At 41.8% G+C, this 57,671-nt stretch carries 52 protein-coding genes (2 of these 52 cut by a window edge); 17 read left to right on the forward strand and 35 right to left on the reverse strand.

What is annotated here, in order from left to right; translation table 11 throughout:
• Both tsaB and ffh read right to left on the reverse strand, forming a co-directional pair.
• A protein-coding gene (tsaB, locus tag FQ083_RS06595; protein WP_149409418.1) for a tRNA (adenosine(37)-N6)-threonylcarbamoyltransferase complex dimerization subunit type 1 TsaB crosses the window boundary here: on the reverse strand, positions 1 to 9 show its 5' portion. The gene continues 675 nt to the left of window position 1, outside the view; only the first 9 of its 684 coding nucleotides appear in the window; it begins with the start codon at positions 7 to 9; its stop codon lies off the left edge, out of view.
• A gap of 198 nt (positions 10 to 207) precedes the next feature.
• The gene (gene ffh, locus FQ083_RS06600) at positions 208 to 1,755 is read right to left on the reverse strand and encodes a signal recognition particle protein (protein ID WP_149409293.1); all 1,548 of its coding nucleotides are present in this window, start codon (positions 1,753 to 1,755) and stop codon (positions 208 to 210) included.
• Between the two features lie 233 nt (positions 1,756 to 1,988).
• Between ffh and FQ083_RS06605 the strand changes: the two genes are divergently transcribed.
• Complete coding sequence (locus FQ083_RS06605; RefSeq protein ID WP_149409294.1) at positions 1,989 to 2,795, forward strand: inner membrane protein YpjD; 807 nt, start codon at positions 1,989 to 1,991, stop codon at positions 2,793 to 2,795.
• Between the two features lie 121 nt (positions 2,796 to 2,916).
• On the opposite strand, the gene purU is transcribed toward FQ083_RS06605, so the two are convergent.
• Together purU and FQ083_RS06615 are read right to left on the reverse strand one after the other, a co-directional pair.
• Positions 2,917 to 3,795: a formyltetrahydrofolate deformylase gene (gene purU, locus FQ083_RS06610; protein ID WP_223145226.1), complete on the reverse strand. Its 879-nt coding sequence runs from the start codon at positions 3,793 to 3,795 to the stop codon at positions 2,917 to 2,919.
• A gap of 228 nt (positions 3,796 to 4,023) precedes the next feature.
• Positions 4,024 to 6,027 (reverse strand): hypothetical protein, encoded by a 2,004-nt coding sequence (locus FQ083_RS06615; RefSeq protein WP_149409296.1) that lies wholly within the window; start codon positions 6,025 to 6,027, stop codon positions 4,024 to 4,026.
• 484 nt (positions 6,028 to 6,511) lie between these two features.
• Here FQ083_RS06615 and rpmB point away from each other — a divergent pair, with 484 nt between their 5' ends.
• Together rpmB and rpmG are read left to right on the forward strand one after the other, a co-directional pair.
• On the forward strand, positions 6,512 to 6,748 hold the full coding sequence (gene rpmB / locus FQ083_RS06620) for a 50S ribosomal protein L28 (RefSeq protein WP_149409297.1): 237 nt from the start codon (positions 6,512 to 6,514) through the stop codon (positions 6,746 to 6,748).
• A gap of 165 nt (positions 6,749 to 6,913) precedes the next feature.
• A complete protein-coding gene (gene rpmG / locus FQ083_RS06625; protein ID WP_010201403.1) occupies positions 6,914 to 7,069 on the forward strand; it encodes a 50S ribosomal protein L33 in 156 nt (51 codons plus the stop codon).
• 122 nt (positions 7,070 to 7,191) lie between these two features.
• Here rpmG and FQ083_RS06630 read toward each other — a convergent pair whose 3' ends face one another.
• The 12 genes from FQ083_RS06630 to ispH form a co-directional block, all read right to left on the reverse strand.
• Positions 7,192 to 7,503 (reverse strand): hypothetical protein, encoded by a 312-nt coding sequence (locus FQ083_RS06630; RefSeq protein WP_011514309.1) that lies wholly within the window; start codon positions 7,501 to 7,503, stop codon positions 7,192 to 7,194.
• 201 nt (positions 7,504 to 7,704) lie between these two features.
• The gene (locus FQ083_RS06635; RefSeq protein WP_011514310.1) at positions 7,705 to 8,016 is read right to left on the reverse strand and encodes a hypothetical protein; all 312 of its coding nucleotides are present in this window, start codon (positions 8,014 to 8,016) and stop codon (positions 7,705 to 7,707) included.
• 121 nt (positions 8,017 to 8,137) lie between these two features.
• Positions 8,138 to 8,482, reverse strand: a complete 345-nt coding sequence (locus tag FQ083_RS06640; RefSeq protein ID WP_149409298.1) for a hypothetical protein — start codon at positions 8,480 to 8,482, stop codon at positions 8,138 to 8,140.
• Between the two features lie 105 nt (positions 8,483 to 8,587).
• Entirely contained in the window at positions 8,588 to 9,277 is a 690-nt protein-coding gene (gene rpe / locus FQ083_RS06645; protein ID WP_011514312.1) for a ribulose-phosphate 3-epimerase, read from the reverse strand.
• Between the two features lie 162 nt (positions 9,278 to 9,439).
• On the reverse strand, positions 9,440 to 9,700 hold the full coding sequence (locus FQ083_RS12890) for a TIGR03643 family protein (protein WP_201765233.1): 261 nt from the start codon (positions 9,698 to 9,700) through the stop codon (positions 9,440 to 9,442).
• A gap of 266 nt (positions 9,701 to 9,966) precedes the next feature.
• Entirely contained in the window at positions 9,967 to 10,866 is a 900-nt protein-coding gene (fghA, locus tag FQ083_RS06655; protein ID WP_149409300.1) for an S-formylglutathione hydrolase, read from the reverse strand.
• Positions 10,867 to 10,950: 84 nt separating this feature from the next.
• Entirely contained in the window at positions 10,951 to 12,432 is a 1,482-nt protein-coding gene (locus FQ083_RS06660) for a C13 family peptidase (protein WP_149409301.1), read from the reverse strand.
• Between the two features lie 335 nt (positions 12,433 to 12,767).
• Complete coding sequence (gene htpG, locus FQ083_RS06665; protein WP_188004081.1) at positions 12,768 to 14,768, reverse strand: molecular chaperone HtpG; 2,001 nt, start codon at positions 14,766 to 14,768, stop codon at positions 12,768 to 12,770.
• A gap of 258 nt (positions 14,769 to 15,026) precedes the next feature.
• Positions 15,027 to 16,571: a catalase gene (locus FQ083_RS06670; protein WP_149409302.1), complete on the reverse strand. Its 1,545-nt coding sequence runs from the start codon at positions 16,569 to 16,571 to the stop codon at positions 15,027 to 15,029.
• A gap of 311 nt (positions 16,572 to 16,882) precedes the next feature.
• Entirely contained in the window at positions 16,883 to 17,698 is an 816-nt protein-coding gene (locus tag FQ083_RS06675; RefSeq protein ID WP_149409303.1) for a thioesterase family protein, read from the reverse strand.
• Positions 17,699 to 17,763: 65 nt separating this feature from the next.
• Complete coding sequence (locus FQ083_RS06680; protein ID WP_011514319.1) at positions 17,764 to 18,009, reverse strand: hypothetical protein; 246 nt, start codon at positions 18,007 to 18,009, stop codon at positions 17,764 to 17,766.
• Positions 18,010 to 18,051: 42 nt separating this feature from the next.
• Positions 18,052 to 19,008, reverse strand: a complete 957-nt coding sequence (ispH, locus tag FQ083_RS06685) for a 4-hydroxy-3-methylbut-2-enyl diphosphate reductase (protein ID WP_133104700.1) — start codon at positions 19,006 to 19,008, stop codon at positions 18,052 to 18,054.
• 254 nt (positions 19,009 to 19,262) lie between these two features.
• Between ispH and gmk the strand changes: the two genes are divergently transcribed.
• The 6 genes from gmk (at position 19,263) to FQ083_RS06715 (ending at position 27,248) form a co-directional block, all read left to right on the forward strand.
• Positions 19,263 to 19,889 (forward strand): guanylate kinase, encoded by a 627-nt coding sequence (gene gmk, locus FQ083_RS06690; protein ID WP_149409304.1) that lies wholly within the window; start codon positions 19,263 to 19,265, stop codon positions 19,887 to 19,889.
• A gap of 186 nt (positions 19,890 to 20,075) precedes the next feature.
• Positions 20,076 to 20,336, forward strand: a complete 261-nt coding sequence (gene rpoZ / locus FQ083_RS06695) for a DNA-directed RNA polymerase subunit omega (RefSeq protein ID WP_011280985.1) — start codon at positions 20,076 to 20,078, stop codon at positions 20,334 to 20,336.
• A 345-nt stretch (positions 20,337 to 20,681) separates the two neighbouring features.
• Positions 20,682 to 22,868: a RelA/SpoT family protein gene (locus FQ083_RS06700; RefSeq protein WP_020444169.1), complete on the forward strand. Its 2,187-nt coding sequence runs from the start codon at positions 20,682 to 20,684 to the stop codon at positions 22,866 to 22,868.
• A 167-nt stretch (positions 22,869 to 23,035) separates the two neighbouring features.
• On the forward strand, positions 23,036 to 23,416 hold the full coding sequence (locus FQ083_RS06705) for a RidA family protein (RefSeq protein WP_011514323.1): 381 nt from the start codon (positions 23,036 to 23,038) through the stop codon (positions 23,414 to 23,416).
• A gap of 135 nt (positions 23,417 to 23,551) precedes the next feature.
• Positions 23,552 to 25,861 (forward strand): primosomal protein N', encoded by a 2,310-nt coding sequence (locus FQ083_RS06710; RefSeq protein ID WP_410477356.1) that lies wholly within the window; start codon positions 23,552 to 23,554, stop codon positions 25,859 to 25,861.
• Positions 25,862 to 26,057: 196 nt separating this feature from the next.
• Entirely contained in the window at positions 26,058 to 27,248 is a 1,191-nt protein-coding gene (locus FQ083_RS06715; protein WP_149409306.1) for a cation diffusion facilitator family transporter, read from the forward strand.
• Positions 27,249 to 27,331: 83 nt separating this feature from the next.
• Here FQ083_RS06715 and FQ083_RS06720 read toward each other — a convergent pair whose 3' ends face one another.
• Complete coding sequence (locus FQ083_RS06720) at positions 27,332 to 27,628, reverse strand: hypothetical protein (RefSeq protein WP_020444172.1); 297 nt, start codon at positions 27,626 to 27,628, stop codon at positions 27,332 to 27,334.
• Positions 27,629 to 27,873: 245 nt separating this feature from the next.
• On the opposite strand from FQ083_RS06720, the gene FQ083_RS06725 reads away from it, so the two are divergent.
• Both FQ083_RS06725 and FQ083_RS06730 read left to right on the forward strand, forming a co-directional pair.
• The gene (locus tag FQ083_RS06725; protein WP_011514327.1) at positions 27,874 to 28,578 is read left to right on the forward strand and encodes a hypothetical protein; all 705 of its coding nucleotides are present in this window, start codon (positions 27,874 to 27,876) and stop codon (positions 28,576 to 28,578) included.
• 74 nt (positions 28,579 to 28,652) lie between these two features.
• Positions 28,653 to 30,536: a monovalent cation:proton antiporter-2 (CPA2) family protein gene (locus tag FQ083_RS06730; protein WP_149409307.1), complete on the forward strand. Its 1,884-nt coding sequence runs from the start codon at positions 28,653 to 28,655 to the stop codon at positions 30,534 to 30,536.
• A gap of 54 nt (positions 30,537 to 30,590) precedes the next feature.
• On the opposite strand, the gene FQ083_RS06735 is transcribed toward FQ083_RS06730, so the two are convergent.
• Positions 30,591 to 31,520, reverse strand: a complete 930-nt coding sequence (locus tag FQ083_RS06735) for a DUF2628 domain-containing protein (protein ID WP_149409308.1) — start codon at positions 31,518 to 31,520, stop codon at positions 30,591 to 30,593.
• A 219-nt stretch (positions 31,521 to 31,739) separates the two neighbouring features.
• On the opposite strand from FQ083_RS06735, the gene trmB reads away from it, so the two are divergent.
• The 3 genes from trmB (at position 31,740) to FQ083_RS06750 (ending at position 35,802) form a co-directional block, all read left to right on the forward strand.
• Complete coding sequence (trmB, locus tag FQ083_RS06740; RefSeq protein WP_149409309.1) at positions 31,740 to 32,561, forward strand: tRNA (guanosine(46)-N7)-methyltransferase TrmB; 822 nt, start codon at positions 31,740 to 31,742, stop codon at positions 32,559 to 32,561.
• A gap of 1,020 nt (positions 32,562 to 33,581) precedes the next feature.
• On the forward strand, positions 33,582 to 34,640 hold the full coding sequence (gene recA, locus FQ083_RS06745) for a recombinase RecA (RefSeq protein ID WP_020444176.1): 1,059 nt from the start codon (positions 33,582 to 33,584) through the stop codon (positions 34,638 to 34,640).
• Positions 34,641 to 34,680: 40 nt separating this feature from the next.
• Complete coding sequence (locus tag FQ083_RS06750) at positions 34,681 to 35,802, forward strand: regulatory protein RecX (RefSeq protein ID WP_149409310.1); 1,122 nt, start codon at positions 34,681 to 34,683, stop codon at positions 35,800 to 35,802.
• Positions 35,803 to 35,920: 118 nt separating this feature from the next.
• On the opposite strand, the gene FQ083_RS06755 is transcribed toward FQ083_RS06750, so the two are convergent.
• The 6 genes from FQ083_RS06755 to FQ083_RS06780 form a co-directional block, all read right to left on the reverse strand.
• Entirely contained in the window at positions 35,921 to 36,637 is a 717-nt protein-coding gene (locus tag FQ083_RS06755; RefSeq protein ID WP_149409311.1) for a YidB family protein, read from the reverse strand.
• A 223-nt stretch (positions 36,638 to 36,860) separates the two neighbouring features.
• Positions 36,861 to 37,319 (reverse strand): hypothetical protein, encoded by a 459-nt coding sequence (locus FQ083_RS06760; protein ID WP_149409312.1) that lies wholly within the window; start codon positions 37,317 to 37,319, stop codon positions 36,861 to 36,863.
• 87 nt (positions 37,320 to 37,406) lie between these two features.
• Complete coding sequence (locus FQ083_RS06765) at positions 37,407 to 37,688, reverse strand: succinate dehydrogenase assembly factor 2 (RefSeq protein WP_011514335.1); 282 nt, start codon at positions 37,686 to 37,688, stop codon at positions 37,407 to 37,409.
• A 106-nt stretch (positions 37,689 to 37,794) separates the two neighbouring features.
• A complete protein-coding gene (gene folP, locus FQ083_RS06770; RefSeq protein WP_149409313.1) occupies positions 37,795 to 38,718 on the reverse strand; it encodes a dihydropteroate synthase in 924 nt (307 codons plus the stop codon).
• Positions 38,719 to 38,872: 154 nt separating this feature from the next.
• Entirely contained in the window at positions 38,873 to 40,768 is a 1,896-nt protein-coding gene (gene ftsH, locus FQ083_RS06775) for an ATP-dependent zinc metalloprotease FtsH (RefSeq protein ID WP_020444182.1), read from the reverse strand.
• Between the two features lie 402 nt (positions 40,769 to 41,170).
• Complete coding sequence (locus tag FQ083_RS06780; protein ID WP_011514338.1) at positions 41,171 to 41,803, reverse strand: RlmE family RNA methyltransferase; 633 nt, start codon at positions 41,801 to 41,803, stop codon at positions 41,171 to 41,173.
• 370 nt (positions 41,804 to 42,173) lie between these two features.
• Between FQ083_RS06780 and FQ083_RS06785 the strand changes: the two genes are divergently transcribed.
• Together FQ083_RS06785 and FQ083_RS06790 are read left to right on the forward strand one after the other, a co-directional pair.
• On the forward strand, positions 42,174 to 42,482 hold the full coding sequence (locus FQ083_RS06785) for a YhbY family RNA-binding protein (protein ID WP_011514339.1): 309 nt from the start codon (positions 42,174 to 42,176) through the stop codon (positions 42,480 to 42,482).
• Positions 42,483 to 42,704: 222 nt separating this feature from the next.
• Positions 42,705 to 43,460 carry a DOMON-like domain-containing protein gene (locus FQ083_RS06790; RefSeq protein WP_149409314.1) on the forward strand — a complete coding sequence of 252 codons (756 nt, stop codon included), beginning with the start codon at positions 42,705 to 42,707 and terminating at the stop codon, positions 43,458 to 43,460.
• 98 nt (positions 43,461 to 43,558) lie between these two features.
• Here the strand turns inward: FQ083_RS06790 and FQ083_RS06795 are convergent, their stop codons facing one another.
• Positions 43,559 to 44,287, reverse strand: coding sequence for a CHAP domain-containing protein (locus tag FQ083_RS06795; RefSeq protein ID WP_011514341.1), 729 nt, complete (start codon positions 44,285 to 44,287; stop codon positions 43,559 to 43,561).
• 267 nt (positions 44,288 to 44,554) lie between these two features.
• On the opposite strand from FQ083_RS06795, the gene FQ083_RS06800 reads away from it, so the two are divergent.
• Entirely contained in the window at positions 44,555 to 45,070 is a 516-nt protein-coding gene (locus FQ083_RS06800) for a DciA family protein (RefSeq protein ID WP_149409315.1), read from the forward strand.
• A gap of 298 nt (positions 45,071 to 45,368) precedes the next feature.
• Here the strand turns inward: FQ083_RS06800 and lpxC are convergent, their stop codons facing one another.
• From lpxC to FQ083_RS06850, 10 genes are all read right to left on the reverse strand, one after another.
• Entirely contained in the window at positions 45,369 to 46,286 is a 918-nt protein-coding gene (lpxC, locus tag FQ083_RS06805; protein ID WP_181209702.1) for a UDP-3-O-acyl-N-acetylglucosamine deacetylase, read from the reverse strand.
• 358 nt (positions 46,287 to 46,644) lie between these two features.
• The gene (ftsZ, locus tag FQ083_RS06810; protein ID WP_011514344.1) at positions 46,645 to 47,841 is read right to left on the reverse strand and encodes a cell division protein FtsZ; all 1,197 of its coding nucleotides are present in this window, start codon (positions 47,839 to 47,841) and stop codon (positions 46,645 to 46,647) included.
• Between the two features lie 244 nt (positions 47,842 to 48,085).
• On the reverse strand, positions 48,086 to 49,378 hold the full coding sequence (gene ftsA, locus FQ083_RS06815) for a cell division protein FtsA (protein ID WP_223145224.1): 1,293 nt from the start codon (positions 49,376 to 49,378) through the stop codon (positions 48,086 to 48,088).
• A 152-nt stretch (positions 49,379 to 49,530) separates the two neighbouring features.
• Entirely contained in the window at positions 49,531 to 50,358 is an 828-nt protein-coding gene (locus FQ083_RS06820; RefSeq protein ID WP_149409317.1) for a cell division protein FtsQ/DivIB, read from the reverse strand.
• 508 nt (positions 50,359 to 50,866) lie between these two features.
• Complete coding sequence (locus tag FQ083_RS06825; RefSeq protein ID WP_262880916.1) at positions 50,867 to 52,012, reverse strand: D-alanine--D-alanine ligase; 1,146 nt, start codon at positions 52,010 to 52,012, stop codon at positions 50,867 to 50,869.
• A 50-nt stretch (positions 52,013 to 52,062) separates the two neighbouring features.
• Positions 52,063 to 53,502: a UDP-N-acetylmuramate--L-alanine ligase gene (murC, locus tag FQ083_RS06830; RefSeq protein WP_133104714.1), complete on the reverse strand. Its 1,440-nt coding sequence runs from the start codon at positions 53,500 to 53,502 to the stop codon at positions 52,063 to 52,065.
• A gap of 69 nt (positions 53,503 to 53,571) precedes the next feature.
• A complete protein-coding gene (gene murG, locus FQ083_RS06835; RefSeq protein WP_149409318.1) occupies positions 53,572 to 54,657 on the reverse strand; it encodes an undecaprenyldiphospho-muramoylpentapeptide beta-N-acetylglucosaminyltransferase in 1,086 nt (361 codons plus the stop codon).
• A gap of 338 nt (positions 54,658 to 54,995) precedes the next feature.
• Positions 54,996 to 55,967, reverse strand: coding sequence for a glutathione synthase (gene gshB, locus FQ083_RS06840; RefSeq protein ID WP_149409319.1), 972 nt, complete (start codon positions 55,965 to 55,967; stop codon positions 54,996 to 54,998).
• Between the two features lie 102 nt (positions 55,968 to 56,069).
• The gene (pyrE, locus tag FQ083_RS06845; RefSeq protein WP_149409320.1) at positions 56,070 to 56,774 is read right to left on the reverse strand and encodes an orotate phosphoribosyltransferase; all 705 of its coding nucleotides are present in this window, start codon (positions 56,772 to 56,774) and stop codon (positions 56,070 to 56,072) included.
• Between the two features lie 71 nt (positions 56,775 to 56,845).
• Positions 56,846 to 57,671, reverse strand: partial view of a hypothetical protein gene (locus tag FQ083_RS06850; RefSeq protein WP_149409321.1) — the 3' portion only. 170 nt of this gene lie beyond the right edge of the window; 826 of the gene's 996 nt are visible here — the last part of the coding sequence; the start codon falls outside the window, past its right edge; its stop codon occupies positions 56,846 to 56,848.

Consider the following 57,671-nt stretch of genomic DNA (forward strand, 5'->3'; position numbering starts at 1 on the left):
TAAAAACATCATAACCTCGGCTAATTCTCTTGACATCGTAAAACAGCGCCTATCATAGCATTTAGGACAGATTAATTGACTCACTTTCTATATTTTTCATGCATTCTTTGTGAGAATTCACTCAAATATCCAAAATATGAAAAAACCTCAAAACTCATTTAGCTTTGAGGTTTTTATTATCAATATTTCCCAGTAGCACTAAATCATTTAAAAACGTGTTTTAAACTTCTTCGGCGCTTGGTTTTGTAGCTCTTGCATCTGTTTTTGCATCTCTTCAGTGCTTGGCATGTTATTTGGGTCAAGTCCCATCTGCTTTGCCATTTGCTGTGGGTTCACATCTTTAACACCACCTTGCTGACCGCCACCGCCGAATAATGGACCACCGCCGCCTGCTCCACCGCCACCGCCCATCAATCCTTGCATCGATTTCATCATTTTACTGATGCCTTCAGGCTTAGAAATCATTTTCATCATTTTTGCCATTTGCTTGTGCTGCTTGAGCAAACGATTGACGTCTTGAATCTCACGACCTGAGCCTGCAGCAATACGGCGCTTACGACTTGGATTGATTTTATCAGGATTTTTGCGCTCAAATGGCGTCATCGAATTGATCAACGCTTCCATCTCACGTACTTTTTCTTCAGGCTTGGCCTCTTCAACGGCTTTTTGCATATCAGAGCCGCCCATACCTGGCATCTTATCTAAGAAGCCTGCCATGCCGCCCATGCTTTTCATTTGCTGAAACTGGGTCAATAGATCTTCAAGGTCGAACTCGCCGCCCTTTTGCATCTTTTTCGCCATTTTTTCGGCTTTATCACGGTCAATCTTTTGCTCAACTTCTTCAACCAGACTCAGTACGTCACCCATACCAAGAATACGCTGGGCAATACGTTCAGGATGGAATAACTCTAGCGCATCTAGTTTCTCACCGCGACCCAAGAATTTAATTGGCTTACCTGTGATGGCGCGTACAGAAAGCGCCGCACCGCCACGAGCATCGCCGTCAGTCTTGGTCAAAATAACGCCCGTTAATGGCAGCGCATCGTTAAAGGCTTTGGCAGTATTTGCCGCATCCTGACCGGTCATCGCATCAACAACAAACAGTGTCTCAGAAGGATTGACCGCAGCGGTTAACGCCTTGATTTCATCCATCATGGTTTCATCAATAGCCAAACGACCCGCTGTATCAATAATCAAGATATCTTGATATTGGATTTTAGCTTCTTCGATAGCACGCAAGGCGATATCAATCGGGTTTTCGTCGCTACTTGAGTTGACGAACTTGGCATTTACTTGTCCAGCGACTTGCTCAAGCTGGGCAATCGCTGCGGGACGGTAAACGTCAGCAGATACCAGCATGACTTTTTTCTTATGGCGCTCTTGTAAGAACTTGGCCAATTTACCGGCAGTGGTAGTTTTACCAGCACCTTGCAGACCCGCTAGCAGATAAATAACCGGCGGCTTACCTGTCATCTCAAGCTGCTGATTGGCACTGCCCATCATTTCAGTCAGCTCGTCATGGACGATTTTGACAAATGCCTGTCCTGGTGCTAACTCTTTAAGCACTTCAGCGCCAAGCGCTTGCTCTTTGACACGCTTCACAAAATCACGAGTGACTGGCAATGCCACATCGGCTTCCAGCAGCGCCATACGTACTTCACGTAAAGTGTCTTTGATATTGTCTTCGGTCAATTGCCCCGTGCCTGCGATATTGCGCAGACTAGACGACAATCGTTCTGTTAAGGTATCAAACATAAATAACTCTCAGTTAAAATAATTCTGGATTAAGCTTAACTCTTCATAAATAAAAGAGTTGATAAATACTATTAGGGTATGCGATCGCAGGTATTCAAGCTCAATTGCTAAGCATTTATCAGGAATACATAAGACGGTGCTCAATTGAGTGCCATTTTATGATAAATTGGGTAATTATTCTAATAATACCACTTTAGCATGAAATTAAGCGCGTATTTTGCGCGCATTATGAGATGAGGTTTTATATCTTGCAACTTGCATTTTTACTTGCTGCGATGGCTTATTTCTTAGTCAGCATCTATATTGGTTGGGCGCTGATTCAAGATAGACCTATCCATAAAGGCCCAAGCTTAGGCTTATTATTTGTGGGCATGTTGGCACACGCAGGGCTACTTTATCCACACATAGTCACACTCTATGGGCTAAATTTCAATCTGTTTAATATCCTCAGCTTGATCAGCTTATTCTTTTTGTTTTTTTACGTCATGTTTTCTCTGTATCGACCTATTGTTAGTCTGGGTATCCTCGCGGCACCGACCGCTCTTGTAGGTATGCTAATCGGCTATATTGGACGCGCGCCGTATCGTCCGATTACGGATATTAGCATTGGTCTTGAGTCTCATATCTTGCTGTCGCTTGCCGCATATTGTGTGCTGCTGATGGCAGCGGTACAAGCGCTATTTTTGCGACTACAAATACGTGAGCTCAAGCATCAATCGATTCACCGCTTTTGGGTCAACAAGCTGCCGTCTCTTCAAAGCATGGAGAGCCTATTATTCGATATGCTATTGGTCGGCTTTGTCCTGCTGAGCGTTGCACTGGGTATTGGTTTTATCTACGTAGATGACTTGATGGCGCAGCATCTTGTGCACAAAACAGCCTTTAGCCTGATGTCTTGGCTACTGTTTGGCGCGTTACTTATCGGTAATTGGCGTGCTGGATGGCGCGGAAAACGTGCCGCTAATATGACTATCTATGCTTTTATTTTATTAGCGATTGGCTTTGTCGGTAGCAAGTTTGTACTAGAGATGCTGTTATAGAACCAGTTCCACAATAGTAATATAGTAAAAAGCTGTGAGTATTAAATAATAATACTCGCAGCTTTTTTATTAAATATCTTTTAATACTCTGTTCTCAATTTCAAACCACTCTAATGAAAACCTAATTAAATACTACCGTCTTATTCCCTGCGACAATCACGCGATTTTGTACATGCCAATTGACTGCGCGAGCCAATACATTACGCTCGATATCACGACCAATAGCGCGCAGTTCAGTGACACCTTGACGATGGGTGACGCGGTGCACGTCTTGCTCAATGATAGGTCCTTGATCGAGCTCAGCAGTCACATAATGGGCGGTTGCGCCAATCAACTTCACCCCTTTATCGTAAGCTTGACGATAAGGGTCAGCACCAACGAACGCAGGCAAGAATGAATGATGAATATTGATAATCTGCATCGGCCAGCGCTTAACAAAGTCTGACGACAATATCTGCATATAGCGCGCTAGCACCAATAAATCATTACCCGCCATCAATGTATGGATCTTCTCTTCTGCGTCTACTTTATTATCTTTGGTCACTGGAACGTGATAAAAAGCGATACCAAAGTTTTCTACGGATTGGCGTAAAGCAATATGATTACTTACCACGCAGGTAATCTCGCAATCGAGCAAGCCGCGCTGATGACGCCATAATAAGTCTAATAAGGCATGATCAAATTTAGATACCAAGATACCAACTTTGGTCTTAATCGCATTGTCATGTAAGCGCCATTCCATATTGTGGCGTTTGGCAACGGTATGCGCAAAACTGGCTTCAAAGTTATCGATAATCTCGCTCAATCCTGCTAAAGCGAACTCTAAACGCATAAAATATTGACCGCCTTCGTGGGCGGTTGAGTACTGATCTAACGTAATGATATTGCCGCCATAGCGATGAATAAACTCAGATACGGCTTGTACGATACCGGCTTGGTCACGGCATTTAATCAATAGGGTCGCTGTAGCAGTAATAGTAGGAATCTCTCTAGGTGTCATTTGAAGTGACGTTTTTGGTGAAGCAATCGTTGCGGTGTCTGACATAATACGCTCAATTAAAAATAAAACTTGCTGCTTACTTTGAATATAGCTAACAGCATAGGAAACCGACTATTCTAATCGTTTTTGCAAGAATTTGCTGATTGAGTTGGTTGTATTTAATTATTGAGATTATAAATACAAAAACCCCCAACGCGAGGGTTGGGGTTTTTGTATTTATAATTAATACTATCTAGAACTAGAACAGTTTAATTCAGTGCCAAAAGGGCTATTAGTATTTGGACGTAACGGTATACTAATATCAATATCATCTACTGAAGCTGGAAAATCAATCACTCTTGATTGTTGTGATTCGCTCCCATCTACTCGAGTATTCACGGTAACCTTAGCTCTGTACCAGTTTGCATATTGTTTAGGATAACGTATTGAAAAATCAACTCTACCAGTATTATCTGTTGTAAAGTTCTGATTAGGTTCAACCTCCTGACCGCCTTCTAAAAGTACTGCTGCTACGTTTATAGGGTCTAAACGTCCATTCCCGTTAGTATCCTCGCCTTCATCTAGAATACCATTATTATTTAAATCTTCATTTTCACAGGTAACATCATTTCTGCCCCAAGACTTATTTCCAGAAATATCATTAATGATTTCAAAAAAGCCTTTAAGGTAGGTGTCAGGATTTAAATTAATAGTAACTTGCTGGTTAATAGCAGGCTTACCTGTGCTGTTTAGGACACTGATTGATCCTTTTCGGAAATAATATATCTCACTAGAATCAGTAGAAACTTTATCCGCAAAAGCAAAGCTAATAAAGGTGGATTTAGTTTGAACAGTAATTGATGAATTAGCTATTGGCACACTTACTGGTTTTTCCTTACCGTCTGGTAATTTGACAGCTTGTACTTCTGCCTTAATTATTACTCCATTTATACTAGTCGGGCTCTGTCCTGCATTATAAGTTACCATAGCAATACCATTACTATTAGTATACGCAACCCCTTTACTTATACTACCAGCTGATGAATCATTGATCACAGTAAATTGCACAATGGCATTTTTTACTGGTGTATCATCTTTATCAAAAACTTTGGCAGTGACTTGCGTAGAGTCGCCAACATTAATAACCGCACGATCAGTTTGTAGAATCAGCTTAGTCGCTTCAGTTGACACAAAGTTTAATATAGTTTCTTTAGTTTCATTACCATATTGAGCACTAATAGTCGCATTACCAGGTACTTTTGAATCAATATAAAAGTCTACTTTTTTATTATTTACCGTAGATGTAATGCGAGAGTTGCCTTGATTACTAACATTAGTAGTAAAAAGTTCACCTTTGTTAGTTGATATAGTTACAGTATCCCCATCCACAGCACTTGGAACGTTTAATGTCATTTTCTTCCTATTTCCAACAATAATATCAGGTGTTTCCGAAAAGCTCAGACTTGAGCTGGTCGTAGATACTACTGTTAGAATATCAGGGATACGTTGACTAATCTTAATTCCTTTAACTTCTATACTGAACAGATAGTTATTGTTCACTGCCACTAAATCAGAAGCTTTTAAGTTAAAAGTAAAATTACCATTATTATCCAGTTTTCCAGTTCCGGCTTGTTTGTCATTACTGTATAAAATAACGTCTGTATTAGTAACAGGCGTTGCAGTCCCATCTAAAACCCTTCCCGACACGCTAAAGTTTTCTGAGGTAGTCACTATGTTCTTAGTTGATAAAACATTAATAGCGTTAGTACCAGAAACTATAATTGGCATTGTTTGTTTGACAGTACTATTATTCTTAATAAACACAGTCAATAGAGTTTCATGATCCAACTGAGAGTCAATATCTGCTTTACCTTGAATTAATTTAACAGTAACTAGTCCATTATCATCAGTAACCTGTTCGGATGGTTTGTCTAAAGATAATCCATACAATCTAGCGTCAGCAATACCTATGACAACAGGTACTCCAGCGACGATACCACCATTCTTATCGGTTACCCTAATATTTACAACAGTCTCATCTTTGCCTGTTAACAGCTGAGTTTTATCAGATGATATATATACTTCAGTCGCACTAGCTGAAGAGTCATCTGGGTTTTGATTGCCATTTCCATTTTCTAATACTGGCGGTAGTGAATCTACGCCATCTCCACCACCACAACCAGCCAGTGCCAATGCGCAGGTTAAAAAGGTGAGCTGAAATAATTTAGAGGTAGGTAATGAAGAATATGACATGTTTGGAACTCCGCAACGGCAATCATTTATATAAGTAAACAGGCAAAATCACTACACGGAATCCTAATAGATTGGTAATGATACATACATTTACAATAATGCCAATAGTATTAACAGATTGTATTAGATATATAACTGAGACTTTACTGACTTTTGTCATAACTTACAACTAAAAAGTGAATCCTCATTATTAAATAATCAATAACATAGGGCGCTCATTTCAGGGTATAATAGCTACCCTTTAAACCAACAACTATCACAAAAATATTTGAGTATTCATTACTTTTATGGTATAAATGTCGGCTTTAAAATTTTCTGATTTGGTTTGCCTGTTATTTGCCTTTAGATGACAGTAAATCAGCTCAACCTTCATATAGTTTTGTTTGGTGCAAAGCTGCCGCTTGCTGTGTCCATGCCGCAAATACGTGCAACTTGCCCAGACTGGTATGAGAAAAACTCATACCTCATAGATTAGGAGTTCGCCATGTCTAGAGTTTGCCAAGTGACTGGAAAGCGCCCTATGGTGGGTAATAATGTTTCGCACGCAAACAACAAAACCCGTCGTCGCTTTCTACCAAACCTTCACAACCATCGTTTTTGGGTAGAGTCTGAAAATCGTTTTGTACGTCTACGTGTGTCTACCAAAGGTATGCGCATCATTGACAAATTGGGTATCGATAAAGTGCTAGTAAATCTACGCGCACAAGGTCAAAAAGTTTAAGTAAATATTGGCAGCCTAATTTATTGATGAATGTCGCTATTTAGGCTGCTGCTATGCTGAATATTTACTAGCTCATATATTTATGACTGGATACTATCTACAGCAACTTAATACTTTAGACCCATACCTATCGATTGAAGACCGCTCATTTACAGGAAAGCCATCATGAGAGATAAAATTAAATTAGTATCAACTGCTGGTACTGGGTATTACTACACCACTACCAAAAACAAGCGCACTATGCCTGGCAAAATGGAAATCAAAAAGTTTGATCCAAAAGTACGCCAGCATGTGATCTTTAAAGAAGCAAAAATCAAATAATCTCCATTTTTATAAATGGTTTTATTTGAACAAAAAAAGGGTTTATCAATTGATAAACCCTTTTTTATTGTCGTTATTTAGACTGACTACTATTTATTTATTTGCTATTGATTTATACATCATTAACTATAGTGCGTCGGCTCTTTGTCATAGACATGCGCATGCCATTGACTCATCTGCTTTTGCATAATCACTTGGATTGCAGCATGAATCATATGCTGCCCAATCGCTTGGGTATCACTGCCCAGTATCTCTTTTAACTTATCAGAAAAATCAATGGTCATCAGCGGCGCATCATCTTGTTCAGCATCACGTAAGAGCAATTTGCCATCGTCTGCTTCTACCAGCTCAAGGGTCGTCTCTTTAGCAAACCCTGCAAACTGATCGGTACTGTCATTATCTACTTCAATCTCATTATCGATATCGTATGGCATTCATTGTATCCTTATTATCCCGATTTATACCTGTAAAAAACGCGCTGATTCAACTTACTAAAGCTACTGTCTTACAGTCATGCGGGCAAAACTATCTTATTCATACAATGGACGCTTTGGCGCTATAATTCAAGGGCTGTTCTATAAGTCTTTTGCACAACTCAGGTTCGATAGCCTTAGTTTTATAGAAATTACCAGCGTTTAACGCCAGTAACGCAGTTTTGCTAGGGTAAATAAGAAAGCAACAAACATACCGAGATAGTACATGAGCTTTAACTCTAATGTTGGATCGCGATATTTGAACGGTAACGCTACTGTCGCAGTCGCGGTTGGCAGTATCAATAACATGAGCAGCCAGTTTTCAAAGACGTGTAGCCAACCTTGCAAATCAGTTCCATGACGAAGTGAAGACAGTCCTAGCAGCAGGCAGGCAATAATTAAGCTGGTAAATAAACCATTTGGTAAATCTTTTGGATAAATGATATTGGCAATACTGGTCGGTATGATTCTCATGTAGAATTCCAGTCAAGCTTATAAAGCATGACTTAACGGTGAAAAAGTGTATCAAAAAACAACTTATAAAAATATTACAAGGTTATCTTCATTAAGAAGTTTTATCTTTACTAATAAAAATTTAACTATAAGTACCCATTAACCACAGCATTGAGATACAAGAGGTCAAATACCCCAAACTAATGGCATTCCAGCTCTCTATATGCATATCTTTAACCTTGTTAAGTAGGCGTGAACCTAGCCAAAATAAAAAGGGAATGCCTAGCATAAATGCGGGTACGATCACCGCCGCATGGCGTAATACTTCACCGGCATCTTCACCAACCATCAGGCGAAAGCCATAACCAGCTAGACTCAGAACAAGGGCGAACATGGCTAAGCCAATAGTAATACCTTTTGGCACTAAGCTACGTGATTGCGAGGCTTGCTGGGACTCGGCTCGATGTTTTGCATTTTGCATATTCATATTTTACCTTTAGCTGACATGTCGCTTAATATACTCAGTCATACAGCGGCTATTAATAATAGGTAACTTTACTACTTAATAGTATATAACTTACTATATGGGGCGTTACTCCCCATTTGCCAAGGCAAGCTCTGCACGCATGGCATCGATTGCTGCTTTATAATCTTCTTGATTAAATATCGCTGAACCGGCGACGAACATATCAGCACCTGCTTCGGCAATGGCGCGGATATTACTGGCTTTGATACCGCCATCTACTTCTAATCTAATATCCCGACCGCTAGTAATGATACGCTGACGTACTTGGCGAACCTTTTCTAGCGTCCCTTCAATAAATGACTGACCACCGTAGCCAGGATTGACACTCATCAGTAGGACCTGATCCACTTTATCCATGACATAGTCTAAATAATGCAATGGTGTTGCTGGATTCAATACCAAACCACACTCAGCGCCGCCATCTTTAATCAACTGCAAAGAACGATCGATATGCGAGCTTGCTTCCGGATGAAATGTGATAATGCTGGCACCCGCCTCTAAGAACTGCTCAATCATACTATCAACAGGGCTCACCATTAGATGCACGTCAATTGGTGCATCAATCCCATAATCACGCAGCGCCTTACAAATCATGCTACCAAACGTCAAATTGGGTACATAATGGTTATCCATCACATCAAAATGGATGACATCAGCACCAGACGCCAATACACGTTCTACCTCTTCACCTAATTTGGCAAAATCAGCAGATAATATAGAAGGGGCGATTAGATACGGCTTAGAGGGACTGATCATAATTGAGCTACCTAATGGATATTTGACTAAGGATTTAATATATAGATGTATGCATAGCACGAATAATACGTATGTCTATTATAACGGATAATCAGTGTCTATAATGGGTACTGAGTATCGATATTATAGGTAGACTCAGCAGATACAGACACATGCAGACAATTAGCGCGGTTTATATTGGGTTTTGCAATAAGCACGACCTACCGTAAAACCTCGTATCGCTTCATGCTTGGTAGCGCGATTGCTCACACGTTGACGCCATGAGCGAAACGAGGACGGTTTTAGCACCTGACGCATAAGTGTAATGACGCCGGACTCATTGAGACCATAGCTATGCTCTATCGCCTCAAACGGTGTCCTGTCCTCCCACGCCATCTCTATCACGCGCGACACTTGTGACTCATCGAGGGCATGAACAGTCATATCATTGCTAGAAGCGGCGATAACTGAGCTTGATTTGACTGCATGAATTTGAGGATTACTTAAATTGGTACTGGTATGGTCTCGCTGTTTATTCTTTAAAGCAGCATCCATATCCGCTTGCATGGTGGCAAGCGTGGCTTTAGTAGCAACAGAATTATCCTCTACTGATGGAGTATCGGCAGTAACGGTACTTAAGTCTTGATAACTTGCCATAGGTATGACCTTTTAAATCTGAAACACTATAACGAACAATATGAGAGCAAATTTTAGCTAAGCTGTGCCATACGCCAGTGATGTTCAATATGCTCATTGATCACTGTTTGAATAAAATAATAGCTATGGTCGTGACCGGCTTGATAGCGCAATGTTAATGGCTGCTTGGCCTTTGTACAGGCTTGTTGTAACTTTGACGTTTGTAATTGACCATCCGCTAAAAACTCGTCGGCAGCGCCTTGGTCAACCAAGATGCTTGAGTATTGCTGACCGAATTGTTCAATTATCTGAGAAGCGTCTACTTGCGCCCACAAGCTCTTGTCATCACCAAAATACTCTGTATAAGCTGCTTGACCCCATGCCGACTCACTAGCGGCGCACACAGGTGATAAAGCTGACACACTCACAAACTTGCCTGGGAATTTAAAGCCTAATAATAAGGCACCGTGACCACCCATCGAGTGACCCGTGATACCAATACTATCAATCGGAAACTCTGAGCGTAATAAATCATACAGCTCATCAACGATGTAACTTTGCATATTAAAATGCTCAGCCCAAGGTGCTTGCGTCGCATCGACATAGTAGCTTGCGCCTTGACCAACAAAATAACGCTCATCGTTTGGCACTTCACTTCTTTCGCTACCTTCACTACTTCTAGGAGAGGTATCCGGTGCGATAAATATCATACCAAGCTCGCTACATTTTTGTTGAAAATGCGCTTTGTGGGTCACATTATCGGCATTACAAGTGAGACCTGATAAATATAAAATCGCCGGACAACGCTGCCCTGCTAGTGCCTCATCAGGCAGATAAATACTAAAGGTCATCGGCGTCTTGGTAGCCGCTGATTGATGACTGTAATAACGCTGCTCACCATCAAAACAACGATTGACACTTTTTTGCGTAAGCTGGGTGCTGGCTGAGAGACTGTGGTTATAAGAATTATTCATAAGCATTATCCTTTTTAGCTAAGATAAAATAGTTGAAAACAGATGCTTATTTAAAAAAGCATCAGATTAAAAATGGGATAAAAATCAGTTCGCTGTGTTCTTATCATCTACAACTGTATCTGCGCCCGTATCCGGTGAAATATTGATAGTCGTTGTCGCATTCGAAGTATCTATAATGCTAGCAAGCGGCGGTCGTGTTTTATCAAATAACACTTGCTCAAATGCTGGCAACGCCGTTTCCATCAAACTACCGATCACCATTTGCGGCTCTGATGGCTCAAAACCCATAGAGATCTCACGCTCTTCTACTCGATAAGCGGCGTCTTTAAAGGCAGCAGAAAAACTGGTGTTTTCTCTTAAGCTTTCAGCAAAAAATGCTTGCCCAAAATAGGTCATTTCAGCACTATTGGTACAGCCAAATGACATCTTGTCTGTTGCCGAAGCGGTAATCACCACTGTCGTCGGCGACGCTAATTCATCAATAAACGAACCTGAATAACAAGCCGATACCACGATAACACGCCAGCGAATACCTGAGGCATCTAACGACTCTCGCAGCCATGTTGCATCCAGATTATCCATCGCAAGCGGTGGATTAGATAAATGGATAAAATCCTGATCGCCATGCGACGATAGTGTCATAAATAACACGTCTTCATCAGCGTTCATCTGCTGACCAATTCTTTTTAAGCCGCGTAAAATACTGGTTTTGGTGGCAATTGGCTCATCTAGCCAAGTGTAGTTATTATTAATCAGTGCCAGTGAATGCCCGCTAGTACCAAAACGCACATCAAACAGCTCACGTACTTTATTAATCTCAGAACGGAAGACGTTTTGATCAGAGAATCCCGCCACACCCATAAAGTACCAATCACTTTTGCCCGGTATACTAGGATCTATACGAGCCAGCGCCTCTTGTAATAAACGCGGCTGCTCATATAAGGCGGCTTCTTCTAATACTGGCTCTACGGGTATCTGCTTAAATATGGGCTGGTCAGCGACGTTACGCTGCCATATCGTCAATAGTGCAACAGCACCGATGATGACGATGATCCGCTCCCACCACGGTATACGCAGGCGACGAGAAAATATCCATAACAATGCCAAGGTCTGCCATAAAAACAGCACCAAAAATAGCGTTGGTAAAAACGAATAACTCCAATCGGGCAACCAGCTATAGCTACCTAAAAACTGTACTAAGCTTTGTAATAGAGCAGATAAAGTATCAGCAACCAACCACAGTACGACAGGCACAAAAACCAGTGCTTGATTGCCTGCGCGCCGTGCCAGAATAATGCCGCCAAGCAGAATAATCATCGGCCATATGAGATAGCTTACCAATCCTTGCTCATTGAAAATACTGCCGTCTGGAGCGGCTAACCAAGAAAATAGGACGTTACTACCCAAAGCCAATAGCGCAAATACAGCGAACTGAACAAAGGTAGGTTTAACCCAAGAGAATGCCCGTGTTGAGCCTACTAGCATCCACAAGGTTGCAATAATATTGGCAGCGAAATTGAGCGAAAAGCGCTGCAGTGAGACGGTTTTTAACGACGCAAGTGACAAAGACTTAGACCTCTAGCCAGTCGAGAGAAATAAAACAAATCAATGATAAAATATTTTGATATCCATGCCGTTTACTGTCTTTCATTTAATTTTTTTACATGGCATAGGGATATCAATTTTATATTTAATTCACTATGAAATGAATATAAGAGACGGATAGCGCACATCAATATTATTGACTAATATTTTAGCTCGCTAATCTATCGCGATTGTAACGGATTGTCGGTCAAGAGCATAAGGCTGAATTGTAAAATTCGCTTAAAAACCCATCAAAAAAGGAGGTCTTAAATTTAAGACCTCCTTTTTTATCAAAATCTTCTATCAAACCTTGAATATTATCTCATCAATAGCTCATTAACACGTCTGAGATAAGCGGCTGGATCATCTAACTGACCGCCATCTGCTAGTAATGCTTGGTCGAAAATAACTTGCGCCAATTTGTCAAAATCTTCGGCTGACTGCTCGCTACTTTTAAGCTTTTTAATGAGTGGATGATCAGGGTTAACCTCAAGCGTCGGCTTGCTTTCTGGCACATCTTGACCCATTTGCTTCAGCATCTGAATCATCTGTGGTGATAACTCACCTTCACCAACGACTAAGCAGGCAGGACTATCAACCAAACGCGTCGATACTTTAACGTCTTTGGCACGTTCGCCTAACGCCGTTTTTAGCTTATCAACGACAGGCTTCATAGTTTCTTGCGCTTTTTCAGCTTCAGCTTTTTCGGCTTCGTCTTGCAAGTCGCCCAAATCAACTGCACCTTTAGCGATGTTTTGTAGCGATGTCTCATCAAATGAGGTCAAGAAATTCATCGCCCACTCATCAACACGGCTAGTCATCAAGATAACTTCGATGCCTTTCTTTTTGAATAGCTCAAGTTGTGGGCTATTTTTAGCAGCCGCTAGATTGTCAGCAGTTAGATAATAGATGGCTTTTTGACCGTCTTTCATACGCGCTTTATAGTCTTCAAAGCTGGTCGTCACACTATCTTGAGTACTGGTTGCATAACGCAGCAATTTGGCAATACGTTCTTGATTGCCCATGTCTTCGCCAACGCCTTCTTTGATGACATCACCAAATTCAGCGTAGAACTGCGCAAATTTTTCTTGCTTATCACTGTCTTCACTGTTGGCTAGACTGGCCAGCAAAGTCAAAATACGACGCGCGTTACCATCGCGGATAGACTTCACATCACGCGACTCTTGTAATAGCTCGCGGCTGACGTTCAATGGCAAATCGGCTGAATCGATGACACCTTTGACGAAACGCAGGTACATTGGCAACAGCTGCTCTGCCTCGTCCATAATAAAGACGCGCTTAACATAAAGCTTTAGACCATGCTGCTGCTCACGAGTGTACAAATCTACAGGGGCTTTTTTCGGAATATATAGCAGCTGAGTATACTGAACACGACCTTCGACACGGTTATGCGTCCATGCTAGTGGCGCGTCCATGTCATAGGTGATATTTTTATAAAAATCGATATACTCTTCATCTTCAATCTCAGAGGCTGAACGTGTCCATAAGGCACTGGCCTTATTAATGGTTTCCCATTCGTCTGTTAAGACCATTTGACCATTGGCAGGCGTGTCACTTCCTTCTTCAACCTCATCTTCTTGCCAAACTTCTTTACGCATCTGAATCGGCAAGCTGATATGGTCTGAGTATTTATTAACCAACTGCTTAATTTTCCCCCGGTCTAAATAGCTGTCTTCACCCTCACTATATTGCTCTTTTAAATGCAAAGTAATGGCGGTGCCACGAGTTTCTTTAGTGATAGGCTCAACGGTAAAGCTACCCGTACCATCTGATACCCAGCGTACGCCTTTATCCGCAGGTTCGCCAGCTTTTCGGGTTTCAACACTGATCGTATCGGCAACGATAAAGCCCGAATAAAAGCCAACCCCGAATTGACCAATCAACTGACCATCTTGCTTTTGTGATTCAGACAGCTTGTCTAAAAATGCTTTAGTGCCAGATTTGGCAATTGTGCCTAAGTTTTCGATGGCATCAGCTTCGTTCATCCCGATACCGTTGTCGGTAAAGGTGATGGTTTTAGCGTCTTCATCGACGGCAATGCGAATTTTTAGCTCGCCATCGTCTTCATAAAGGCTGTCATCATTGGTCGCTTCAAAGCGCAATTTATCACAGGCATCAGAGGCGTTTGAAACCAGCTCACGGACAAAAATATCGGAATTAGAATATAGCGAGTGCGTCACTAAGTGCAATAATTGAGCTACTTCTGCTTCAAAGGTATGTTTTTTTAATTCTGGGCTGCTTTTATCAACATTGATGCTATCAACTTTTTGATTATCAACTGGGTTCAGTTCACTCATAAAAAACTCCTTCAATTTATGTTAAAAACTTATTATAAGATAGCAGTCCTCAAACGAAACTTACTCAATGAATATTAGAGAGCTTACGTTTTGAACACTGCTAAGCTGTTTATACTAATAGGGGCGCGAGAGAAAATTTCAAGCGTAAAAACTTGATTCAATAAAAAACACCGCTCTAGTTTCCTGAGGCGGTGTCATTGTAATGATAATAGATTTAGCAAGTATATTTAGTAATACGTTTTTAGATAAACCTATCAGCTATAAGCAGCTAGGCAAATGACGAGCAGGATCCGAATCACGGGCTGCCATTGCATCTTCAACCGTTAAACCTAATGCTTTGGCAACGCCTTCGCCATAAGCAGCATCACACCAGTTACAGTTGCGAATGTGGCGATACTGAATAAAGTCCGGCACACCCGCCATATTGTTCGCTGTGTTTTCAAATAGCACTTGTTGTTGCTCAGCACTCATCAAATTAAACAACGCTCTCGGTTGACTGAAATAATCGCTATCGTCTTCACGGAAATCATAATGCGCCGCATAGCCGTCAATTTTTAATGGTGGCTCAGCATAATCAGGCTGCTCTTGCCACTGGCTAAAGCTGTTTGGTTCATAATGCGGGCGACTGCCATAGTTATCATCGACACGTCCTTGACCATCACGATGATTGCTCATCACAGGGCAACGCGGCTTATTCACCGGAATTTGCTGATGATTGACACCAACACGATAACGCTGAGCATCGGCATAGTTAACCAAGCGATTTTGTAGCATTTTATCCGGTGAAACGCTGATACCCGGTACTAAATTACTTGGGGCAAATGCTGCTTGTTCCACATCGACAAAGTAGTTGTCAGAGTTTTTGTTTAATTCAAACTCACCCACTTCGATCAGTGGGTAATCCCATTTTGGCCATACTTTGGTCAAGTCAAACGGATGATAAGGAACGGTATCCGCCTCAGCTTCTGGCATGATTTGCACATACATTTTCCATTTTGGGAAATGACGATTTTCGATGGCATCGTACAAGTCTTTTTGATGACTTTCACGATCCGAACCAACCACCTCTGCCGCTTCTGCATCGGTCAAGTTCTTGATGCCTTGTTGCGTGCGGAAATGGAATTTGACCCAGAAACGTTCTTTGGCTTTATTCCAAAAACTATACGTGTGCGAGCCAAAACCATGCATATTTCTGTACGAGGCTGGCAGACCGCGATCACTCATAACGATGGTGACTTGATGTAATGCTTCAGGTAATAAAGTCCAAAAGTCCCAATTGTTGGTCGCCGAACGCATATTGGTACGTGGATCACGTTTGACAGCTTTGTTTAAATCTGGGAATTTGCGCGGATCACGTAAGAAGAACACAGGCGTATTATTACCCACCATGTCCCAATTACCTTCTTCGGTGTAGAATTTCAAAGCAAAGCCACGAATATCGCGTTCGGCATCAGCCGCGCCGCGCTCACCTGCGACGGTACTAAAGCGCGCAAACATTTCCGTTTGCTTACCCACTTCGCTAAAAATATCCGCACGGGTATATTTAGTGATGTCATTGGTCACGGTAAAAGTACCAAATGCGCCTGAGCCTTTAGCGTGCATGCGGCGCTCTGGAATCACTTCACGGGCAAAGTTGCCTAGCTTTTCATTTAGCCAGATATCTTGTGCTAATAATGGACCACGCTTGCCTGCAGTGAGACTGTTTTGATTGTCTGCAACTGGTGCGCCGTTGCTCATCGTCAATTGGGTCGGGGCGTAAGGACATTTTTTATCGCTGCTATTATTACTGTTGTTGTCGCTCATAATCATATTCCTTTGGATAGCAAATGGATGAAAGTACAAAACCTATTCTGAATAAGCCTCTAATAACATATCCAGAATAGTTGTAAATGTTTCTGAAAAACGGCTATTTTTATTCATAGTAACCTGTAAACACAGTAATCTTGCCTCGTTAGACACCATTACAACCGATTAGCATTGATTTGTATAATTAATTAATTACATGCTTTCGTTTTGTTTTTCAGAATTACTCAAAATATTGTCTAACTCATCCAAATGCTTTTCATTCATAGAGCGATCTCAAACAATGACTACCTATTGGATACATCTTTGCACTAGCGCGGCATGGGACGAATAGTCAGAATTTGCTCACTACGACCAAAAGGTCCTTGCGTATCATGTAATATCGCGCTGCTAATCCCTATGCCATCAGCACCGTATTGCTGCACGGCTTCGATTCCAAGCCAGCGACCTTGCGGCGCGCGGTGCATATGAATTTGCAAATCAGTATTGGGGAACATCCATTCCAGTTTTGCCATCCCCAGTCCAAGCCTTGGTACAACCCCATTGGCAGTATCGGCCATGCCCAATAAATGCACCATGTCATGGGTAGGCATACCCTCTACCATGTCGATATCATTGGTCATCCATACCATACCTTTACCAGGACGACGATTAGGTTCAGCTACCAAACGTACGCTTTCAATGAAACCGCCGGGCCAACCTTTCATACCATCCCAAGCGGGTAACACTTCAGGCTTATATATGGATTTTTGATCTTCAAGCCCTGCAATGACACTGGTATCTTGAGTAATTAAGCGCCATGCACGCGCAATGATGGCATCGCGACCACGACTGCTCATCACTGCTTCGATAAGCTCAATGGTCCTACCCGGACGGATACATCGCGTAGTCACGATAAAATCGTCAAGCGGTATCAGCCCTAAAATATCTAAGCTGATACGAGCAATGCGCATATTTTCTTGTGGTATAAAACTTTGTAATTCGGCAGTGAGCAAGCCGGTGGCTGGCGCCATATGTTGCTCATGCTCGTTCCAAGCGCCTTGCGCATGCTTCGTTGGCTGATAATAAGCAACACTACTACCATCTGCTTGCTGCTCACGTTTTATAAAAGTGTAATAAGCTGACATGAATGTCCTCGGATTCTTTTTAAAATAGATTGATTAGGTATAAAAGAAAGGTAGTCTTTCTTTGTTTAGCGCATAAGGGCTTGCTTTTGTACCGTCAGCAGTGTGCGACTTTTAGCCATTACAAATAGAAAGAAAGCCATAATGGCGATAAGCGCGCCATATAACAGACTGTAATCTCTCATAAACTGGGTTGCATTTAACATCAGCATCCCTATCAGGATGACAATCGTAAACGTATTAATTTTTAATTGTTTATTGATCTCATCAAGGCTAGCTTCTGCCAAGACAAATCTTTTTTTCTGCTTTTTCATTTTATGTGACCTATCTGGCGCTATATACAAAGCCTGCTTATTTTATTTGCCAACTTGCGTCATTGGAATTCGTAAAGCTTTTGGCAAGCTAAAGGTGACATTTTCTTCAATACCCAACAGCTCACTTGGCAAATCACCACCCCAATTTTGCAGCTGCTGTAGTACCTCTTGAATCAATACTTCAGGCGCTGAAGCACCTGCAGTCACGCCCACACTTTGTATCCCATCGAACCAGCTCTTATTCATTTCAGTGGCATTATCAATCAAATACGCGCGGCAATTCATGCGCTCTGCCAATTCACGCAAACGATTTGAGTTTGATGAGTTTGGTGAGCCAACGACCAAGACCACCTCACAGCGACCCGCTAAATCCTTGACCGCATCTTGACGATTTTGGGTGGCATAACAGATATCGTCTTTACGTGGACCTTGAATGCTTGGGAATTTTTCACGTAGCGCATCAATAACGCGCGCGGTATCATCCATCGATAAGGTCGTTTGGGTCACAAATGCTAAGCGCTCAGCATTCTGTACGCTCAAAGCTTCAACATCGCTCTCGTTTTCAACCAGATGAATCTGTCCGCCATGACGATGGTTAAAGCGTCCCATAGTGCCTTCTACTTCAGGATGTCCCGCATGTCCAATCAATACCGCATCCATACCATCCTGCGCAAATTTAGCGACTTCGATATGTACTTTAGTGACCAAAGGACAAGTGGCATCAAACACCGTCAAATCACGACGTTCTGCTTCATCTTCTACAGCTTTTGAAACCCCGTGAGCGGAAAAAATAACAATAGAGCCGTCTGGCACTTCATGTAGCTCTTCCACAAAAACAGCACCGCGATTGGCCAAGTCGGATACCACGAACTTGTTATGTACCACTTCATGACGGACATAAATAGGTGGCTCAAAACGTAACAGTGCTTCGTTGACAATCGCAATCGCGCGATCCACACCAGCACAAAATCCACGTGGATTGGCAAGATAAATTTGCATAAGAAGACCTATCATTAGATAATTTATATAAAAGCCTAGGCTTAAAGCTTAAGCCACCGAAACTTTTATTCAAAAGTTGGGATAAAATCGATACCCTACTTTAGCATAATTTGCTTTTAAAGCAGTTTATAATGAGGCATCGATTACTACTTTTGTCAGCATACATGATGGTGTTTTTTATTTTTACCAGCCTTTTATATTAATTCGAATACTTTTATTTATGTATCAAGACACAATTCACTAGGACACACTGTATGACAGGTTCATTATTTATTATCACTGCCGCTTCTGGCACAGGCAAGACCTCCTTGGTTAAGCAGCTACTTGCCACCACCAATGACTTGACTGTCAGTGTCTCACATACCACTCGTGAGCCGCGCCCAGGCGAGATTGACGGTCATCATTATCATTTTACTAACGTTGATAAGTTCGTGACTGCCATCAGTGAAAGTCAGTTTTTAGAACATGCCGAAGTGTTTGGCAATTATTATGGCACCTCAGAGCAAAGTGTACGCGCGCAACTGGACGCTGGTGTCGATGTAATTTTGGAGATTGATTGGCAAGGCGCGCTGCAAGTTAAAAAAATCTTTACTGATGCCATCATGATTTTTATTTTACCGCCAAGTATCGCCACTTTACGTCAACGCTTATCAACACGTGGACAGGACAGTATGGAGGTGATCGAGCAGCGTTTGGCTGGTGCTGTTAATGAGATGGCGCAGTACGTCAATTTTGACTATGTCATTATTAATGACAGTTTTGAGGTTGCTTTAACTGAGCTTAAAGCAATTATCGTTGCCGATAGACAGACTCTAAAGCGTCAACAGCAGCGTTATCAGCGCACGATTACCAATCTACTTAGCAATACAGTAGACGAGTAAATGTGGCGTTGACTTGCTTTAATGCTTCATCTTGAAAATAGTTATCAGCAGACAAGCAAAAAGCAATTACGCCTGCAAGCAAAAAATGCTATAATGTCTAGCTATCCCCCTTTATATTTTTGATATTATTTTTATTGAGTGGCGCGCCATGCTCGCAACCAGTAAAAACAACCGAGGTAGCTATTTATGGCACGAGTGACGATTGAAGATTGTTTGGATAATGTTGATAATCGCTTTGAGCTGGTTCTGGTCGCAAGCAAGCGCGCACGTCAGTTGGCTAAAGGCATCGCAGAGCCGTTGGTTGATGTTGATAACGACAAGCCAACAGTATTGGCATTACGTGAAATCGCTGCTGGTAAAATTACCCGTGATATTTTAAATCAGCCAGAGCATAACTTTGCTACTAGCTCGTTAGATTTAGCATTGTCAGGCGATCACAGCTTCTAATAAATTACCGTACAAAGTATGAATTTAGCAAGCATACGAGTATTGACTGACGATAGAGACCACAGCATAGGCTGTGGTTTTTTGGTTGTAATGATACTGGCTTTACTGTTTTAGTAGCCGTTTGGCTTTTAAAACCTAACCTTAAGTAAGAATTCTCCAGTTTTTACATTAGCTTATTGCTTAGCGGTTGACATTGGCGACGATTTACGATTAATTAGAGGGTAGTCTGCCCATTTTTCAGCTTTATTCTTAAGCTCTATATTAATAGCTCAGCACTTATTCAGCCATTCTTTACCTTGCTAAATCATCATTTAAGCAGGTAAAAGAACATAGGATCGTGACTTTATGATTCAAAACTTGCCCAAACTCAGTCATCCGTTAGTTGATGACGCTCAATATAATCTGCTGCGTTCAGTAGGTTACCTCACGGGCGCTGAACGCCGTGATATTGTTGATGCCTGTGAGTTCGGTGATGTTGCGCATATTAAAGACAAGCGCAAGTCAGGAGAGCCTTATATCACGCATCCGATTGCGGTCGCTGAAATACTAGCCGGCTTTCGCTTAGATCGAGATACCATCATTGCGGCAATTTTGCATGATACGGTTGAAGATACGGAAGTGAGCGATGAGCAGATAGAGCAGCGTTATGGCAAAGTGGTTTCTAGGCTGGTCGATGGTGTGACCAAATTAAAATCATCGACGCATAATAAACAAGAAAATAAAGCGGCGACCTTTCATAAAATACTGACTGCTACCCTCGCAGACCCACGTGTATTGATTATTAAGCTTGCTGACCGTTTGCACAATATGTCGACCCTAGATGCGGTACGTCCTGAAAAACAACGTACCACCGCGCAAGAAACTTTAGACTTTTATGTGCCCTTTGCACGGCTCATGGGTCTCAACGATATTGCTGATTATATCGAGGTACTTTGTTATCGCAATCTTAACTCTGAGATGTATAACAAGATCTCTGATAAATTGCTACAACATGGGCTTGGGCGCAATTTTCAGAGAGAAGCCATTCATCGTTATTTGAGTATTGTTCTCAATAATCTTGATCTTGATGGCATGGTTAAAGTCTTAGACAATCGCGTGGTTATCTTCCGGCAATTTTTCCGTAATCGCGGCGAGATTAATGCACTGCTACGCCATTACGCGTTTGAGATTGTGCTAGACAATATCGAAGCTTGTGACAAACTTGCCTACTATCTCATTAAAAAATATCAAATTGCGGACAGTCATATCGCGGACAATATCCGCAGACCTTTACCCGGTGGCAATCAATCGCTGACGCTTATCTACGAGCGCGACAATGATTTTGTTAAAGTAACGATTTTGACTAAACAGATGCAAAGTGCTGCAAGGCTTGGGGTTATTGGTGCAGAGCATGCCTCTGATGTCAGTCAATCAGTCATTCAGGCGTCATTACGCAATATGAAAGATTTGGTCGATGAGGACTGTTTAAACGAAGGCAATCCTGATTTTGCCGCCGCGGTATCGACCATTAATGAGCTGATGGATTACCTGCATTCTAGTAAAATCATCTGTTATAGCCCGCAAGGTCGCGCTTATGAGTTGCCACAAGGTGCGACTGCGCTAGACTTTGCTTATGCCGTTGGTCCGATGGTTGGCAATGTCGCGGTTGGCGCTAATATTGATAAAAAACATGCCAAGCTTGGGACGGTAGTCAAAAATGGACAGTTAGTAGAAATCGAGGTTAATAGCCATTCTGAGCCAAAAGCAGAATGGCTTGGGTTTGTGGTTACTAATAAAGCCCGTGTAGAGATTTTGCGTTGGTTCAAAGATTTATCGGCGGCTGATAAGCAGCACCATGGTAGACAAGCACTAGATCGCGCACTGAAAACTTATCAAAAAAGCTTGGACGATCTAACCGATAGTGACTGGAAGAATCTAACAGAATGGCGTGGACTGACTGAGAAATCAGCGCTATTTGAGCAAATAAGCTCCGGTACGTTGTTACCGCAACTCGTGGTCACGCGTTTGTTTAGCGATGAAGTCTGTGATATCCAATCGCAAGAACGTATCGATGACATGACCCAACCACAGCAACTGATCGTCAATGCTTCAGGCGTTGAGCTTGATTTTGCCAATTGTTGCCATCCGATTTATGGTGATCCTATCGTTGGACATTTATCCCGTCATGGTCTGGTCGTGCATCGACATAAGTGCTTTTCACTAGACGATATTCGTAAAGACAATCCCTATCAAGTCATCCAATTACGTTGGCGCAATGATAAGGCGATCAAGCAAAGTGACTCAGAAGATCACGATAATAAAATTCGTTTTCCTGCTTATTTAAAACTGTCTATAGCACTGAGCGACGAGCAAATCAGTAAAGTTATTTATAATCTGCGGCAGTTAAATATAGGGGTTGAAAAGGTCGACGTACGTAGCAATGATACTATCATTCATATTGTTGTTCGTAGTCGCAATCACTTAGCCCAAGGTATTCGTGAACTACGCTCCTTACTTGGTTTCCCCAATATTATGCGTTTATATCAACTATAAATACTTTTATCATCATAACTGTTAAAATATATGCCTTTTAAATTATCTCTTAACACATAGATGATTTTGAAATGTGTAAAACTTTTAATCGTGCTAAACACTTCTACTAACTTTTAGAAAATAGCTTTAGCACATCAAACACCAAAAAAATATGATAAGGATATATCATGACACGTCAAACCATCCAAACGGATAAAGCACCTGCAGCCGTTGGCACTTACTCACAAGCGGTAAAAGTTGGCAATACTGTTTATATTTCAGGTCAGCTAGGTTTTGACCCTATCACCATGGAACTAAAAGAAGGGTTTGATGCACAAGCGAAGCAAGTATTTGAAAACATCAAAGCCATCTGTGAAGCTGCTGGTGGCAGCTTAAATGACGTGGTCAAATTCAATGTATCGTTAACTGATTTAAATGATTTTGCAGCATTAAACGAAGTATTTATGGCCAATTTGACTGAACCTTATCCTGCCCGCGCAGCGGTGCAAGTAGCGGCATTGCCTAAAGGTGGCGTGGTCGAAATTGAGTCTATTCTCTATATTGAATAAGTTAGATATTCAATACTGCTTGAATAACAATATTTCATATTGAATCACCATAAGCTTAGCCTCATGCTAAGCTTATTCATCTCTCCCTCTTTATTTTTATTTCATATTGACTTAATCAAACTGCGAAGCCTTTTTATGTTGGTACAAGTTGCTCTGCCCGTGCCCCTTTATCGGGTATTTGACTATAGCCTACCGTCCGATATAAGTGCTTTGCCAAATGCTTCGCCAAACAATAGCTCAATACAACTGCCGAAAATTGGCAGTCGTGTTGAGGTGTCTTTTGGTCGTCAGACTTTAATCGGAATCGTGGTTGCTCATATTGCTCAAGCGGATACCAGCGTACCACTCAATAAGCTGAAACCCATTAATAAGTGTTTAGATGCTGAGTCTATTTTAGATAACAGTATGCTAAAGCTCGCCTATTGGCTTGCTCGTTATTATCATTATCCGCTTGGTGAGGTGTTAGCGGTCATCTTGCCCACCTTGGTTCGTCAAGGTAAACCGCTAGATTTACTCATTACCCATTGGCGAATTCTGCCACATATCACTGATGACGACTTTCGTGCTAACGCCAAAAAGCAAAAGCAGCAGTTTGATATGCTAAAGCTACATGGTCAACATGGTGCAAGTGAAGATGTACTACTATTAGAAGGTATGGCGCGTGCTTTTTTAAAAACACTAGAAGATAAGGGTTTGATTGAGCGCTATATTCAACCAAAACAAGTACCTACTCCTGTTAAATTGGCAAAAATGCCCCTTGATCTTAATGAGGAGCAACAGCTTGCCGTTGCAGCGATTGTTGCTGCACATGAATCCAAATGCTACACGGGCTTTTTATTAAATGGCATCACTGGTAGTGGCAAGACTGAAGTCTATCTACAAGCCATGCAAGCAGTATTGGAGGCTGGCAAGCAAGTGCTTATTTTAGTGCCTGAGATTGGGTTAACGCCACAGACGCGTGCGCGTTTTGCCAGTCGCTTCGCTGCGCATATCGTCTTGCTACATTCAGGTATGAATAACACCCATCGATTGCAAGGTTGGCAAGATTGCCGTACGGGTCACGCACAAATCATTATCGGTACGCGTTCGGCAGTACTATATCCGTTTGCAGATTTAGGCTTAATTGTCGTTGATGAAGCGCATGATGGCTCCTATAAACAGCAGGATACCTTGCGCTATCATGCTGCTGATGTCGCACTTTATCGAGGATTTCAAGCCAAAATACCAGTCGTCCTTGGTACGGCTACCCCTTCTCTTGAACATTTAAAATTAGTCGATGAGGGCAAGCTAGTAGAGTGTCAATTATCGACGCGCCCTGGTAATGCTAAACCTGCGCCCATGCAGCTGATTGATGCGCGCTTGCAAAGTACTCATCAGCAAACGCAAGATGATGGCGCGCGCTATGATACCGGACTGACGGATGCGCTTATCGGCGCCATAAGGCAAACCCTTGAAGCTGGCGATCAAGTTTTGATATTTTTAAACCGTCGCGGCTATGCGCCTGTTTTATTATGCGAGGCGTGTGGTTGGCAGGCAGACTGTCCGCGCTGCGACGCGCATTTAACCGTTCATTATAATAATCAAGCCCAGCGTAGCAATTATTCAAGCAACTCTTATTTAAAATGCCATCATTGTGATTGGCAAGCCTATATTCCGACTGTATGCCCTGATTGTGGCAGTCAAAATCTAGATGCCAAAGGGATGGGAACAACAAGGCTAAGCGAAAATTTGCACGCTATCTTTGCCAATCCGCAAACCAGTAAAGCGCTTTATCCCATTATTCAAATTGATCGTGATACCACTAGGCGTAAAGACAGCTGGGAAAATATCTATCAGCGTATTAATGAAGGCAATCCTGCCATACTGGTCGGTACGCAAATGGTTGCCAAAGGACATCATTTTCCCAATGTCACGCTTGTTTGCTTACCCAACGCTGATCGTGGCTTTTTGTCTGCAGACTTTCGCTCGCCAGAGCATACTGCCCAATTGATGATCCAAGTAGCAGGGCGTGCAGGACGCGGGGATAAATCAGGACGGGTATTGATTCAAACGCTGCAACCGGACAATGCGTTATTATTAAAATTGGTGAAAGATGGTTATTTGTCTTTTGCTCGTGAGCTGTTGCAAGAACGTAAAATGATGGGACTGCCCCCTCATAGTCATGCTGCGCTGATACGCTGCGAAGGTAAAACCCTTGCTGCCACTACACAAGCACTCAAAGATGCCATTGCCGTTCTGCCAACAGGGCACAATCTAGCCGTTCTTGGTCCTATCGATGCGCCCATGAGTAAAAAGAACAGTCGCTATCATGCCCAGCTTTTGCTATTGGCCAAGGATCGGCAGCAACTGCATCATGTTTTAAATCATTGGTGGCAACCCGTCCTTACCCTACCGAGCGCTAAATATCTTAAGCTTACTTTAGATATTGATCCTGTCGGCTGGTAATGAGAATTTGCGAGTTATTGCTAGGATAATCATTTGTCGCATTACTCCTTTATCTTTACTTCGTCAGTACAGTTTCTAATATTTGACTATGATAAATTTATAATAACAAGTTGATCATTGTTATCAAAAACCACTCTACCTTATGTAGAGTAAATATTGAGCATCAAATCCATTATCAGCAAAATTGAGTGTTGTTATGAATCCAGACCATCCAAACTCTAAAAAAAACGACTATGCTCATCAGAGTATACCGGCTGATACGCATGGACACGTTGAGGAAGGTGAGGAAAGTGGTGGAAAAAGTAATACTGCTTATAGGAATCAAGACAGCCACGATCATGATGAACATCTAGAGCAAACAGTCGCCACGCGAGATACCAAAGGCTATCAGCGCACTTTACTGATAAGTTTTTTGATCATTACAGGCTACATGTTTGTAGAAGCAATCGGCGGTTGGCTCACTGGCAGTTTGGCATTATTGTCCGATGCCGGTCACATGCTGAGTGACGCGATAGCACTTGGCGCCACCTTAATGGCATTTAAAATTGGGGAAAAAGCAGCTACTCATCAAAAAACGTTCGGTTATAAACGCTTTGAGATTTTAGTTGCCTCTGTGAATGGGGCTACACTTGTCATTATTGCGCTAATGATTTTTTATGAGGCCATTAAACGCTTTAATTCGCCACCTGAAATTGCGACCCAAGGCATGCTTATCGTCGCCACTATCGGTATGCTGATCAATATTTTGGTTGCGTGGCTTATGCACCGAGGTAGCCGTAGTGGCGATACTCACGGTCATGATCATGGAGCCAATGAAGGCACAGCAACGGTCAAAACATCGGATGACAAAGAGCCGGTCAATCTCAATATGCAAAGTGCTTATTTGCACGTATTAAGTGATTTAATGGGTTCAGTGGCTGCCATTATCGCCGCATTATTAATGATGAGTTTTGGTTGGGTATGGGCAGATGCAGTAGCGTCCGTAATTGTGGCAATACTTATTTTATTTAGTGGCTACCGTGTGGTGCGCGATTCTGTACATATTTTAATGGAAGGGACGCCAGAAGGTATCTCTCTAGTGAATGTCGAAGAAAAACTTCTTGCTCACCCGCAGGTGCAAAAAGTGCATGACCTACATGTTTGGAGTATTACCAGTGGTTTAAACGCCTTATCTTGTCATGTGGTCGTCGATGGTGAAATGAGTATTCATGAGTCCAGTATATTGATTGGCAGTCTAGAACAAAGCCTGCTTGAGCTCGGCATCCATCACGCTACTATTCAGGTAGAAAGTGCGGCACACCCACAAACGAGTACCCATAGCGATGCCCTAGTCTGCAATATCTCAGAGCGACCAGCAGAGAATAACCATATCGGGCACACTCATTAAAATAGTTTGTCATTGAAAAAGTCTGGTTTAAAAAAAGCTGCCAGTCATCTAGACGTCATTAATTATTAAAATATCGTCAATTGTTAATGATGTCTAATGAAATCATGAAAATAACACAGTATAAGCCACAATAACCATACGGCAATGCTTATCCAAATACCCAATCCCACTCCTAGCAAAGTCATGCGAATCCAAAAATCCAAGTCACCATTCATGATATGAGGCAAATAAGCGGGTCCCATATTCGATGCCATTATTAGCCAAAGTCCAACTATAAGTGCCAATCCTGCACCTATAATTCTTATTAGTATCTTTCCAATATTTTTTAATAAGCTAAGGCGATTAAGTATAGCAAGCTTATTTTCTAGAGTATTATTCATAAGTCTTCTCTTTCTATTTTTTCATTTAAGCCATATTTAATGCCCTATCTTGCGATTAATAGTAATCAAATATAGCAAAATGAAATATCTCTATAGTGCATATATCAATATCACACTGACTTTTATCAATGTAATCACATGTTAAAAATGATGAGAAATTTAGCCTCACTGTCATATTTTTAATATAAATTCTGTATACTGAAAATTGAAACGCCACATTTGCCACCAATGGATGACCTTCTGCTATGTCTAGACGCTCAGCGCCATTCGTCGCCCCAAGTTATATCGATGACCCGATTTCAAAGGATGGCAAAAAACACGCCAAAGTTTTATTATCGACGCTGCAAGAAGACATTGCTCGCTTTCGAGGCGCACAGTTTCCACCTGATATCTTACGTCAAATTCGTGACATGCCTATCTATGAAGGTAACTTAGCAGAAGTCCAAGCCTATCAGCAACTTTGGCACAATTTGCTTGAACGCGCCATGGCGTTTTATCCTGCTGCCAATCTGCCGCCTGACTATTTGCCACTGCCTGCCAGCCTTGAGATACCGCAGTTTATATATCATGTGCAGCGCCTACATCTGACCAAAACCCATGCAAAAGAATCCAAGAGTTTCGGCTCGGTCGGGGCACTTACGGATAAATGCGGCGATTATAGTGCTGATGACATTGCACGTATGACTGCTGCGTTTGATAAGGATGAGGAGACGCGTTTGGTCGCGCACCGTGAGTTTATTGATTTGCGTGCTTATGTATTTTGCCGAGATAATAAGGGTGAGATGCTAGAGCCTGAACGGGTACGGTTTTATCGAACGGGACTTATTGTCCATGCCCTACCCGATTTTAAAATCGTAGACAGTCGACAGACACCACGCAAGCGCCGTAACGATGCTTATAACAATCCGCTGGCAGATAATGGCATATGGAAGATTTATCGTAAAAAATAATCGTTATAAAGTTGCTTTTTATTTTTAATACTGCTGTTGTACTGCCCATTTATCGTCATTGCTAAGGATTCCAGATGTTCGCTGCCGCCGCCAGCTCACCAAATTTAATGTTACAAGCGACAATTTTCTTGGGAGCAGCCCTGCTCTTTGTACCCCTTGGTAAACGTTTTGGTATTGCGACGGTTTTAGGTTATCTGATCACAGGATTGATATTAGGTCCAAGTGTACTGGACGTGGCAGGTGACGCTGAGAGCTTATTGCATTTCTCTGAGTTTGGCGTGGTGATGCTGCTGTTCATCATTGGGCTTGAGCTGCAGCCATCAAGGCTCTGGGCACTCAGGCGTTCAATATTCGTCCTTGGCGGTTTGCAAGTTGGTTTGACTGGTGTCTTATTGATGGTGCTGTTACATCAGATTTTTGGCTTGCAGCTCGACACTGCTTTTATTGTTGGCTTTGGGCTTGCGCTCTCATCCACTGCCTTTGTCCTACAAATTCTGACTGAAAAACAGCAGCTATCGAGCACTCATGGCCGTGAAGCCTTTACGATTTTATTATTCCAAGACATTGCGGTTATCCCTCTATTAGCGGTCATTCCTTTCTTATCAGGGGTGCGTGAACAAAGCTATGACTTGATTTATTTTGGTAAAGTTTTTGCGGTTTTTGCTGGGCTTATTTTTGCCAGTCGCTACGTCGTTCGTCCATTTTTTAAATTTGTCGCCTCAAGTGGTGCGTCAGAATTACTAACGGCAGTCGCGCTATTTATCGTAATGGGTGTATCGATTTTGATGGGTCAAATCGGGCTCTCAATGGCGTTGGGCGCATTTTTAACTGGTGTATTGTTGGCAGATTCTGAATACCGCCATGAGCTTGAAGCCAGTATCGAGCCTTTTAAAGGATTGTTATTAGGTCTGTTCTTTATGTCAGTCGGTATGTTGACTGATGTGAAATTGATATTAGCAAAACCCATTTTTATCATTGGCTGTGCGATGGCATTGATGTTTATCAAGTTCGGGGTGATTACAGCGATTGCGAAAATCTCAGGTAATCGCTGGCCAACCAGTATTCGACTGGGGGTTACACTGGCTCAAGGTGGTGAATTTGCTTTTGTCTTGTTCAGTGTTGCAAGTGCCCAAAACGTCTTACAACCTGAACTTGCCAATACGTTAAACCTGATCGTAACCATCTCTATGGCACTCACTCCTTTGGCATTTTTGTTATTAGAAAAAGTCGGCGAGCCATTATTTGCCAAAAGCAAACCAAGTCGCGAATACGATACGATTCCAGACCACGAGCATCAGGTGATTATTGCGGGCTTTGGGCGAGTCGGTCAGATTATCGGTCGTGTGCTACGTATGCACAATATTGAATTTACCGCGATTGAACGCTCGGCAAACCGCGTCGATTTTGTCCGTAAATTCGGTAACCAAGTTTATTATGGTGATCCAAAAAACCCTGAAATCCTACGTGCAGCAGGTATCAAAAAAGCACGTGTCTTTATTCTTGCCATCGATGATTTAGAGCGGTCTATCACCACCGCCCAATATTTACGTAAAAACTATCCAGATTTAATTATCTTAGCACGGGCACGTGACCGCCAGCATTACTACCGATTACGTGAGGTTGGGGTTCGTCATATCTGGCGTGAGACATATTTGTCCTCGCTAGATATGTCGCGTGAGTCGTTACAACTGCTTGGCATCTCACCAGAAAAAGCGCGTGAGACAGTGCAAACTTTCCGTGATTACGATGATGATCTGATTGAACGTCAACAAGCTATTTATGATGATGAGGCCAGTATGATTGAGTCGGCTCAATCATCGATGGCGGAGCTTGAAAGCTTATTTGATGAAGATATTGGCAAAGCCCGTAAGATGGACTTGAGCGATTTTTATGAAGCGCTAAAAAGCCAAGCCATACCAGTCGATGATGAAAATAATACGACTGAATCTAAGCATTAATTTTTTCAACTATAGAAATTGTTGTAAAAAATAATTCTCAATCTTTGTAGCCACCTAATCAGGGCTACAATTTTCCGGCGCTTGTTTTTTATTCAATGAACTGATGCATTCCCAATCATCACTGTTTGGCAGATGATAAAAGACCAGTGTCTGATCATTGAGATAGCGTATAGGGAATTTTACATTTTGAATGGTCGCAATCACTGCACAATCAGTTTCTGCAATGCCAGCTGCGCTACGATCGATCTCAATATGCACCTTCTCAGTACCGCTATCGATAGGCAGATCCAGCGGACATTGTCCTGTTTGCCGATACGCTAGCGCCACATAATTTTGCGTGGTTTTAACGGTATCATACGCATCAAACAGCACTTCGTTTTCTTTTGGTTTGGCAATAATAGGTAAGAACTGCACTTTAATGACCATTAATATAAAGGCAAAAAATCCAAAACCCCATCCTAGCCCAAATAAGCTCACCCCGCCCTCTTGGCTTAGATGGGCTTTTTGCAAGCGCTCATCTTGTGGATAGTCATTAATCGCGTCGGCAATCTCACGTCGTGCCATCCGGTAATAGTAAGCATCCGTCCAACGTGCCACCATAAACGACCAAAACAGCCAAATCAGCGCGGCAATACTAACGCGTATCGTCATCTGATAAGCATCAGCAATATAAGGCATTACTAAGAACTCAACCGCTACCAAGACTAGCGCGATATTAAGCTGAATAAACGACCATCCTGCCACGCTGTAGACGAGCGCATCCATATAACGCTTACGATAGAGCAACCATGGAAAGGTCACAAAAAATGCTGCCCAATGCCATTTTGGCGACAGATAGCCTTGTTCATCAAATTGCTTAAAGCGTTTTAGATAATAGCGTTGGCTACGATGCCCGATAAACCATTTATCCAGTTGTGTGCGTCTGGCAGGAGGCAATTTTTCTTGGTAAAAAGGGGGCGGCGAATCCGTCTCAATAAATAACATAGTGACAAGCCTTACATGCGATTAAAAAGACATTTAACTTAACTATCGGGATTATATGATAACGCTAATAGCATTGTATGGGCCAGAGAAACACTAGATAAATAATGCACCTAAATTACAAAACGCGCTAACATTATTAAAAAAGTATTGTTCATTCACAGCCGTACAGATTTCACTTATAATAAGCGTACTACCCATTTATTAAGCCTTGTTAATCCTATGAGTCAACATCCTGATATTAATACCAACGTCGACGCCACCAGCCTTACCGATGATCAAAAATCTTTAGACACTAATGCTACTAGTGGCAATGAGGTCGCACCTGACGGCAGTAAGCATATTCGTATCGTCAACACCTTTATGAAACGCCGTACGCACATGAATAAAAATGCCGAGCTGGCATTGACGGCGCCTGAATTTGCACATTACTTGGTTAATAACAGCTTTGGTGATGGTAACCTTGAAGGTATTGACGATTTGCGTGCGCTATTTGCTGAATTGCCAAACGGCAGTGAGGCACCCTTGACCCTTGAGATTGGTTTTGGACTTGGAGATTCGTTCATTGAAATGGCAGCAGCCGAGCCAAGTCGTAATTTTGTTGGCATTGAAGTCCATGAGCCGGGTATCGGCAAATGCGCTTATATGGCTGGTACTCAAAATTTGAGTAATGTCAGAATCATCAATGGTGATGCCATTCAACTACTCAAACAGTTACCAGAAAACCATATCGATCGCATTCAGCTCTACTTTCCTGACCCATGGCAAAAAAAGCGCCATCATAAACGCCGCTTTGTTAGCCCTGAGCGTATGGCGATTGTCACCCGCAGCCTAAAGCAAGGCGGCTGGTTCCATACCGCCACTGACTGGGAACATTATGCCTTTTGGATGGTAGAAGTTTTGGATGGTTTTGCAGGCTTAAGCAATCAAGCAGGCGCAGGCAATTTCACTGACCGTCCTGACTTTCGTCCAATGACAAAATTTGAGCGCCGCGGTCTAGCAAGCGGACATGGGGTTTGGGATTTAATCTATTTAAAAGACTAATACCAAACGCATTACGTCGGCTTCCTCTAAAGCGGCTAAGATATTTATCAGTATCTTAGCCGCTTTTTTATATCTATCAGTCTTCAAACCTTTTACTCATAAGGGTTAAAGACTGATATAACTGACTATAAATATGTTTGATGAGTATCAATAGCTTTCAATTCGAAAAAAAATTATCAGCACAGATGTGAAACATAGGCATTGCCCATACTAAAATCCTGCTAAATTTAAACTTGTAAAATCAGAAATAGCCAAGTTTTGTAAATTAAATGATAACTCTTGTCTGCGCAATCATTGATACCGTAAGGGCTTGGTGAGTTCTCCCCATAAGCTGTGGATAACCCTGTGCATAAGTCGCTACTTGACAAGCATTTGCCTAGATAGCTTAAAGGCTTAGGTAAAATCGTTCATTTTTTGTACGATTTAAAAATTTATTAAAATCAATAGGTTAATGATAATTTAAAAGTAAAATAATTTATTTATAAAATTTTTAATATTAATTTTATCCTATGATATGTTTCACACTGGCTAAATAAAATTTATTTATTTATTGTGGATAACTTCCAAAACTATTGACAAATAGTATGCTCATCAGGTTCAAATATGAACAGCAATTTTGAGAATTATATACAAATATTTTTGTTTTCCCATACGACATCTATTGTCGCCTAGTATTCAGTTATGCTCAATATATGCCTTGGATTTTGTTATAATTACCCTATCTAATAAACAATGATATAAAGTTAGAAGAAGACATAATCTGGTGATATAAATTGCAAGCGCTATGAGCCTCATTAAAATCTCTAAACTTTTTTTCGCTTTTATCAGCATCTAATTTTACTGTATAGTAGGGTGATGTAACTGACATCGCGATCTACAAGACTCATCTCATTGCCTACTCTAAGCTTAGTTCAAAATGCTATCAGCGATAGTTTACATTTTCATTTATAGCATTGAACAAACCGTTTTTGATATTAATACAACTTATCCTTATAAATGATTGATAACAAGGAGTCCTACATGGACGACAATAAAGCCAAAGCACTTAAAGCTGCACTAGCTCAAATCGAAAAGCAGTTTGGTAAAAATACCATCATGCATTTGGGTGACAACTCAGCAACGCTTGATGTCGACGTGGTATCGACTGGTTCATTAGGTTTAGATATTGCACTCGGGATTGGCGGTTTGCCAAAAGGTCGTATCGTTGAAATTTATGGCCCTGAAAGCTCAGGTAAAACGACTATGACATTGCAGGCAATTGCAGCGTGCCAGAAACAGGGCGGCGTTTGTGCCTTCATCGATGCTGAGCATGCCTTGGACCCTGTATATGCCCGCAAGCTTGGTGTGAATACGGATGACTTGCTACTTTCACAGCCTGATAATGGTGAACAAGCACTTGAAATTACTGATATGTTAGTACGCTCAGGTGCAATCGATATGATCGTTATTGACTCGGTCGCAGCCTTGACGCCGCGTGCCGAGATTGAAGGTGAGATGGGCGATTCACACATGGGTCTGCAAGCTCGTCTGATGAGCCAAGCTTTACGTAAAATCACTGGTAACGCCAAACGTTCAAACTGTATGGTGTTATTTATTAACCAGATTCGTATGAAAATCGGCGTGATGTTTGGTAGTCCTGAAACCACAACTGGTGGTAATGCACTTAAGTTCTACGCTTCTGTGCGTATGGATATTCGCCGTATCGGTGCAGTCAAAAATGGTGATGAAATCATCGGTAACCAAACTCGCGTTAAAGTCATCAAAAACAAGATGGCACCGCCATTCCGCCAAGCTGAATTTGAGATTACTTACGGTGAAGGCACCAATCACTTAGCTGAAGTGATTGATTTGGGTGTTGAGATTGGTGCAGTTGGTAAAGCAGGCTCTTGGTACAGCTATGGCGATGAGAAAATCGGTCAAGGTAAAGCCAATTCTGTACTGTTCTTAAAAGAGAACCCTGCTATTGCTGAAGAGATAGAAGCTAAAATCCGTGCTGAAAAGCTTGGTGTAAAAGATGACAGCAAAGCAGCGGTCGTGGCTGAGACTAACGAAGAACTAGCCTCTGAACCTGTACAATAACGGTATATTTTCAAACCGTTATCAGCAACTATGATGTCTTATGAAAATTAAAACGTTAGCTGAAATACTCGCTGAGTCGGATACTGATTCAGCGAGTTCTATGCATAAAAACAAGAAATCCATTGAACAACATTCATCTACTAGGTACTCATATAAAGACAAGCCTAAAAGTACCAGTAAAACTGGCAAGCGCTCTCAGCATCTAAATACATATGATTTAGATGAGAAGTGTACAATAGATAACCATACTAACTTTACGGCAGATTCGACTGGCGCCTCTTCCTCTTTAAAAATTTCATCCAAATCCAAAAAACGTAAAAAACACTTTCATCCAGCTGCTACCTTTCACGCTGAGCCTAATAGTGTACCTACTTATCAGCCACCTGCTGCGCAAAGTATCAAAGAGATGCTCGCTGAAGTTAAACATGCGGTTCATGACAATGAAGAAGATAGTGTCTCTATTAATGAGACTGGCGTTGATTCAGCTTTGATGGACTCAGAACCAGCATTTGAATCGGTAGCTGCTCATGATAGTGAGGCAGACAACCAAAATAGCCAAATCGACAACCTACCAGCTGCTCTAAAGGCATATTTGCGCACGCCTGAGCAGCGCCAAGTGGAAATGGATGCCATCAAAGCAGAAAGTCGCTTACGTTGGTTGGCATTTTATTATTTGTCACGCCGCGAATACGGCAAGGCTGAGCTAAAGCAAAAATTGGTAGATAAAGCGCAAGAAGCGGCTAAAATTGATGCCCTACTCGATGAGTTCGAAGAAAAAGGCTATCAAAGTGATTACCGCACTACTCTAATGCTGATTCGTGAAAATATCAGAAAAGGACGCGGCAGAGGTCGTATCAAGCAAGAATTCCATCGTAAAAAGATGGCGATGCCCGATAATATCGATGAACTTATCGATATGGCTAATGCTGAATCTGATGAGTTTAGTGAATTTATTGATGATAACGCAGATAATTTGGTCGAAGGTATAGACTGGCTCAAACTGGCAGTCACAGCGCGTGTCAAAAAATATGGTGATGATATACCCACTGAACAAAAAGACAAAGCAAGGCAGCTGCGGTTTTTACAATATCGCGGCTTTAATAGTGATATTTGCTTTGCGGCATTGAACTATACGTTAGATACTTTAGATGAACGTTTTTAGCAATTTTTAATGCAACAGTCTTAACCTTTATCGTTCGCTATTATATTTTAGATATAAAAAAGCGCACCTAATCAGGTGCGCGTTTTTATCGTTTTAAATGCCATAAATAATAACCTAATTATTTTAGTGCCCCTAGACGGCTTGATAGTTGACTAATAATTTGATCAATCTCTTCATTGGCTTCAGGTTCGTTTTCCAAATTACCATTTGGCGTCAATTGATTCATGACTTCAGGTAATAGCTCAGCCAACCCTTGACGCACCTCTATCTCGTTAGCGCCTGTATGAGCAGCGACTTGCTGTATTTCACTATCATCAAACAATCGATTGATATCGTTAGGATCAAGATTATCGTTAAGCTCATTAGTACTCAACCAAGAACGCGCTTGTTTTTCATAGCCCATACCGGTAATTTTCGAGAGAGCACCACTTAATCCACCATTGCGCTTTATCCAGCTCAGTACCATAGGCATAAGAGCAGCGATAAGCATACCTTTACCGCCAAAGCCGCCTCTCGTCGTTTGACCACCAAGTACGCTACCTAGAATATCGCCAAGTCCACCAGTACCTGAACTCATGCCACCGCGCTGTTTGCCACCTGTTAACCCGCCGATAATATCGTCTAACCCAAAACCATTGTCTGCTGAGCGGCGCTCGTACTGTTGTGGATTATAACCCGCTGACTGATTGCCACCGCCAAGCACACTCCCCAATATATCACCAAGACCGCCGGTACGACGCGGATTGATACGTTGATTAACTGGATTACGCTGTGCATCCTCTGGATCCATGGCACTACGTGCTACTTGACTCACTAAATTCCCTAGCAAACTCATAACTTTATCCTTTTTATTATAATAACATTCGTCGATACAGGTTTTGGTATAGCAAATTAACGACTGCTACCATCACCTACTATTTAAACCGACCTATAAATATAAATTCCAATATAGCAAATCTATTTACCTCTCTAGATAGGCATTTTGTTATGAGATGTAGGAGATAATTTAGTACGGTAAGATAAAGCAGATAAGTATCTACAATGAAATCCAAGCTCAATTAAACGGTTTTGTTTGCAATCATATTTGACAAGATGGTCAACTCGCGCCATTGCTCGGTATTAACCTGATCACGAAATATAGCCACAGAAAATCGGCGTTGATAAGGCTCTACGATATTAAAATCAAAACAGATAACCCAATGAGATTGACTGACTGTATTAAGCTTTGCTTGCCACAAGGCATCCCCACGACTCGTACGTATTAATAACTGCCAATCTTGATAAACACTTTTATCAAGTGGCGGCTGGCTTAGATGTAATAGTATGGGTCGTGATAAGGCTAGATAGCCAATGACTGCAGCGCTGATGAGGAGTATAACGACATATTGCCATAAGGCTAATGAAGCAAGCGCCCCCAATACCATAACGATACTGAATAATGCCATATAAAATATCAGATATAAATAGCTTATAGGTTTAATAGCAGTATCGATACGTAGCGAGGTTAATGCTGTCATAGTGAGCTACCAAAGAATATTTCTGATTAATAGAAAAGACTCAATACTACTTTAACAATCAAAAAATAAAACTAGCCATTTAAACAATTAACTCAGACTTTTACTGTGACGCCACGTCTTAATCTTATTAACCAACTCCCATATCGCCTCATCTTCTGGTCGGCTTTGATTGGTAAAATAATCTAATAAATCAGGGTCTTCATGAGTCAGCATTTGCGCAAAGCTTTCTTGTTCGGCAGCTTCTGCCGTTAAATAAAGCTCTTTAATATAGGGTTCAAAATAAAAATCCAACTCTTTCAAACCACGGCGGGCTTGATAAATAATACGGCGCTGCTCATTAGTTGGCTCTGGCTGGTTATTAATGGTCATAAAGGTATTCTCATTCGTTTAAAAGGTATGTAAATAAATATAAAGCACCAAAACTCTATCGTTCACAATTATTATCATCGATAAATCTATTTTTGATCATAATCACTTAATTGCAGCCATCTAGTGATAGCGATTGGTATTTATCATATGCAGATAGCTGGCTCCATAACGCTATGGCTTGCTGCATCATAGCGACATTATGAGTACGAATGATACTTGCCCCCTGCTGCAATGCAAAAAGACCTGCAGCAGTACCCACGTTATCACGCTCAAGCGGTTGGGTGGTAGCAAGCGCTTCTAGACCTGTTTTTGTTAGCACTTCTGCTAAAAATCGCTTGCGTGAAATACCAAACATCATTGGCAGTTTGAGTGTTTGTAGGCGCTTAAGCTCACTCAATAATGCACAGTGATGCTCATAGTTTTTAGCAAAACCAAAACCGGGGTCAATAATAATATTTTCGCGCATGACACCAATGCTTGTCACTTCATCAATACGCACTTTTAGCTCTGTCATTACTTCCCTAACCACATCATCATACTGTGCCAGATTATTCATCGTAGTTGGCTCACCGCGCATATGCATTAGCATAACAGGAATGTTAAGCTTAGCTGCCATCACCGCAGCGCCCTCACGCTTGAGTGCCCGTACATCATTCCAAATATCCGCGCCTGCTTCAAACGCTGCGCGCATAACCTCAGGACTACTGGTATCAATGGATAGCCATATGTCATTGCCTAGCTGCTGCCTAATCGCTGTCACGACTGGCACCACACGCTGTAGCTCATCAGAAGTCGCTACCACTTCAGCATTTGGACGGGTAGACTCGCCGCCAATATCGATAATGGTAGCACCTGCATCGATCATCTCTTTACCTCGTACTACTGCCTTATCAACTGCATTAAACTGCCCACCATCTGAGAACGAATCTGGCGTGACATTTAAGATGCCCATGATATGAGGCTGTGATAAATCTAAAACCTTATCACGACTGGTCACAGTATAAGCAGTTAAGGGTTGGAATAGTGACATAACTTATCCATGATAATTTGAATTCGTAAAATTGATTTTAGCTCTAACTTATAATGCTTATGATACCAGTAAATCTAATGTCATTCTAAATTGGTAATAAAGAAAAAGCCCTTTGTAAAAAGGGCTTTTTTTATTCAAAACTTAAGAGTAACTTTTACATCGCTGGTAATGGCGGAGGGGTCATTCCGGTTGTTTTCACATCATTCTTTGATAAGTTCACTTCATGATGCTGATAGACTCTTGGTGGACGAGGTTGTTCGCCCGCTAAGATATCTTGCAGCTGATCGCGGTCAATGGTTTCCCATTTCATCAAGGCATCAACCATAGCATGCATCTTTTCTTGATTGCCTTCAATCAATTCACGAGCGATATCATATTGCTCCTCTAGCATACGGCGTACTTCTTCATCAACCTTTTGCTGTGTTGCTTCTGAAATCGTACGACCACCGCCACCAAAGTAACCTTGTGAGCTGTCATCATCTTCATAGACCATGATACCAAGCGCGTCAGACATGCCGTATTTGGTTACCATTGCTCGTGCCATTTTGGTCGCACGTTCAAAGTCATTTGAGGCACCCGTCGACATTTGATCTATAAAGACTTCTTCAGCGATACGACCACCAAATAAAATCGCAATATCACTCAGCATTTTTGATTTGTACATACTGGTTTGGTCGTGCTCAGGCAACTGCCACGTAACACCAAGCGCAAATCCACGTGGCATAATAGTGACTTTATGCACAGGATCGGTACCCGGTAGTAGCTCGGCAACTAGCGCATGACCTGCTTCATGATAAGCAGTAGCACGGCGCTCTTCTTCACGTATGACCATTGATTTACGCTCAGGACCCATATATAGCTTGTCTTTTGCATCTTCAAAATCATTCATATCAACGCTGCGCTTGTTACGACGAGCGGCAAACAAGGCTGCTTCATTAACAAGATTAGCAAGCTGGGCGCCACTGAATCCTGGCGTACCACGAGCTAAGGCATGAGCGTCAACACCAATAGTATTAGGCAGTTTCTTCAAATGCACTTTAAGAATTTGCTCACGACCTTTGATATCTGGCAGCCCTACTTGCACCTGACGGTCAAAACGACCCGGACGCAATAGTGCTTTATCAAGAACATCTGCACGGTTAGTGGCAGCAATGACGATAACGCCTTCATTACCTTCAAAACCATCCATCTCAACCAACAATTGGTTCAATGTCTGCTCACGCTCATCATTACCGCCGCCCATACCGGAACCACGATGACGACCGACAGCATCAATCTCATCAATAAAGATAATACATGGCGCGCTTTTCTTCGCTTGTTCAAACATATCACGCACACGTGAAGCACCAACACCGACGAACATCTCAACGAAATCAGAACCTGAAATCGAGAAGAAAGGTACTTTAGCTTCACCAGCAATAGCTCTTGCTAATAGCGTTTTACCCGTACCTGGAGGACCTACCATCAAGATACCGCGTGGAATCGTCGCCCCAAGCTTGGTAAATTTATCAGGATCACGTAAGAACTCCACCACTTCGACGACTTCTTCTTTTGCTTCTTCACAACCAGCAACGTCTTCAAAATTTACTTTGATTTGGTCTTCGGTTAGCATTTTGGCTTTTGATTTACCAAAGCTCATCGGTCCACCGCCTTTACCGCCAGCGCCGCCTTGCATATTACGCATAAAGAATAAAAACAGACCAATAATCAGCAAAATTGGGAAACTGGCTATCAGCAATTGCATCAATACGCTTTGGCGCTTCGGTGCAGTGCCTTGGACTTCAACTTTATTTTCACGCAGCAATGGCATCAGCTCGTCATCCATCACAGCTGGACGAATGGTTTCAAATTCAGAACCATTTTTCTTCTCGCCGGTGATTTGCTCGCCATCGATCTCAACACTGGCTACTTGATTTTCTGACACAGCGGTCACAAATTCAGAGTAGTTAAGGTTATCGGGCTCAGATGATTTATCAAAGCCACTAAACACCAGCACTAAAACGCCGATTACCACCAGCCACAATAAGGTATTTTTTACCATGTCGCTCACTAGTTATTCCCATCCCATACTTATTGGTGTGTTTACTAAACACGTGACGTCTATATATAAACGTATGTCTCGCTATTCAAGGTCTATTGGCGAATTATCATTTCTCATTGTAAATCTAAGGTATAAAACAACCTTATTTTTTTATTAGAGAAATAAGCCGCGCAATAACGATAAATAACTGAGTTTATAAGGCGCTTACTGTCAGACGACTTTGCTAAAAATATCATATAAGCACTTAGAAAAATGCTTAAAAGTTGATTTCAAACAAAGTTAATATATCATGATATGTGGTATTAACCTGAATAATTCAAGCAGCATTCCCATTTATTCAGTTAACGATTGTAGCCGTTTTCATTCAATGATTTTAACTGGCTAATTTTGAGGTGAGAGTTTCATTTCATATTACTTAATTGCGATCCAAAATATCTCTTTTGAGCGCGGTCTAGAAGCACCAGGCTTAATACTACGGATTTTACTAAAATCCGCCTGCATCTGCTTGCGTAATTCTTGTGTACCCTCGCCTTGAAACACTTTCATAATAAGCGCGCCACCTTCTGGTAAGGTTGCCAGCGCGAAATCGACCGCCAGCTCACATAAGTACATCATACGCGGCTGATCAATGGCACTATTACCTGCTGTATTGGGCGCCATATCAGACAGCACCACATCAACTTGTCTGTCACCAACCTCAGCCATGATACGGTCAAACACTTCTGGCTCGCGAAAGTCACCTTGGATAAAGGTAACATCCGGCAAGGTATCCATCGGCAAAATATCAGAGGCAATCAAGATGCCTTTTTCACCAACCAAGTGACCAGCCACTTGAGACCAGCTGCCAGGGGCACTACCCAAATCAACAACGGTCATACCTTTTTTGATCAGATTGGTTTTTTCATTTATTTCTAATAATTTATAAGCAGCACGGGCACGGTAGCCATCTTTTTGGGCCTTTTGCACATAATGATCATCAATGTGCTCTTTCATCCAAGCACTACTGCTCTTTGACAATTTTTTGTTTTCAATACGTGTGGCCAAAATTCCTGCTCCTATAACGTGCTTTTCTATATGCGCATATGTATTTATTAACTAATGTCTTAATAGACTTTTTGCTTCATGTCACTTTCTACAACCATGCTATCAAAAACACTATTAACTATGATTTTCAATACTATCAAGCTATTTATTAGCTTCAAAAGGCTAAACCTTTAATTTTTCTTAGTGAAAACACTGCTTTATAAGAGCGTAGCGTTTATAATGTACCCATAATGGCAGTTTAACATTTTCATCACGTAAAATCGTGCAAAATCCTGCTGATCTCATGCAAGATGATCATAGATTAATTATAATGGTCATCAATTGCTCTCAATTTTATTATATTTTGTTTTTACCAACCCCTAGGAATTCTATGCAACTTGATAACGCAACCATCAAACGCTTAAAAGGCATTGGTCATGATTTGAAACCGATTGTCATGATTGGCAATAAAGGTGTTACGCCAAGCATTACTGAAGAGATTGATCGCGCCTTATCAGATCATGAACTGATTAAAGTAAAATTGCCTGCTGGTACCAAGGAAGAGCGTGATGTCATCGGTGCTGAGCTTGCTGCTACTGCAAAGGCAACTTTGATTCACTCAATTGGTCGTATGGCGCTATTGCTACGCAAAAATCCAAATGCCAATCCTAAGCTTTCAAATCTTGCTCGTAATGTGTAATGCCTCATTACTTGCTAAGTCTATATCGTCTGTTGTATATAAAGTGGTTTAAAATAGCCTGCTGATTTATTTTTAGACAGATGATGACGGTGAATAATAAAAGCCGCGATGCAACTTTGCTCGCGGCTTTTATGTCATTTATAGTTCACTATTTAACATGCGATATTCGTTAGCAGCTATATCATATTTTATGATGCTAATACTTTTTGAGATAATAAGATAATGAGCCAGAGTTTTGATTTATACCTAGCAACTGAAACCTTAGCAGATGACGCGCAGCAACTTGGCGTGACGCCAGAAGCTTTACAGCAAATTAGCGTACAGGTAAGCGCAACGCTTGTAGCGCAGCCAGAAGCTTATTTGCAGCTAGAATATCGTGTGACGTTACCTCTTAAGTGCTTAGCTGCTCAATTGACTTGGCCAAAGTGGCAAGCAGATAAAGTAGGCTTTAAGGATTATCTGTGGGAACAAACCTGCCTTGAGTGCTTTTTAGCAGGTTCCTTAATCAGTAGCAGCAGTTCAAAAGATAATGATAAGTCCCCCAAAACCAATATGACAATGTCCTATATTGAGATCAATGCCAGTCCTGAAGGTCAGTATGCGCTTTATGAGTTTGACAGCTATCGCTCTCCTACAACACTACCGCCAAGACCTCTTATGTACGCTGACGGACAGACACGTGCTGCTATCAATTGGATAGACGGTAACAACCCGAAACTGCTAATAGACTACCTCATATCAACGCATAAACCTTATCACTACCAACGCAGCTTTAGAATGCCATTAGATTCATCGACGTCATTGAATCGCAAGTCAGATTACAGTAATGATGCCCTTATCAAATACATACATCCTTGTGTTATTTTATCCTTTGGCGCTACGATTCTATACTTTGCGCCCAAACATGCCTCGCCACCCGACTTTCATAATCGTCAGTATTGGACACCATTTGATAGGCTATCCGCCCTTGCCAAGTAAAAATATCAACTTAATAGCTAGCCTTATTTAAGACATAAAAAAACTCAGTAATGTCATAAAGAGCATTACTGAGTCCGGAGAGAGCGCTTAACTGATACTTATTTGTCAGCCATAGCAAGGTAGATACCACGATCTGAAGCATCATCAACGTATCTAGCATCGCGCCACGTCGTATAGTTGTAATGACCGCTGTATGGGCTGATGCTGTTTTGACGGAAGTCAGACACCCAGTCATTACCATCAAATATTTGAATATGGCCATGAGGACGACTTGAGGTACGGTCATAAACAACCACATCACCAACCTGTGGTTCCATGTTATTACTGATTTTGGTAAAACCCGCTTGTGACAGTGTGCCACGAGACGCATATTGATACGCTGAAGGATTAGGCGTGAATTCGTAGCCCGCTGATTGTAACGCTTTACGGACATAACGAGCGCAATAGCCTGTGCTACTAGATAAAGCGACTCGTGAAGCATTCGCTGCTGCAATAGCAGGCGCCGAATAACGATCTGGCACTGAACTTACTTTCTGCTGACGCTGCTCATAAGACAAACGATTGGTTAGCGAAGCAAGCTGATATTCTTTTTGTTTTGCATGCGCGCTTAAATTATCGATTGCTTGGCTGATTTCATCATTGCTAGAAACATATGCACCGCTGTTGGTGCTGTAGATGTTACGACTAGAACCGTAGTTCGCAGAAGTAGTGATATTGGTGATGGTATGACTCAAGGTATTATTTGATTGAAAGGTTGTTTCGGCAGCACCACTTGTCTGTGCTACGCCCATTCCCAATACTGATAAAATTAATAAAGCTTGTTTCATAAATTTACTACCTATTGTGAAAACAGAATTGCTCGTCATCCGTGACAAAGCATGAATTAGTTTAGAGAATATAATCATGAAATAAACATGATAAAATATTTAGTACAATCGCTCTTTTACTTCTTAAGTAGCTGATGCTGATATCATTAGCAGCTTAATCATCTACTACATAAATCGTTTGCTACGTCATACCTTGCTTTAAAAATGAGCGTTTAGAGCCTGTTTATTATGAGTATCGATTTTTCACCTATTAGATGAGTCATTACGATGTCCAAAAAAAACCCTAACCGCCTTGCCACTCTCATCGATCATCAAGCTTTTGCTGGTAGTGCGCTACCTCAAAGCCTATCTGATAGTATGCGTTTATATGTACAAGCGACCACTGAAATAAAAGCGCTTTTGGTAGATTGTCTACCTGAGGAAATCCTCAATAACTGCTGGGTCGTAGGCTTAACGTCTGAGCAATTAACACTCAGTGTCGAATCAGTAACTGCTGCCAATCATATTCGCTATTTGCAGAGCGCGTATTTGCAAGTGTTAACAGAGCAGTCAATTACATTTAAACAACTCAAGCAAATTCGCGTCGTCATAGCCAATAAATCTACCAATAATAATTATTCTAAATCATCATCAGGCTTGTCAGCATCACGCTCAATATCCGTTAAAGCCCATGAAAATCAGGCTCTTAGCCAAAACACAAAGCGGACTATATCACAGGCAGCAGAGCATGTCACCACTGATAAAAACCTCAAAAAAGCACTATTACGCCTTATAAATCCGTAAAAAACCCCTGCAGATAATGTAAAGTTATGTAAACAAATCTGGTAAATGATACGATTCAGGCTGGGTTTTTGTAATTTCAAAAACAAAAAAAATCATCTGTCAGTGGCATTCACATTGTGAACCTCACTGACAAATGATTTTGCTATTCGCTACAGCTTTTATCTCATCTACTATACAGGCAAGTTATCATAAAATAAAGAAATATATATCCACTTAAATGAATATTATTTCACTCTACTTATAACCATTTTATGTAATATTGCGTAAATGTTTCGATACTTCGTGTATATTCCTGTATTCATCCTTCGACAGTTATACCGTTCAAAGGTAAATATTCGATAGGACATGTTACATTGTCATCAAAAGTTACAATTTCAAAGTTATTATGGTCAGATAAAATCTCACGTACCAACAAGTTATTTAAAGCATGACCGGATTTATAAGCATTAAAACGACCCAAAATAGGATATCCAATCAGATATAAATCACCAAGTGCATCTAAAATTTTATGACGAACAAATTCATCATTAAAACGCAGACCTTCTTCGTTCAAAATATTACTTTCATCGATAACAATCGCATTGTCCATGCTACCGCCTAATGCCAAATTGTTCTGACGCATGGCTTCGATATCACGTAAAAAACCAAAAGTGCGTGCTGAACTCAGCTGCTCAATGAAGTTTTGGGTTGAAAACTGCAATTGGGCATGCTGAAAGTTCTTATCAATCGCAGGATGATCAAAATCAATCTCGAAATTAAGCTCAAATCCATTATAAGGACGTAGCTCTGCCCATTTATCGTCAACTTTGACACGTACCGTACGTACAATCCTGATAAATTTCTTTGAAGCATCCTGTTCGCAAAAACCAGCTTGCAATAACAGTCCTACAAAAGGTGCAGCACTGCCATCCATAATAGGTATCTCTGATGCCGATACACGAATTAATAGATTATCAACGCCAAGTCCCGCTATCGCGCTCAGCAAGTGCTCAACCGTGCCGACACGTGTACCACCAAACACCAGATTAGATGACATCATGGTATCTTGTACCAAAAAGGCACTGGCAGGAATTGGCGTGCTGCCAGTAATATCAGAACGCTCAAAGACGATTCCAGTATCGATTGGTTGCGGATGAAATTCTAAATCAACAGGTTGACCACTATGAAGACCAGTACCTGTAACAGCAATTGCTGTTTTTATGGTTCGTTGATTCATGGCTGTCTTCTCACATATTTTGTTACAATTGCCATAGTGTATCATTACCCGAACCCTGTTCGCTAGCGATAAAAAGCGTTAATTTACCTATCTCTTTGATTGATAACACTTATCGAAGCATTATTATCGGTGACTGTTTAGTCGCAATCACCAACAGACGGCTATGAAATATCGGGCTTTGAAAGGCTTAATCTGTTGAAAATACCGCCTAAATTGGTATGAGTAGGTAACATTTTCTGATAAATAGGAATAACCAATATATAAGTAGTTGGCAAATAGCAGAGATTATAAATAGGCACAAAAAAGCCAGCGTTTGAACACTGGCTTTTTTAGAGAGCAATATTTATACGAATGATATCTATTTGTTCTGCTGACGCTTTAGGTAATCTTGAATGCTATTGGTCTTAGTTTTAGTCTGTTCAGGCACAGTATTAGAGCGAATTGGGTTTTCTTGATACTGAGCTTGAGACTGTTTTTGACTGTTCAAGGCACTGGTATGCAAGTTTGGGTCAACAGGTTGCGTACTGTTTACAGAAGGCACAGGTTGCTCAACCACTTCAGGCTCTTCACCAGCGTTTTCATCTAAGGTTAAACCAGTTGCAATAACCGTCACATGCAAGTCGTCGCCCATTTTTTCATCAATCACTGAGCCATAGAAGATATGCGCTTCATCGATATCAGTAATTTCTTCGACAATCACACTGATCTTGCTCATCTCATCTAGAGATAAGGATTCAGATGAAATCACGTTGACGAGTAAGCCTTTGGCATTCTCTAGGCGCAAATCATCAAGTAATGGCGATCTGATGGCTTTTTCAGTCGCTTGACGCGCACGATCATCACCGCTGGCACGACCGATACCCATCATAGCATGGCCCTTAGCGGTCATTGCGGTACGGATATCGTTAAAGTCAATGTTGATCATACCTTCGCTAGCGATGGTCTCTGCAATACCTTGGACTGCATGCAATAGCACATCATCTGCTTTTTTAAACGCATCTTGCATAGAGATGTTGCCGTAGACACTCATCAACTTATCATTTGGAATCGTAATGATAGAATCTACAAAGTTAGTCAGCTGCTCGATACCCGCTTTGGCAGCCTTGATACGTTTTCCGCCTTCAAATTTGAACGGCGTGGTGACTACAGCAACGGTCAATACTTCCATTTCTTTGGCAATACGCGCTACGACTGGTGCAGCACCAGTACCCGTACCACCACCCATTCCAGCGGTGATAAAGACCATATCTGAATGCTCAAGCAGTGCACGAATTGCTTCTTCGTCACTTTCTGCTGCTTCACGACCCACTTCTGGATTCGCTCCTGCACCAAGACCACGGTTGGTTTTTGCGCCAAGTTGTAACTTATGCGGTGCGGTCAAACGATCAAGCGCCTGTTTGTCCGTATTGGCACAGACGAATGTTACACCTCTAATCCCTTGCTGTACCATATGTTCAACTGCATTACCGCCGCCGCCGCCTACACCGAATACAGTGAAGCTTGCTTGGCCATTATTTTGAAGCTGATTATCATCTGGCATGGTGTATTTTGACATAAAAAAGTTTCTCCAGTTGCAGATAGCGTGATGGTCGATACGTGGTAACACACGCATATGGCGCGCTATCGACTTACTATATATAAATGTATTTGATTAAAACAGGGCCATGGCTTAAATAGTAATGCTTAACCAAGATATGCCGTTATTATACAGGGTATTGCTTTTAATATGCTTGTTTGGTCTTGCTGACAAACCGCTTATCTAATTGGGTAAATAGATTTTCAGCAGGATTATAGGACAATTATAATATCTTTTTTAGTACACTGGCAAAACGTTGACCAGCACTTTGAAAAACACCCGTCACACGATTTTTTTGAATCGCTTCAGGCTCGCTTTTTTCACTGCGCCGAAACTGCTCGCTTTGGCTATATAGTAGTGTACCAAATGCCGTTTGATAAGCCCGATCATTAACCTGAAGATTCAGCTGCTTAAATGATTCATCATTATCAAAATGATTATAAGCACTAATCGCAGGATGCGTATTGGTTAATACCACTGGCATTTTTAATAATTTTTTCGCAAACGGTATCATGCCTTTAATCCCACTACCGCCGCCTGTGAGCACAATGCCCTTATCAATATAGCCTAATAAATCTGCTTCATGTAACTGGCGCACTACTTCAGTGAAAATCTGCACGTAACGGGCTTCGATAATACGCGCAAGGTTGTAGATACCAATGTTGATTTCATCACCTGACCCTTGCGGTTTAAATAGGAAAAATGAGCTTGGATCTACGCTGTTCACATCCACTGTACCATGCGACTTTTTCAGCTTTTCAGCCTCTATCATCGAAATACCAACGTCTGCCGAAATATCCATCGTCACTTCATGGCTACCCGTTGCGATACAATGGGTAAAAATCAGCTTATTTTCCTTATAAACGCAAATACTTGTGGTACTGGCACCTATATCTACCAAGCAAACACCTTGTTGGCGCTCTTCGCTCATCAAGCTATATTCGGCACTGGTTACCGCATCGAAGACAATATGATCAATACCCACATCACAGCTTTGCAATAGTTTTTGGATATTTTGACGACCAGCAACTGGCATCATCATCATGTGATACATCACAGCTATATTGTGCGCCACCATATCAATGGCATCATCAACCATAAACTCTTGGTTATCGATATAAATACCTTGCTGACAACAATGCATCAAATAATAGTCAGATGACAAATCTTGCGATTTGGCATTTGAGAGCGCTTGTACCATATCTTTAGCACGAACGAATTCATCTTCTACTCTAACATCGCCCGCACTATTTTTGCTCAATAGCTCAGGAGTCGCCAGCGTCAGCCAGACACTATGCACACGGCAATTAGCGGTATCTTCCGCTTCTTGAATAGCCTGTTTGATAGCGCCTTGCAAGCGTTCGCGATGCTTGATTTGACCTTGATAAAAGTCGCTATTCTTAACTTGTCCCACACCCATAATACGGATGTCTTTTGCAGACACAACACTACCAATGACGACATAAACTGCCGTGGCACTTAAATGGACAACAACCAAATTTTCAGTATTTTTCATGGTACCAGACAAATTATCGCTAAACAGGAGAACAAATGATGTCTCCATTAAATCATTAAAATAAGTCTATTATCAGCTGATAATAGCGTATGTATACTCTGTATAAAAAATAAAGCAGACAAGTTTAGCGTGTTGGCTACTTTATATATTACTTATAGAGGTGCTTCAGTTGATGGTTTTTCGTTTACGGGTGTGTCATTATCTTTTGGCACTGCTATATTCCATGCAATCGTAAATCCATTTTTGTAACGAAGATCTACTGATTGTATCTCATCACGGCGGTTTTTTAATTGATTACCCAGCAGCTGGCTTAAGTTCAGTAGCTTTTGCGCTGTATTCTCATTATCAACGATAATACGTAACCCATTATCAAAACGAATCAGCCACGTCATTCTTGGCGACAAAATAATATCTTCAACTTGTAAGCCAAGCGGAGCATACCAGTCATTGACTTGCTGCATCTGTTGCATAATAACCGGTGCTTGAGTCATATTGCCTTGCAAAGTTGCAAAGTTCTCTTGCGTTAAATCTCTACTATCAGCAGGGACAAACACATTGCCTGTTGCATCCACTAGACGCTCAGTACCAAAATTTGCCACTGCTTGCTTAGGCAATACAGTAACCACAATACCTTTTTGCCAGTCACGACTAATACTGACTTGATCAACCCAAGCCAAACCAGTGGTAATATCTCTCAGCGCTTGCAAATCAGAGGTGAAAAAGCTGCTCACACTTTGCTGATTCATAACATGCTGTAGCGCCCGATATTCGGCAACCGTCAATCCTTGATGATCGACATGAATAGCTGCTGGAGGTGCGTCACGTAAAGCCTTACCGCCCATTATCAATATCAGCACTAATAACCCAAGCACCAATACGGTAAAAAAGTATCTAACCGCAGTGGGTACTTGAAAGTTTGATTTTGGGTGACGGGTTTTATCACTCATCAAGTCAGCGACGTCATTGACAGTTTGAGCCATATTAAACTTCGTCCCTATATTTAATCAAAATAATCTGTATATTTCATACATTCGATTCATATTTACGTAAATCGATGATCTTTTTTATTTATGCAAAAGCGCTTATAACCATTATGCAAGTGTAAAATCTACTTAATAGATATGCTATCAATTCGTAACTTTAAATGGCAATATAAAGTGTGCTTATCGGCCTTTAAATGTAACATTTCTCTTATTTAATGAAGGACTTACCAAAGCGTTGTATAACTATCACCAAAACCACTAGATAGTTACAATATTAACGCATTTTACCTTCAAACAATAGCCTAACCCCTACTACTACTAACGAATTTACACAAGTTTACACGAAGCTGTGGTATAGCAGCTATAGCGATACATTACGAATAATGAGAAGCTACTATTCAACAATGATAAATAGTTTAAATACCTCATTTATTGAAATAATCACTCTTGTGTAATTACTAAGGACAGCTTGTTGTATATAGGCAGTGACTTATTTAATAAGGTGTTACACCGTTTGCGCCAAAATATGCCAGCACAAGCTCTCGAAATCCATGCCACGAGCTTTGGCTGCCATTGGTACCAAACTATGACTGGTCATGCCCGGTACGGTATTAATCTCAAGTAGCCAAAAGTTGCCCGCTTCGTCTTGCATCGCATCGATACGTCCCCAACCTTTTGCATCAACGGCACGAAACGCCGATAAACTTAGATCTTGCAAATGCTTTTCATCCGCAGCACTTAAACCACAAGGGATATAGTAGCTGGTATCGTTACGATTATACTTGGCTTCGAAATCATAAAAATTGGTGATATCCGCAGGCTCTAGGCGAATGACAGGATAAGCTTCATCATCAATGATAACGATAGTAAACTCGCGACCAGTTATCCAGCGCTCCGCCATCACTACATCGCCACATTGTACGGCGGTTGCATAGGCAGCAGGAAGCTCATCAAGGTTATTAACCTTAGTCATACCAATGCTTGAGCCTTCATGAACAGGCTTGATAATCAGTGGTAGTCCTAACATATTAACCACCTGCTGCCAGTCGGTATCAGCGGTTAGCAGTGAAAACGGTGCAGTCGATAATCCGCAGCCTTGCCACAGCTGTTTGGTACGTACTTTATCCATACCAAGTGCTGACGCTAAAATACCTGAGCCAGTTTGAGGAATATCAAACCACTGTAGTACGCCTTGCAGCAGACCATCTTCGCCACCACGACCATGTAAGACATTAAATACACGATCATACTGACGTAGTTCAGTAATGTCTTGATGCTTAGGATCAAAATGCGTGGCATCAACCCCTTGGTTTTGTAGTGCTTGCAATACAGCTGCACCGCTGTCTAAAGACACGCTACGCTCATTACTATTACCACCGTAAATGACAGCAACTCTACCAAACTCACTCGCCTCTTTTACTTTACTTTCTTTAATATCTGGTAACGTATTAGCGCTTTGGCTATTGTTAGCTACTTTATCCTGCTCTGCTTGTGCAGCAGCTGCTAAAGCTGGTTCTGGATTGATAATGGGGGCAGTATTATTTTGAACATTGCCTTTAATGTTGTTGTTACTGTTATCTGTAGCGTTTTGCTCAACATTAACGCCATCTTCATCAATATTATTATTTTCTTTAGTATTATTCATGGTCATTGTTAGTGCTCCTAATATTTTTAAAGCAATGCTTCTAATGCTTCTAAGGCTTATTTGATATAAAGATTATTCGCGGCGAGATCGATAGCTATTTGCCCGACATTACCCGCGCCTTGGGTGATCAGCATATCACCTGCTTTCAATAATCGCTGCATGACAGGGGCAATATTATCTTTATCCACTATCGTTGGCTCGACGGCACCGCGCAAACGTATACTACGTGCTAAGGCTTTAGTGTCCGCACCGGCAATAGGGCTTTCACCAGCAGAGTAGACATCCAACAATAATAACTCATCAACACTTGAGAGTACTTCGACAAAATCATCGAAGCAGTCACGGGTACGGCTGTAACGATGAGGCTGGAACATCATCACTAAGCGACGCTCAGGGAAGCTTTGACGCGCCGCTTTGATGGTGGCATCAACTTCTTTTGGATGATGACCATAATCATCAATCAGCAGCACATTACCATCATCTATCTCCACAGAGGTATGTTGCTCAAAACGACGACCAACCCCTTCAAACTTCTGTAGCGCACGGGTAATTGCCGCATCATCCACGCCTTCGTCAGTCGCCATAGTAATGGCTGCAAGCGCATTGTAGACATTATGCACGCCCGGAATATTCAGTGTCAGACGCAATGGCTCATGATCACGGCGTAGTACTGTAAAATGGGTTTTTGTACCTTCGGTGACCAAATCAACGGCTTGTACATCATTAAATGGCTCAAGACCAAAGGTCAATACTGGACGCCCAATATCATCAATCATCGCGTACAGCTCAGGATCATCACCGCAGACCACTGCCAAACCATAAAACGGCATGTTTTGTAAAAACTGAATATAAGCTGCCTTTAATTTATCAAAACTATTGCCATAAGTTTCCATATGATCTTGATCAATATTGGTGACAATCGCCGCCATCGGATGCAATGACAAGAATGAGGCGTCAGACTCATCAGCCTCGGCAATTAGAAAACGACTGCTACCAAGCGCGGCATTTTTACCCGAAGCATTAAGCTTACCGCCAATCACATAAGTAGGATCTAAATTGCCTTCTGCCATCATAGTGGTCAGCAAACTGGTCGTGGTGGTTTTACCATGCGCCCCAGCAATAGCAATACCGTGACGATAACGCATCAATTCACCAAGCATATCGGCACGGCGCACTACCGGAAGACGTGCTTCGAGTGCTGCTTTTACTTCGGGATTGCTACGATCGATGGCAGACGATACAACGATGACATCAGCATTGGCAATGTTTTTGGAATCATGACCGATAGCAATATCGATACCAATCTGCGCCAAACGTTTGGTCACTAAGCTCTCAGTAATATCAGAACCACTGACTTGATAGCCTTGATTATTCATAACCTCAGCAATACCACACATCCCTGAACCACCAATACCAATAAAATGTAGATGCTGAATACGGCGCATTTCTGGTATTTCAATCAAACGTTTGGTTAAGGCTTTAGCAGAGGTTGGCATAAGGGTTTCTCTTTTTATAAGACGGATAAAATATAATAAGGTAAAAATATCGGGTATTTATTTGTTCATCTACAAAGCTTGCCAGATAATATTGGCAACGTGCTGGCAGGCTTGACGATTGGCAAGCGCGTGACCTTTTTTTGCCATCTCTAAGCAAGCAGGTCGATCAAGGGCTGCAAGCTCTTCACTCAAGCGTTTGGGCGTCAATTCATTTTGCGGTAATAGAATCGCCGCTTTATGTAATGTCAACGTCCGCGCATTTGCCGTTTGATGGTCATCAACTGCACTTGGCAATGGTACAAAAATCGCGGCAATACCCACATTTTGGATTTCAGTAACGGTCAACGCACCAGCACGGCAAACAATAATATCTGCCCAGTTATAAGCCGCTGCCATATCATCGATAAATGGCTGTACGATAAACTGATGTGTACTTAAATTCTCACTATCATATGCTGCTTGTGTGGCAGCTTCATTATTGCGTCCACATTGATGACGTACCTCAAACGGACGTTCTATAAACGCCAGTGCTTTTGGCACGGTCTCATTTAGCACTTGTGCACCCAGTGAGCCGCCAACCACTAGCAGTTTTAATCCTGAGCGGTCATTTATATCATAACGCGCTATAGGTTCAGCGACACCGGTAATCGCATTACGTACTGGATTACCAACTGTTTCAAGCTTTACATCAAGCTCACTATTGCCAAAGGTATTTTCAAAGGCTTGCAAGACTTTGGTCGCCATCTTTGCCAAGTAGCGGTTACTCATGCCCGCAATGGCATTTTGCTCATGGATAATAAGCGGTGTCTTGGTCAAACGAGCTGCTATACCGCCGGGTGCACTGACATATCCGCCAAAGCCAACCACTATATCAATATCATTACCACGAATGATTTTGATCACTGCCATAGTCGCAGAAAGCAAGGTAACTGGCATCTTAAGCAAACGCCCAATCCCTTTACCGCGTAAGCCTTGCATCTCAATCGCATGAAAAGGATAACCGGTTGGCGCCACCAAACCATTTTCCATACCGTTTGGTGTGCCTAACCAATGAATCACCGCCCCGCGCTTAGCCAGTTCTTCACTAACCGCAAGTGCTGGAAATACATGCCCGCCAGTACCAGCAGCCATCATTAATATGTGCGGTGTCTTCATGAAACGCCTGCCTATCTTTTTTGTATTGATATGAAGGACTTATTGTCCTATAGCCATCTTACTCATCGGGTCATTAGAGCTGTTTAAAAGCCCGCATAGTATAGTGTAAATCGTGGTCTGATATATAGTCATTTCTGCCCGACCAATAACAAAAATCCAAGCCGTGAATAATCGCGACTTGGCTTTGGTAAATACCGCGAAATCGTTATCAAAACGCTAGTTCCCTGACGTTTTAACGATCTATGTTAGCACAACTATTTTTACTCATTGTGCCAGTAGATGAGCATTACATTACTCTATCCTTACAGCTTATCTAACTAACAAAATTTAGCAGCCTATCAGATTAAAAGTTTTCGCTCTATTGCGATGATAAAATCGGTCGCAATGTCTGTACCACATTGATCATCAATCTCACGCACACAGGTTGGACTGGTGACATTAATTTCCGTAATGCGTCCGCCAATTAAGTCTAAACCGACGAACATCAGCCCTTTTTCTTTGACAATAGGTGCGACCACTTCTGCGACTTGGCGTTCGATATCGGTCAGCGGCATTGCCACCCCGCTACCACCGGCGGCAAGGTTTCCGCGAGTTTCACCCTTTGTTGGAATACGAGCCAAGGTATAGTCAACCACAGTGCCATCAACAATAAGAACGCGCTTATCACCTTCTTTAATCTCTGGCAGATAACGCTGCGCCATAATCGGTAGCGTTTCAAGCTCAGTCAACATCTCAAGCGTCACGCCAATATTTGGGCTATCAGCAGTCAAACGAAATATACCCGTACCGCCCATACCATCTAATGGCTTAACAATAACGTCTTGCTGCTCAGCGATAAATTTGCGAATGTGTGCCTGTTTACTGGTCACAATCGTTGGGCTCATATAGTCACTGAACCAAGTGGCAAACAATTTCTCATTACAATCACGAATGGCTTGTGGGTCATTGACGACCAGTACACCTGCGGCTTTGGCATGATCAAGCATGTAAGTTGCATAAATAAAGCGCATATCAAACGGTGGATCTTTACGCATCAAAATCACATCATAATCGCTGACCGAACCTGTCGTCTTATCCCCTAACGTATAAAAATCCTCAGGATCATGCTTGACAGTAACTGACTGCGTATCGACCATCAACTGCCCACGATCAAGCCATAAATCATGAATCTGACAGTAACCCAAACGATGACCGCGATCTTGCGCCGACCACATCATAGCCAGACTGGTGTCTTTTTTATAATTAACTTGCTCAATGGGATCCATAACCACAAGTATGTTCAAAGATTTTTTTGGCTGTTCTAGGCTCATAAGAATACTCATTTACAGGATGTTATTAATAGACAAAATATACACAAATCACATATCAGCATGCCAATATAGACAAGTATAGACAGCAATAGTTACGCTTAACTATACGCCATACTGGGTACGGTAATGCTGCATTTTTGCAAGTTGGGTTGCATTTTGATTCGAATGACCACCCTCTGCCAGATAGCTGATTAAGTCGTCAATATCGACAAGGGCGCGCACTGGAACGTTTAACGTTGCCGCCAGTTCCTGAATTGCCGAGCGCTCTGCTAAGCCTTTTTCCTTACGGTCAAGCGCCACAATAATACCAGCAACATGTGCGCCTGCTTGTTTTAAAATCTCAACCACTTCACGCATCGCTGTACCAGCGGTAATGACATCATCCAATACCCAAACGGCTTTGCCATTAACATCAGCGCCGACCAAATTACCGCCTTCACCATGCGTTTTGGCTTCTTTACGGTTATAGCCCCAGTTGGCATTGATACCATGATGTAACCATAAAGCCTGTGCAGTTGCTGCTACAAAGGGAATACCCTTATAAGCGGCACCAAAGATAACCAATTCTTGTGCATCTTGACCCTCATTTGTAGCAGCCATCTGTTCAGCTAAGGCATCTGCATAACCACGTGCTAATAGCGATAACATCTCACCTGATGCAAGCAGACCTGCATTAAAAAAATACGGGCTAATGCGACCAGACTTTAAGACAAACTCGCCAAACTTTAAGACTTGGTTGTCTAAAGCCAGTTGAATAAAGGCATGAGATGAAAATGGGGCATTGTTAGCGTATTGGGCATGGGGCATTAGAGAATTCCTATGAACAAAAAGAAAGGTTTAAAAATGATTATCATGACGCGCATTATAGGCGTTGGCGCTTAACTTGACCAACCATTGATATCATAATCTTGCATATTGGGATATCGGGTCAGAAGACTGCAACGTGAAGAGAGGTCAAAATAACAGTGACCATCACGACTCACTTGAATGTTCCAGCCCAAATGATGAGCGGCTATGATCACATGTCCTGCAAAAATTCGAATTTGACGATAGGCATGCCGCTGAGCAGGCTCACAGATACTCTGACTGAGTAAGTAGCTGCGTATATGCTGGCAAATTTGCGCGGCACTATAGCTATGGTTGATACTTTTGCGGCGGCTGCACTGCTTTAAAGCATGAACAGCAACGCTACACGCCATAATATCAGTCGCTAAGCTGCCTTCACCTAACTCGAACTGCTGCGGCTGCAGTATTACGTGCCAGTCATCAGCATACATACTATTTAAAAGCTCATCAGGGTTATAGCGTTTGGTCAGGGTGCGCAGAGATAGTGCAGCAGACGCTTTGGTTTTAGCATTAATATCTTTATCACTCTCTTCGCTCTCCGTCTCTGAAAATCCATAACGATTCAGTCTTGGATACGCCCGAATTGCTTGTTGAATATCTGACATATCTAGCAAAACCATCTCATTTAACGACGACATTAATGGCTGCTCGCTCTGATTGTGATAAAAACTATCAGGCAGCGCTATCAATTTAGCAGCGTTTAGTAATGATAAATGTTCTGCTAATGCCTCTGACGCAATAAGCGACCATTTTGACAAGCTGTCCTTATCAGGCTGGTAAAAACGGGCAGCATTGCCATATAATCGACGTAACTGTCCATTTAAGCGTCGCGCTGGTTCTGGAATATCTGTCAGCGGT

Origin of the sequence: Psychrobacter sp. ANT_H59 (assembly GCF_008369225.1) — a bacterium.
GTDB classification, from domain to species: Bacteria; Pseudomonadota; Gammaproteobacteria; order Pseudomonadales; family Moraxellaceae; genus Psychrobacter; species Psychrobacter cryohalolentis.

Bases quoted from the DNA above. Each gene is read 5' to 3' on its own strand.
- recA (WP_020444176.1), top strand. From the start codon at position 33,582: ATGGACGACAATAAAGCCAAAGCACTTAAAGCTGCACTAGCTCAAATC.
- FQ083_RS12890 (WP_201765233.1), bottom strand. From the start codon at position 9,700: ATGACTGTTCATGCCCTCGATGAGTCACAAGTGTCGCGCGTGATAGAG.
- purU (WP_223145226.1), bottom strand. From the start codon at position 3,795: ATGACACCTAGAGAGATTCCTACTATTACTGCTACAGCGACCCTATTG.
- FQ083_RS06635 (WP_011514310.1), bottom strand. From the start codon at position 8,016: ATGAGAATCATACCGACCAGTATTGCCAATATCATTTATCCAAAAGAT.
- FQ083_RS06795 (WP_011514341.1), bottom strand. From the start codon at position 44,287: ATGAAACAAGCTTTATTAATTTTATCAGTATTGGGAATGGGCGTAGCA.
- FQ083_RS06825 (WP_262880916.1), bottom strand. From the start codon at position 52,012: ATGACCATGAATAATACTAAAGAAAATAATAATATTGATGAAGATGGC.
- ffh (WP_149409293.1), bottom strand. From the start codon at position 1,755: ATGTTTGATACCTTAACAGAACGATTGTCGTCTAGTCTGCGCAATATC.
- rpmG (WP_010201403.1), top strand. From the start codon at position 6,914: ATGAGAGATAAAATTAAATTAGTATCAACTGCTGGTACTGGGTATTAC.
- folP (WP_149409313.1), bottom strand. From the start codon at position 38,718: ATGTCACTATTCCAACCCTTAACTGCTTATACTGTGACCAGTCGTGAT.
- rpe (WP_011514312.1), bottom strand. From the start codon at position 9,277: ATGATCAGTCCCTCTAAGCCGTATCTAATCGCCCCTTCTATATTATCT.
- FQ083_RS06735 (WP_149409308.1), bottom strand. From the start codon at position 31,520: ATGTTATTTATTGAGACGGATTCGCCGCCCCCTTTTTACCAAGAAAAA.
- FQ083_RS06760 (WP_149409312.1), bottom strand. From the start codon at position 37,319: ATGACAGCATTAACCTCGCTACGTATCGATACTGCTATTAAACCTATA.
- FQ083_RS06790 (WP_149409314.1), top strand. From the start codon at position 42,705: ATGAGCCAGAGTTTTGATTTATACCTAGCAACTGAAACCTTAGCAGAT.
- ftsA (WP_223145224.1), bottom strand. From the start codon at position 49,378: ATGAAAAATACTGAAAATTTGGTTGTTGTCCATTTAAGTGCCACGGCA.
- rpoZ (WP_011280985.1), top strand. From the start codon at position 20,076: ATGGCACGAGTGACGATTGAAGATTGTTTGGATAATGTTGATAATCGC.
- FQ083_RS06680 (WP_011514319.1), bottom strand. From the start codon at position 18,009: ATGAAAAAGCAGAAAAAAAGATTTGTCTTGGCAGAAGCTAGCCTTGAT.
- FQ083_RS06705 (WP_011514323.1), top strand. From the start codon at position 23,036: ATGACACGTCAAACCATCCAAACGGATAAAGCACCTGCAGCCGTTGGC.
- FQ083_RS06730 (WP_149409307.1), top strand. From the start codon at position 28,653: ATGTTCGCTGCCGCCGCCAGCTCACCAAATTTAATGTTACAAGCGACA.
- FQ083_RS06675 (WP_149409303.1), bottom strand. From the start codon at position 17,698: ATGTCAGCTTATTACACTTTTATAAAACGTGAGCAGCAAGCAGATGGT.
- rpmB (WP_149409297.1), top strand. From the start codon at position 6,512: ATGTCTAGAGTTTGCCAAGTGACTGGAAAGCGCCCTATGGTGGGTAAT.
- FQ083_RS06820 (WP_149409317.1), bottom strand. From the start codon at position 50,358: ATGGCTCAAACTGTCAATGACGTCGCTGACTTGATGAGTGATAAAACC.
- fghA (WP_149409300.1), bottom strand. From the start codon at position 10,866: ATGAATAATTCTTATAACCACAGTCTCTCAGCCAGCACCCAGCTTACG.
- FQ083_RS06715 (WP_149409306.1), top strand. From the start codon at position 26,058: ATGAATCCAGACCATCCAAACTCTAAAAAAAACGACTATGCTCATCAG.
- FQ083_RS06720 (WP_020444172.1), bottom strand. From the start codon at position 27,628: ATGAATAATACTCTAGAAAATAAGCTTGCTATACTTAATCGCCTTAGC.
- FQ083_RS06640 (WP_149409298.1), bottom strand. From the start codon at position 8,482: ATGAATATGCAAAATGCAAAACATCGAGCCGAGTCCCAGCAAGCCTCG.
- murC (WP_133104714.1), bottom strand. From the start codon at position 53,502: ATGCCAACCTCTGCTAAAGCCTTAACCAAACGTTTGATTGAAATACCA.
- FQ083_RS06700 (WP_020444169.1), top strand. From the start codon at position 20,682: ATGATTCAAAACTTGCCCAAACTCAGTCATCCGTTAGTTGATGACGCT.
- FQ083_RS06630 (WP_011514309.1), bottom strand. From the start codon at position 7,503: ATGCCATACGATATCGATAATGAGATTGAAGTAGATAATGACAGTACC.
- FQ083_RS06725 (WP_011514327.1), top strand. From the start codon at position 27,874: ATGTCTAGACGCTCAGCGCCATTCGTCGCCCCAAGTTATATCGATGAC.
- lpxC (WP_181209702.1), bottom strand. From the start codon at position 46,286: ATGAATCAACGAACCATAAAAACAGCAATTGCTGTTACAGGTACTGGT.
- FQ083_RS06670 (WP_149409302.1), bottom strand. From the start codon at position 16,571: ATGAGCGACAACAACAGTAATAATAGCAGCGATAAAAAATGTCCTTAC.
- FQ083_RS06800 (WP_149409315.1), top strand. From the start codon at position 44,555: ATGTCCAAAAAAAACCCTAACCGCCTTGCCACTCTCATCGATCATCAA.
- murG (WP_149409318.1), bottom strand. From the start codon at position 54,657: ATGAAGACACCGCACATATTAATGATGGCTGCTGGTACTGGCGGGCAT.
- FQ083_RS06755 (WP_149409311.1), bottom strand. From the start codon at position 36,637: ATGAGTTTGCTAGGGAATTTAGTGAGTCAAGTAGCACGTAGTGCCATG.
- FQ083_RS06785 (WP_011514339.1), top strand. From the start codon at position 42,174: ATGCAACTTGATAACGCAACCATCAAACGCTTAAAAGGCATTGGTCAT.
- pyrE (WP_149409320.1), bottom strand. From the start codon at position 56,774: ATGCCCCATGCCCAATACGCTAACAATGCCCCATTTTCATCTCATGCC.
- ftsZ (WP_011514344.1), bottom strand. From the start codon at position 47,841: ATGTCAAAATACACCATGCCAGATGATAATCAGCTTCAAAATAATGGC.
- gshB (WP_149409319.1), bottom strand. From the start codon at position 55,967: ATGAGCCTAGAACAGCCAAAAAAATCTTTGAACATACTTGTGGTTATG.
- FQ083_RS06750 (WP_149409310.1), top strand. From the start codon at position 34,681: ATGAAAATTAAAACGTTAGCTGAAATACTCGCTGAGTCGGATACTGAT.
- ispH (WP_133104700.1), bottom strand. From the start codon at position 19,008: ATGCAAATTTATCTTGCCAATCCACGTGGATTTTGTGCTGGTGTGGAT.
- gmk (WP_149409304.1), top strand. From the start codon at position 19,263: ATGACAGGTTCATTATTTATTATCACTGCCGCTTCTGGCACAGGCAAG.
- FQ083_RS06605 (WP_149409294.1), top strand. From the start codon at position 1,989: ATGAGGTTTTATATCTTGCAACTTGCATTTTTACTTGCTGCGATGGCT.
- FQ083_RS06615 (WP_149409296.1), bottom strand. From the start codon at position 6,027: ATGTCATATTCTTCATTACCTACCTCTAAATTATTTCAGCTCACCTTT.
- FQ083_RS06710 (WP_410477356.1), top strand. From the start codon at position 23,552: ATGTTGGTACAAGTTGCTCTGCCCGTGCCCCTTTATCGGGTATTTGAC.
- htpG (WP_188004081.1), bottom strand. From the start codon at position 14,768: ATGAGTGAACTGAACCCAGTTGATAATCAAAAAGTTGATAGCATCAAT.
- FQ083_RS06765 (WP_011514335.1), bottom strand. From the start codon at position 37,688: ATGACCATTAATAACCAGCCAGAGCCAACTAATGAGCAGCGCCGTATT.
- trmB (WP_149409309.1), top strand. From the start codon at position 31,740: ATGAGTCAACATCCTGATATTAATACCAACGTCGACGCCACCAGCCTT.